Source organism: Pedobacter alluvionis, assembly GCF_003664035.1.
GTDB classification, from domain to species: Bacteria; Bacteroidota; Bacteroidia; order Sphingobacteriales; family Sphingobacteriaceae; genus Pedobacter; species Pedobacter alluvionis.
In genome coordinates, this window is the sequence record NZ_RCCK01000010.1 from 1 (window position 1) to 57,671 (window position 57,671).

Here is a 57,671-nt window from a genome sequence, read left to right on the forward strand (position 1 = left end):
CCGAACAGAGAAGTTAAGCCCACCAGAGCCGATGGTACTGCGGTAACACGTGGGAGAGTAGGTCGGTGCCAGATCTTAAAAAGAAACCCCTCAACGATAAGTTGAGGGGTTTTCTTGGTTTAAAGGCTTTTTGAAGTATATTATTTAAAACTGTTAAGGCGTTAAAAAGGATTAGGCAAAGGTTCTATTTCTTAATGTCCTTAATCTCTTAATGGTAATGGGCTATAAAATTTTCTGACCATTAAGGCGTTAAGCAAAGTTAAGGGCTGTTCCCGCAGATCACGCTAATTTGCGCAGAGGCCATTCCATCATCCATTTTACATCTTACCTGTTTTTCTTCTTCTTTCCCTGGTTAATAGCCCTGATGGGAGTGAGCACGGAGCCAATTCTTCATTGGCGGAGTAAAACGGACAGCAGGATGGAACCTAGCCTAATGGTTACTGCCATTGCGCTCCTAATCGTCTGAAAAGGGGCTGTAAAATTTTTCTCACCATTAAGGCGTTAAGCAAAGTTAAGGGTTGTTCGCGCTGATCTCCGCAGAGGCCATTCCATCATCCGTTTTACATCTTACCTGGTTTTTACTTCTTCTTTCCCAGCTTAAATAGCCCTGATGGGAGTGGGCACGGAGCCAATTCTTAATTGGCGGAGTAAAACGGACAGCAGGACGGAACCCAACCTAGTGGTTACTGCTGCTGCGCTTCAAAAACAGATTGACTGCTCTTGTTAAAAAATGTAAAATCTTTCAACCTCAAGGTAATAAAACCGTATTATTGTAGTATTACGTACATATTATGATGATGAATGTGAATCTTAAGAAATTAACTTTTTTTGCTTTTATTTTGTGTGTAAATTTTAGCGTTTTTGCTCAAAGTAAAAATGTACAACTCCCTGCAAATTGGTTTAACCTCGATTTACAGGAGAATGGCTATTTTGGTATTAGCACGGAGAAAGCTTATCGTGAACTTCTAAAGGATAAAAAAACTAAACAAAATATTATTGTGGCGGTAATTGATGGTGGTGTAGATATCAATCATCCTGATTTGCAAAGTGTTTTATGGACGAATAAAAAAGAGATTCCCGGAAATGGAATAGACGATGACGGCAACGGTTATATTGATGATATCCATGGCTGGAATTTTATCGGTTCTAAAAAAGGTAATCTGGAATTCGATAATTTAGAACTGGTGCGTTTGTTAAGAATTTATACGCCAAAATATCAATCAACAACCAATTTAACTCCTTTAGATAGCACGCAAAAGGAAGAATTTAAGCTTTATAAGAAAATGGTTGGCGATTTTGGTAAAAAATATGAAGATGCCAGCAATACTTTTTCTGTTTTGATTGCCATTAACAAGGTATTGGATTCTGTAGCTAAGATCAATAAAAAAGAAGTGCCAACGATGGATGATGTTGATCAGTATAAAGCTGATGATGAAACGGAAGAGCAGGTAAAAACAATCATCAGAAAAGGTACGAGGGAAGATGGTAGTTTCGAGAAGTTTTATAAGAACATAAAGGAGGGATACAAGCAATACGATGCGATGCTGAAGTACAACCTAAATCCTAAATACGATATGCGCGCGGAACTGGTTGGCGATGATTATAGCAATTCTTACCAAAAAGATTACGGAAACAACGATGTTAAAGGTCCCGATGCTTTTCATGGCACGCATGTATCAGGAATTATTGGTGCCGATCGTACTAATTCAACAGGTATTTTGGGGGTAGCCAATCATGTAAGTATTATGGCTATTAGGGTAGTGCCCACGGGAGATGAACGTGACAAAGATGTGGCTAATGGCATCAGGTATGCGGTTGATAATGGCGCCAAAGTAATTAATATGAGTTTTGGCAAAAGTTACAAGTGGGATAAAAAAGCAGTAGACTCTGCAGTAAAATATGCAGAACATAAAGGTGTATTGTTGGTACATGCAGCCGGAAACGACAATCAGAACAACGATATTGAAGAGAATTTCCCTAATAAGTTTTTTGACAGTAAAGAGGCAGAAACTTACAAGGAAGCCAATAAAAAACCCAGCAAGCCAGATTTTACACCACCTAAACCTATGGCACAAAATAATGGAATGGGCATGAGGCCACCTTATAACCGACCTTCATTCGTAAAGCCTGCACGAATCGACTCAGCAAAGTTTAATCTACCCCATGCCAATAATTGGATTGAGGTAGGTGCAAGTGCTTATAAGGATGATGATAATCTGAAAGCCGATTTCTCCAATTATGGTAAGTACAGCGTTGATGTTTTTGCCCCAGGGTTTTTGATCAAATCGACAGTGCCAGATAATAAATATGAAGAAGCTGATGGAACAAGTATGGCCTCGCCGGTTGTTGCTGGTTTAGCCGGTTTAATTTTAAGCTATTATCCGGAATTAACACCTGTTCAGGTAAGAGAAATCATCATGAAATCTGTTTCGAAAGTAGCACATAAAATAAAATACAAGAATGATAGAGGGGAGAACACCCGTGTGCTTCTTAGCGAAATATGTGTGAGCGGTGGTATTGTAAATGCTTATAACGCACTTAAATTGGCAGAGTCGTATAAATAAAAAAGAGGTTTTTAGTTTTTTTTGAAGCGCAAGGGCATTACAACGATTTAGGTTTTTTCCCGTGCTCCGCTCTATCCCTTCGCTACGCTTCGGGGATGCCGCTTCGCCCGGGGCTAAGCACTCCGGAAAATGCCATGAATGCCAAACGAAAAAATACATTTATTAAAAATCTAAGATTCCAGGTTTTTAATAAATTCCTGAAAGGTACCAAATGGGTAATTTTTACGCTTCATCCAGGAAATTAGTATTTCCATACGTTCGATCATTTTTATACCTGTATTCTTTCTTACATAACCAGGGAAACCAAAGCGTTCGAAATCATTTAAATCGGTAAATTCCCAGGGGTGAAAATAGATATTCAGGTATTTATCCTTTTTATAAGTCCAGCTGGCTAAGGTTTTGTAAATGATTAAAGGCAGATTGTGGAAAGAGAGCCAGAATAGCGGGAAACGGACCATCGGGCTTACAGAAGCAGGAATTTGCAAAACATTATCTTTAATAAAATGCGTTCGCGAGATATTAAAATTATTATAGCGTCCGGGTAGGTAAGTTGGATTGATGGATGTGTTGTACGTGTATCCAGCCTTCTCAATCTCCTTTTCATCAACAGGCATCATTCTCGCCATGCGGTAACCTGTAATTTCTTTACCTGAAAGTTCTTCGAGTTTGAGTTTAGATTGAAGCAGGTGTTCGGGTTTAAAATCAGAATGATAATAACCATGTGAGGCCAGTTCGTGCCCTGTTTCAGTAATCCGCTTAATCAGATCAGGTATATTTTCGGCAAAAGTAACCGTACAGAAAAAAGTAGCTTTCACATTATATTTATCCAAAATATCTAAAATAGCGATAGTCCCTGCTCTAGAAATGGCAATCTGATCTTCAAAAGAAATTTCTTTTCCGTATTCAAAAGGCATGTCAAACTCTTCGATATCAAAACTTAACATTACCATTTTATTTTTGCTGAATATTGGTTGAACGGATAATATAATTTGGACGATTTTTAGTTTGCATAAACATTTTACCTACATAAATGCCTATAATACCCAAGATTATAAGCTGTAGTCCACCAAAAAAGACGATGGTCATAATTACTGATGCCCAGCCAGAAACTTCTACATGGTTTACAAATGCGTAGATAATGTAAGGGATATACAGTACAGAGGCAAAAGAAAGAATGAAACCCAGATATACTGCAGAGTATAGGGGTTTTATACTAAATGAGGTAACGCCATGTAGTGCCAGCCTCAACATTTTTTTAAAGGTATATTTGCTATTCCCCGAAAAACGTGCAGCCGGATTGTAACGAATGGCGAATTGCTTAAAGCCAAGCCACTTTACCAAACCGCGTAGAAATGGCTCGTTTTCATGGAAATTCCTAAAAACACTCACAACTTTTTGATCGAGTAAGCGGAAATCGGCAGCGCCTGGCTCGAGATCAATATCTGATAACCAGTTTAAGGTTTTATAAAATAAGCTTGAGGAGCTTCTTTTTCCTTTTGATAAATTTTTATCTTCTTCCCTGATAGTGTACACCACTTCGAAGCCTTCCTGCCATTTCTGTAACATTTGGGGAATCAACTCCGGAGGATGTTGCATATCGCAATCCATAGAAATCACGCAATCGCCAAAAGCATGGTCCATGCCTGCTTTAACTGCCAATTGGTGACCAAAGTTCTTAGAAAACTCAAGAAAGAATATGTTGTATGTAGTTGAAGCGTACTCTTTTATTTTTTCGAGGGTATGATCGGCGCTTCCATCATCCACCAGAATAATTTCATAATCGTAATTGATGGTTGAAAAAACTTTTTTAATACTTTCGGCTATTACAAAAATATTATCGGCTTCGTTGTAAGCAGGGATTACTATAGAAACTAATTTATTCATTTATCGGCAATCAGATAAGACTCAAAATCCTCTTTCATCATCTGGTAAATTATGGTTAGCCAAATGATAACGCAAGGTAGGGCTTTAAGGGAATATAGACGAATAAATTCTTTTACCGGCCTTGGGAAAATATCGGTTGGCGACAGACTGGTTAATATAAATGCAAAAATAAACAAGGCAATTATCCACCCTTTTTTTGGGTTTTGCTGCACCGTAAACCAAATGGCAACACCTGCGAAAGCAATAATATAGGTTGGTGATTCAGAACCACTGCTAAATATAACGGTAAAAATAAGTGTTGATGCCAATAACATTAACCTAAAGCCAATATATTTATATTGTTTTATCCGTAAATAGGGCAAAGCAAATAATATAAGACCAACTAATAAAAACGGGAGATTGGGAATGTTTACGCTTCCTGTTGCTCTTCTAACGATTCCCATTAAAGAAATATCCTGAAATGAAGTTAATGATGCATTTAAGTCATTTTTATGGGCTAGGGAATGGTACCAGTCGCTATATGATTGAATTACAAATGCCGGAGATGAAATTACCATTGGGAAAACAAAGAGTACTGCAAAAGCAATTAAGCCGCCTATGATAAATTTTAACTTATTTTTAGTGAAGAAGAAAAATGCCAATCCAACAATCCCGTAAAGTTTAACCAATGTGCCGAAGGCGATAAAAAAAGCCGATTGTACTTCCTTCTTTTTAATCAGATGGGAGAAACTTAGTAATATTAGTCCTGTTAGTGCAATGTTAAACTGAAAGCTGAAAAGTGCAGTTAATGTTTCATGTGCACAGATCCATGCAATTATGGTTCGCTTGTTAAGTGATATGGGTAGGCTGTAAATTCCCCAAAGTAATATGGTAATATTGGCGATGTTCCAAAGTATACAGCCTAAACCATCTGGCAATACTGCAAATGGAGCAATAAAAATCGAAAACACAGGACCATAATGATTACTATCAAAGTATTCGGGATAATTATTGTATAAATTCTCCAAATCGATGGTATGCCAGTATACATATTTAAAAATCAGGTAATTGTTATAGGAATGGTGATGGTATTGCTTAAAACCAGCTACAAGAGCCAATATGAGGTAAATAGCAAATACACATTGCTTTTTTAAGAGTAATGAGGACAGTTTACCAAGATTAATTTTTGTGAAAGTGTTCATTATGATTTGATGCCGCAATATAACTATTTTAACAGCTCACATGGATATCTATTCTTTTAAAGCTTTGCTTTTTGTTCCGGATGGAAATGCATATCGAAGATTAATTTTGGACTATGGTTAAATTTATTTTGTTTAATACACAAAACCCTGTACAAAGTCAATTGTACAGGGTTTTTAGGTTTTATTACCTGAACCTAATGCGCTTTAAATCTTAAAACGGTAAAAGAGTAAGCCGGTAGCTCAAGTTGTCTGCTTGCATCAGTATTGATTGTTGTAATAACCGGAACAGTTTTTTTATCTGCCGGGTTACCTGAAATTACAGTTTTGATGGTACTTTTTCCAAGTTGTTGCTGATTTAAATCGAGCGAGGTTTTCACAGTAACTGGAAGCAGGTTAACAAGTTTAATGATCAAATCGCCGGTTTTGGCATCTTTAACCATCGAACAGGCCATCCGTTTATTTACGTTTTCCTGGTTTGAAGAAAGAACCACAGTTGATGGGATATACTCATCACCAGCATTCTGTCCGTATAATTGTTGTACGAAATAGCCTATTGTGGGTTTTACCTCTGCATTATTAAAATAAATCAAATCGGGATCCCATTGCGTATGCCCCTCTTTAGCGATAAGTGGGGCATAAGATGCCATACTCACCACATCACCATTGCGCTCCAGAGAAATAAGATACAGTGCTTCAGCAAGTGAAGTTTCCAGGTTTGTTCTATTGCCACCAGGTAAACTTGCAGCATATTCGCCGAGGTAAACTTTCGATTTAGACCGGTCGTAACTGTCGTAAAAATTTTGATTATTGATAAACCAACCCGGCGATTGGTAATAATGTTCATCAATAATAGGAACGTTAAGGTTTGAAGCAATTTGCCAGCCAGCCTCATAATCAGTTCCTTCATAAAACGGACCTGCTGTACCTATGATTGTAATTTCGGGATGCGATTTTTTCAGTGCTTTATAGATCATCGTAAACCGTTCAGCAAATACTTCTGTAATCTGGTCTTCATTGCCAATGCCTATATATTTCAGGTTAAATGGTTTTGGGTGGCCTGCTTCAGCACGTTTCTTACCCCATTCGGTTTTTACATCACCGTTGGCGTATTCTATTAAATCTTCTATATCCTGTATATATTGCCCCATTTCACTCATTGGTATACCACCCTGTTGACCACCACCACCTGTAGCTGAATTTTGGCAAGGTACACCGGCAGCTACTACCGGAACGGGTGCAGCACCAATATCTTCGCAGAATTGAAAGTACTCGTAATAACCAAGCCCCATGGTTTGATGGTAGCCCCAAAGGTTTCGATCTGGTTTACGAGCGGCTAAGGGACCAATTGAGTTTTTCCATTTGTAGATGTTGGCTATGCCATCGCCATGCGCAAGACAACCTCCTGGAAAACGTACAAAACGAGGGTGTATATCTCCAATGGTTTGAGCGAGATCTGCCCTTAATCCATTTTTCCGGCCTTTAAAAGTATGCTTTGGAAACAACGAAACCATATCAATTGCAATACGCCCCGGATTGCGAATCACGATTTCGAGTTTTGCATTGGTCACATCTGCAGAAGATACCAAAGTTAATGCTTGTGTTTTCCAGTTGCTTGAAGTGAGGTTTAAATTTGATTTAGCCAGAATTCCCTGTTTATCACTTACCAGCCTAACTTCAAGATTCACCTTTTTTACATTCAATAACTTAGCTGATAACGAAAAATCATAAGATTCACCTTTTTTCAATGCTATTCCATCAAAACCGCTATTAAGAAAGGATGCTCCTGCAAGGGGAATATCTAAAACTGCGTAATGAGGATTATTGGGATGAATTGGCGAAATCGAATCTATTTTCATGGTAGCGCGATCACCCTTCAATAGCCAGGCATAACTGCTGTTCCAGTTTTGGTCGTTGTATTCTTTATCACGGGGGTGATATTCAAAATCCCGGTTCTGGATCAGTTCGGCATACAAACCGCCATCAGCTGCATAATTTAAATCTTCGAAAAATACACCTGTTAGCATATTGCTGATCGATTTTGCTTTATCGGGTTGGAAAGTTATTTTTGCCTCTACATTTTTAAGTCCTGCAAAACGCTGTGCATCATCCCTGGTAGTTTCTCTATCCTGTTTGTTTTTATAGTCTTTTAGTTCGTATGCTTTTTTTAAGCCCAGAATAACTTTCCATGATAAACGATGCACTTGTCCGTTAGTTGCATTGGATAGATTAACCGATGTACTCCCATTGAGGTAAGCTGAAGCAGGCACTTCTTTTACAGGGCTGTAATGGTTTAAATCTTTGGTTTTCGTTTGGAAATATTTTTCGTTAGCATCTGCATAGGTTACCGTATATTCATCCAGGTTTCCATCATATTTAATAATTGGGCGTAAAACATTTTTACCTTGCTTTACATAAGGATAGTTTTGCGGGCTCCAGTTTACAAGATCTTTCGAACTTGAGGTAGCAAACTGTAGCGTATGGTTGTTCAGGCTCCAAATACATACCCAAAGTCCATTTTTGCCCTGGATAAGAAAAGGCGTTATCATTTTTTTTTCACTTCCCCATCGGCCATAATCGCTTTTCAGATAGGTATAATCGTTCCCTAAAGGTGTCCAGTTCTGTTTATCTAAACTCCAGGCAAAACGAAGTCCGTTTGCATTATAAGCAAATAAATAAGCCGAATCGGGCTCGTTGATTGGTTTTTTATTTATGGCAGATACATTTACTGCGACTAAAATCAGCGCTGCAAGAAGCCAAAATTTTCTTTCCATTTTTTGTTAAAATTTAATTGTTAAATTCCATTTATTTGCCAATGCTTAGTGGTCATTTAGTTAGAAATTTTTTCTAATTTAATAATAATCGTTATAACTACGATTATTATTAATGTTACTTATCCAGAAATAATTTGTTGAGGAATCGATTAATCCAAATGCAAAGATAAAAATACAGGCCTATAGCCACATTTTAACGCTGCTTTGCGAATTAACTTGAGTTAGCGTGCAGGTTCTAAGATCGCGATGGAATTAAATTAAGTATCGTCAATAAACTCATCATTTTATCTGCAAGGCCAATCAGACTGATGTAAGTGCACGGAAGAAATTGTTTAGTCTCCAATCATTGACCATGAGAGATTGCATATCACAGTATGGCAAATACCAATATGAAAAAAACCTTTCCAAAATGGAAGGGTTTTTTTATATCTAATTCTAATTGATGTAATGGTTATTTGTTTAACTTTATGATTATCAGTTATTTATTTGATTCGTCTCTTTTATGGTATAAGAGTTGGATACTGGCCTGTAAAATCATTACAATTATGACAATATTACTTTTTTTAATCCTGGTACTGCTCTGCTGGGCTACTTACAAATCGATAAACTGGTTCGAAAAAATCTAACACTATGATCGCATTATTTATTATCGCCATCGCCGTATTTATCTATATGATTTACGTGCTGATCAAACCCGAAAAATTTTAATCCTTACCTCCTTCAACGGAGCATTAACAAATTAAGAAATGAATACTGAATTAACAGGCATTATTGCCACATTTCTGCTCACCCTGGTTATCGCCATACCTTTGGGTAAATACCTTGCCAAGGTTTTTGCAGGAGAAAAAGTCTGGACAGATTTTTTAAAACCATTGGAGACTGGTATTTACAAGCTTTCCGGAATCAATATTAAAGAACAGATGAACTGGAAACAGCAGTTAAAAGCACTGCTCACCATTAATATACTATGGTTGTTTTATGGTTTTTTTGTGCTCATCTTTCAGGATAAGCTTCCTTTCAATCCGGATGGAAATTCTGGGATGACACCAGATCTCGCTTTTAATACCATTATCAGCTTTGTTGCCAACTGTAATCTCCAGCACTATTCAGGCGAGAGTGGCGTAAGTTATCTTACCCAGCAATATGTGCTCATGTTTCTTCAGTTTGTGAGTGCTGCAACAGGTATTGCTGCTGCTGTAGTTCTTTTTAAAGCTTTTAGAGATAAAACAACTACTGAGTTGGGTAATTTCTGGGAATTTTTTGTGAAATCAATTACCCGTTTATTGTTGCCTTTATCATTTGTAATGGCCTTAATCTTAACTTTTAGCGGTACACCTGCAAGTTACGATGGTAAAGATAAATTCATTTCTCTACAAGGCGATACGGTTAATGTTTCGAGAGGACCGGCTGCTCAAATGATTGCCATTAAACATTTAGGTACAAATGGCGGAGGTTATTTTGGAGCCAATTCGGCACATCCTTTTGAAAACCCAAGTTACTTTACCAATATGGTTGAGCTGATTGCTCAGGTCATTATTCCAATTGCCATGGTAATTGCTTTCGGTTATTTTATCCGCAGGAAAAAATTGGCCTGGACCATTTTTGGGGTCATGACCATTGGTTTGTTTATGCTGCTCATCCCTATGCTTAGCTCAGAACTGGGCGGAAATCCAGCTTTGGCAAAAATGGGTATTTCACAAACTACAGGAGCAATGGAAGGAAAAGAAGTCCGCTTTGGTCCTGCTGCATCTGCTTATTGGTCAACGGTAACTACGATTATTTCTACAGGATCTGTAAACGGTATGCACGATAGTACCATGCCGATGTCGGGTACATGGCAGTTACTTGGAATGATGATCAACTCATTTTATGGCGGTTGTGGTGTAGGTTTATTGAATTATTTCATCTACCTGATTGTTGCTGTATTTATTTCGGGACTGATGGTAGGAAGAACACCAGAATTTCTGGGCCATAAGGTAGAAGCCAGAGAGATTAAGATTGCGGCCATTATTACTTTGCTGAGTCCGTTTTTGATCCTTGCCGGTACAGCCATTGCAAGTTATATTTTTACCAGTCATGGCAATGCTGCCTGGGCTGTTCAACCTAAAAGCTGGCTCAATAATCCTGGTTTCCATGGGTTCTCTGAGATGCTGTATGAAATGACTTCATCAAATGCGAACAATGGTTCGGGATTTGAAGGATTGGGAGATAACAATATGTTCTGGAATGTATCCACTGGTATTGTGATTTTCTTAGGTCGTTTCTTACCGATTATTGGCCCGGTTGCCATTGCCGGATTACTGGGAGCCAAAAAATTCATCCCTGAATCGGCCGGTACGCTTAAAACAGATACCAAAACTTTCGCACTGATGACTTTTGCGGTGATCATCGTGTTAAATGCACTTTCTTATTTCCCAGCCCTGGCTTTAGGTCCTTTGGCAGAATATTTTACCATGCTTAAATAAATGAGAGTTGTCACATTGAGCCTCCCGATAAAAAATCGGGACAAGTAGTCGAAATGAAATTATCAAAAGTCCTTCGACAGGCTCAGGATGACAAACCACACCATAATCTGTGAAATCAATTAAATCTGTGAAATCACATAACAAATAAAAAAATGAAACCCAATAATAAATTGTTCGAACCTGCCTTAGTGCAGACCGCACTAAAACAATCTTTCATCAAGCTTGATCCAAGGGTAATGGTACGGAACCCGGTAATGTTTACCGTAGAAATCGGAACACTGGTAATGGCTTATGTTACTGTGTACTCTTTCAGCCATAGCGGACAAGGATCGCCTCTGTACAATTTCTTTATCTTTTTAGTTTTATTGCTTACCGTTCTGTTTGCAAACTTCGCTGAAGCGATTGCAGAAGCAAGAGGTAAGGCACAGGCCGACAGCCTTCGTAAAACAAGGGAAGAAACGCCAGCTAAAGTGCTTTTGGCCAACGGAACCATCGAAATTCGTTCATCCAATCAATTAAAAAAAGGAGATGTGTTCGTTTGTGAAACAGGCGATACCATTCCAACAGATGGAGAGATTATTGAAGGTATTGCCACTATCGACGAATCGGCCATTACTGGTGAGTCTGCCCCGGTAATCCGCGAATCAGGAGGTGATAAATCTTCGGTAACTGGCGGTACAAAAGTTTTATCTGATGAGATTAAAGTTCAGGTAAGCACTGCACCTGGTGAAAGCTTTTTGGATAAAATGATTGCTTTGGTTGAAGGTGCATCACGTCAGAAAACGCCAAACGAGATAGCTTTGACCATTCTGCTGGCCAGTTTTACCCTTGTGTTTATCATTGTATGTGTAACCTTGAAACCTTTTGCTGATTATGCCAATACCCCAATAACCATTGCATCGTTAATTTCCCTGTTTGTATGTTTAATCCCAACCACCATCGGCGGGCTTTTATCTGCCATTGGTATAGCGGGGATGGACAGGGCGTTAAGGGCGAACGTGATTACTAAATCGGGTAAAGCGGTAGAAACTGCTGGAGATATTGATGTACTGCTTTTAGATAAAACCGGAACCATCACCATTGGTAACCGTAAAGCAACCAATTTTTATCCAACAGCAGGTGTTAACATTAAAGATTTTACAGATGCCTGTGTATTAAGCTCGTTGGCTGATGAAACCCCGGAAGGAAAATCGATCATTGAATTGGCTGCTGAACAAGGTTTCAAATCTGCCGGAACACCAGAGGGATCAACATTCATCAAGTTTACTGCTGAAACCCGTTCGAGCGGATTGGATACTGTAGATGGAAGAAGGATCAGAAAAGGTGCTTTCGATTCGATCAGGAATATTGTTGAAAAAGCCGGGAATATTTTCCCTTCTGATATCGAAAACCATGTAAAGGCTATTGCTACCAATGGAGGAACACCACTTGTCGTGTCAGAAAATGAAAAAGCCCTTGGCGTAATCGAATTACAGGACATTATTAAGCCTGGTATCAGCGAACGTTTCGAACGTTTAAGGAAAATGGGTGTAAAAACAGTAATGGTTACCGGCGATAACCCGTTAACAGCTAAATACATTGCAGAAAAAGCAGGTGTTGATGATTTTATTGCAGAGGCTAAACCCGAGGATAAAATGAATTACATCAAAGATGAACAAACCCTTGGTAAGCTGGTAGCCATGATGGGCGACGGTACTAATGATGCTCCTGCTTTGGCGCAGGCCGATGTTGGTGTAGCCATGAACAGCGGAACACAGGCTGCAAAAGAGGCCGGTAACATGGTCGATTTAGATAATGACCCTACCAAGCTGATTGAGATCGTAGAAATCGGTAAACAATTGTTGATTACCCGCGGTACATTAACCACTTTTTCCATCGCGAATGATGTGGCCAAGTATTTTGCAATTGTTCCGGCCTTGTTTATTGCCTCAATTCCTGCGCTACAAAGTCTGAATATTATGGGCTTGCACTCGCCAGAATCAGCGATTATGTCGGCGGTGATTTTTAACGCCATCATTATTCCGATCCTGATCCCACTGGCTTTAAAAGGTGTGGCTTATAAACCAATCGGTGCAACTGCTTTATTACGCAGAAACCTGTTTATATACGGTATTGGTGGTGTAGTAGCGCCATTTATAGGAATTAAAATAATCGATTTATTGGTCGGGTTATTTGTGTAATGAAAAATGTCATTCTGAGTGCAACGAAGAATCTGCAAGCGATAAGAAGCTGCTCAAAACAATCACTGCCTTAGGTTAGAGATGCTTCGTTCCTCAGCATGACAGCAAAGAGAAATTTAAAAAAATAAAAAGATGAAAAAGTACATCATTCAATCCATCCGCTTAACACTTGTATTATTGGTATTGTTATGCGTAATATATCCGGTTACTGTTGCCTTTATAAGCAAAATGTCTAAAGGAAACGGGGGAGGAGAAAAAGTCACCAAAAATGGTAAAACAGTAGGTTATGCATTATTGGGTCAGTCGTTTACCAAACCTCAATATTTCTGGGGAAGACCATCAGCAGTTGCCTACAATGCAGCGGGTTCTGCAGGTTCTAACAAAGGGCCATCTAATCCTGATTACTTAAAAGAAGTGCAATCGCGTATTGATACTTTATTGAAATACAATCCGGGCATCAAAAAATCAGATATCCCTGCCGATATGGTTACTGCTTCAGGAAGCGGACTTGATCCAAATATTTCTGAACAGGGTGCAGCCATTCAGATCGATAGGGTTGCTGCAGCACGTAAAATCGATGTGAAAAAAGTGAAAGAACTGGTTGCCATGAACACACTTAAACCATTTATGGGTTTATTTGGCCCTTCATCAGTAAATGTGCTGAAATTAAATCTTGCCCTTGATGCGCTTTAGTTAGCGTTTCTAAGAAGTGTCGTCATCTCGACCGTAGTGAAGAGATCTAATCAATACACGTTTAAAGATCTCTCCATTCAACTGCGTTTCATCCGATAGCTATCGGATCGAGATGACGACAGTTTATAATAAAATATTTCCCAAAACAATAACAACGGCAATGCTTTAAGGTCTGGTGCCAACTAGCCTGGGCCTTAGGTTTTGCCTAATACAAAACATTCAGTAAAATGAAAAAAATACTATTACTTGCCGCTACAATCACTACAGGATTCTTCGCTAAAGCACAGGAAGAACCAAAAATTAAAGTGACGGGTTACCTTGAAGCCTATTATGGATACGATTTTAACAAGCCTGCAGACCATAACCGTCCGGGTTTTATTTATTCGCATAACCGGGCAAACGAAGTAAACCTGAACCTTGGTTTTATCAAGGCCGCTTATGATAGCGGAATGATCAGGGCTAATTTAGCGGTAATGGCAGGAACTTATGCCAATGCTAATCTTGCTGCCGAGCCTGGTGTATTAAAAAATATCTTTGAGGCCAATGCTGGGGTAAAATTATCCAAAACAGAAAATCTTTGGATCGATGCAGGAATCTTTTCTTCGCACATCGGTTTTGAAAGTGCGGTTTCGAAAGATTGTTGGGTACTTACCAGAAATATTTCTTCAGAAAATACACCTTACTACGAATCGGGTGCCAAAATTACTTATGGTACCAAAGATGGTAAATTTACAGCTACCGCATTGTACCTGAATGGATGGCAGCGCATTACCCGCCAGAATGGAAATAATAAACCTGCCGGTGGACTTCAGCTGACTTGGAAACCAACTGATAAAATTACCGTAAATTACAGCAATTATCTTGGAACAGAAGGTGCTGATTCTGTTCGCGTAAACAGGTTTTACCACAATGTTTATGGGGTTTTTCAACTTACCGATAAGTTTGGTGTAACCCTTGGATTTGATTACGGCACGCAACAAAAACAAAAAGGCAGTAGCGATAAAAGCGAAGTCATTTCTCCGGTAGCCATTGCACAATACAAATTTGCACCGAAATGGGCCGTTGCCGGAAGATTTGAATATTATGAAGATAAAAACGGAATTTTTATTGTCACTGGCACACCGCAAGGTTTTAAAACCAAAGGGTATTCTTTAAATCTTGATTACTCGCCAATCGCCAATGCTGTTGTGAGGTTGGAAGGAAAAGCATACGATAGCAAAGACAAAATATTTGCAAGAGAAGGCGCTGCGGTTAATGCCAATGCAAGTTTAACGGCAAGTATTGCGGTATCGTTTTAAAAAATAAGTGCCGTCATCTCGACCGTAGTGGAGAGATCTGTTGAGTATCTGTTCATAGATCTCTCCATTTCGTTGCACTCCAGTCGAGATGACGACTCTTAGAAATGAATTTTTTGCAAAAACCAAAAAACAATGCATCCCTACATAGAAATCATATTCAGCCTCTTTTTAGCGTTCTTAGGAATATTAATGATGCGAAAATTGAATTCTTTAAAAAGGAATAAAATAAGTGTAAAAAAAAGAAGTTATGCCACAGAAAAATACTTTAAACTGCTTTATAATAAGATCTCTTTTAGGTTTATGATCGTATTATTTACGTTGGTTATGATTGTTGCAATTACTATATTGATTGAAAAAGGAGTAATGAATGTTACCTGGTAAAAATGATGGAAGAAGAACAAAAAGAAGAATCTGTCAGACACTTTTTAGATCTGGTTAAAAAATCCAGGCGTGGAAAGCTCAAAATCTATATTGGCATGAGTGCTGGTGTGGGTAAAACTTACCGTATGCTTCAGGAATCGCATGCATTACTGCGAAATGGTGTAGATATTTGTATCGGTTATGTTGAAACCCACAAAAGGGTAGAAACAGAAGCCCTTGTTGAGGGTCTTCCGGTTATTCCGAGGCGGAAAATCTTTTATCGGGGCAAGGAAATCGAAGAGATGGACCTTAAAGGAATCATGAATCGCCATCCGGAGATTGTTATTGTAGATGAACTTGCCCATACCAATGCCGAAGGCAGTAAAAACACCAAGCGCTGGCAGGATGTTTTCGATCTGCTTGAGGCGGGGATCAGCGTAATCTCTGCAGTAAATATTCAGCACCTGGAAAGCATTAATGAAGAAATTGAGCAGATTACAGGTATAGCTGTTACCGAACGGATCCCGGATAAGATATTGGAGATAGCCGATGAAATCGTAAACATCGACCTTACAGCTGACGAACTGGTTACCCGCCTTAAAGAAGGTAAAATTTACGATAAATCAAAAATCGAAAGGGCATTGGGTAATTTTTTTCAATCTGACAAAATTCTTCAGCTGCGCGAGCTGGCCTTAAAAGAGGTAGTGCACCAGGTCGAGCGAAAAATTCAGACTGAAATTCCCAAATCAATTAAACTTAGGCCCGAACGCTTTTTGGCCTGTATTTCTTCTAACGCCGAAACTGCAGGCGTAGTGATCCGGAAAACAGCCAGATTGGCTTCCTATTACCGGTCGCCATGGATGGTGCTGTATGTACAAAGCGATAGTGAAAGCATGGAACGCATTAAACTGGATAAACAACGCCATCTGATTAATCATTTTAAACTGGCTACCGAACTGGGTGCTGAAGTAATTAAAATAAAAAGTAACGCCATTACCAGGACCATCATCGATATCGCCACTGAAAAAGAAGTTACCACAATATGTATCGGCAAGCCCCATCTTAATATTTTTCAGGTAATTTTACGTACTGCGGTTTTTAATGGCTTGCTCAAGAATCTGGCGATGAAAGATATTGATCTCGTTATCCTATCTTAAAAATAAAATTGCTGATCACACAATTCTCAATTAATCAAAACCATATTCCTTTATGTCGGTTGAAATAATAGGACCTAAGGAAAGTGGTATGGAAAAAAAGGATACTAAAACACGTTTGATTAATGAAATTACCACTACAGGATTGCAAGCTGCGGCGAAGAAACTAGGTGCTTCGGCAAGTAAGGCACAGATTAAAAAGGGTGTTTCAAAACACATCAGTTTAATTGATGAACTTATGCATATTGCTTTAATCAAAAATAAAGATTCATCGAAAAGGGTGCAGCGCAATATTGAGTTTGTTGGCCTTGGTATAATGGCGGCGCATACTTTTTACCGTGGTTTTAAAAAGAAAAAAAGGTTATTGATTTTCGAAGGCATTTTTCTTACAGCTGCTCTTGGAGGAGTGTTATTGGCCACGCAACTTAAAGCATTAAAACGGCAAATAGTGTGATATATTGGAGTTGCGGAAAGTCGTCATCTTGATCCGAGAGCTATCGGATGAAACGTAATGAAATGGGGCGATCTTCAATAGATTTAGATTCGCTAAGCACTACCTGGTTTCTAGACTGCGTTGCCCTCTGATCGAAATGACGATTTTTTTATTGTGAATTACACCAATACCGAACCACCATCTACCACAATTACTTGCCCTGTGCCGTATTGTTGTTTCATGGTGTATAAAAATGCCTGTGCAATATCTCCGGCTTCTCCAACGCGCTTTACAGGTAAACGTTCACCCACACCAACATAGAGGTTATTTCTATCCTCATCGCTCATGCTGTTCCATAAATTGGTTTTAACCACACCTGGCGATACCAAATTTATACGTACTGGTGCCAGTTCTACAGCCATTGCACGGGTAAAACCTTCCATGGCGCCACAAATACTGGCTGCTACGCCCCAGCCGGCACTTGGCCGTGGGCTGGCAATACCTCCTGTTAAATTAATAGAACCACCTGCCTTAATTTTCTTTGCTGCATATTTAACTGCAGCAAAAGCACCCCAATACCTTAATGTAAAAAACTGACGGGCATCATCCAGGTCAGTTTCATCAACCGTATTCAATACCAGATTTTCGCCTGCGGTATATACCAGGTGATCGAAAGATTCTACTGAATTAAAAAACTGTTTGATGTTTTCTTCTTTACTCAGATCTACGGCAAAGCCTTTGCAGTTTTCGGGTAAGGATTTTAATGCCTCATTAATCCTGTTTTCATTACCGGAAACAATTACCACTTTTGCACCATCGTGCGCTGCGGCCTGTGCGGTTGCAAAACCTAGACCAGAGCTTCCACCTAATATGATCACTGTTTTTCCTTTGAGTGTAAATTCATTTGCTTTTATTTTCATGATGTTGTAAATTGAAGTGCAAATTTTGAGATATCAACGACCAATTCACTTACCAATTGGTAAAAACGGTCTGAGCTTGTATTTTTGTTCAACTCAACTCCATATCATATATAAATCCCAATGCCGAACAAACTTATCAGCTACCTGAAACTGTACCATCAAATTTCGGCAGAAGAAGAACAGTATATCATAGAAGCCTTTAATCTCAAAATGTTTAAAGAAGGAGAAGCGCTTTCCCAGCCAGGCAGTATTAGCAAAGAACTTTTTTTTATTGTTGATGGCGTACTCCGGATCGTTATCCGAAATGAAAAGGGGAATGAAGTGACCCATTATTTTTTAAAGGAAAATCAGTTTTGTACGATATTGAATAGTTTCCATAAGCAGATACCAGCAGAAGAGTGTATACAAGCAGCCTGCAATTGTGAAGTTTTAGGTATTAGCAGAACAGCACTTTTGAAACTTTACGAAAAGGTACCCTATCTTAAAACAGTTATTGATCAGATTACACAACAAGCTTTAATAGAAAAGATCAATATCCGAAATGCCTATTTGGGGCAGGACTCTGCCAATAGATACCGGTTGTTTGTTGCCCGTCAGGTCGATATTGCCCTGCGCGTATCATTAACAGATGTAGCTTCTTATTTAGGCATCACACCACAATCTTTATCCAGGATCAGAAGGCAGATCAATAGCTAGTTATTATCTTCACTAATTACAGGGACTCTTTTTTAATAGTAGATAAAACATTGGCGTAGTGGCCATACCCGGCCAAATATTGATCAAGCCATTAAAAAAGCATCCTTATACATTAGGATTACTTTTTAGTGCCTCATAGATACGTTCTTTTAAGTGTGGTTAGAGGCTACTTTTTCATTTCTTGCTTTAGCCTGTCCTTGTTCAAGAGCAATACCCGATTTTTGTAGCCTTGTCATTCATTTTAACATATTTATATGACACTTTTTAGCCAGAAAATTGTTCAATTTATATCACCCACATAGCAATAGAAATTTTATCGTAAACATTATTTAAAAATCAAAGAATGGATTTACAGTTAAAGCATAAAACAGCTTTTATAAGTGGCTCTACCGCTGGGATCGGATTCGCCATTGCTGAAAGTTTATTAAAAGAAGGTGTAAAAGTGATTATCAATGGCCGGTCGCAAAGCAGTGTGGATGATGCCATGAAGTCGTTGCAAGGTATTGCCGGGAAAGATTTTATTTCAGGCATAGCGGCTGACTTTTCGAAAGCTGATGAAGTAAATAACCTGATTGATAAACTTCCGGAGATAGATATACTGATTAATAATGCGGGGATTTTTGAACCTAAAGCCTTTGAAGATATCAGTGATGATGATTGGTTTAGGTTTTTCGAAGTCAATGTAATGAGCGGAATCAGGTTATCTCGGCAGCTATTCCCTAAAATGTTAAAGAAAAATTGGGGCAGGATTATTTTTATCTCCAGTGAATCGGCAGTGTTTATTCCGGATGAAATGATCCACTATGGTATGACTAAAACTGCACAGCTGGCGGTTAGCCGTGGTTTGGCTGAACTAACCAAAGGTACTGAAGTAACCGTCAATTCAATTTTGCCTGGTCCTACCAAATCAAAAGGAGTTGGTGGTTTTATTGAAGATTTGGCTAAAACTGGAAACATTACCGTTGCTGAGGTAGAAGCCGATTTCTTTAAGAACATGAGGCCTACTTCATTACTGCAACGCTTTCTTGATGTAAGTGAAATCGCAAACGCAGTTACTTTTTATGTAAGTCCATTAGCCTCGGGAACCAATGGGGCAGCCATTAGGGTAGAGGGCGGTTTGGTGAGATCGATATTGTAGTTGGTTACTTTCAGGCTATGCTTACAGATAAGAATGGCTTCAGTTAATTAAATGGCTGCATTTGATAACTAATTTAGAGCCTGTTTAAATTTTTATGACAAAAATAAATGGCCTTTTGCTGTCACAAGAGCTTAGTCGATTGTTTTATTAATGCGTTGAAATGGTCTTGACTACGTTCAGACTGACATATGAAATAAATTTTAAACAGGCTTTTATATTACCTTATTATTTACCCAGTAATATACAAGAAGCTTTATCAAACTGAATAAAGAATAGTTTCACTAAAGGCTATGGTTTCTTAAATCGGATTTAAAGTTTAAAAAAAATATTAATGTCGCAGAAATTAGAAGTTTGGCAACGAGGGCCGCTGCCCGAAATTATTCCGATGTTACAGCCTGTAGCACATGCCTTATTGCAGGCAAGAGAAGAGATTAATGATTATATGCTCGATTTCCCAGTCGAACTGCTTTGGCAACGCCCCGCAGGAATGGCATCTACGGGTTTTCATCTTCAACATTTAAGTGGGGTGCTTGATCGGGTATTTACTTATGCCAGGGCCGAGGGCCTTTCTGAATTTCAATTTGCCCAGGTGGCTGAAGAGGGTAAAGATTCAGCAGAGGGATATACCGTCGCAGATCTCGTTAACCGTTTCAATAAGCAGGTAGATCAGGCCTTAGTGCAAATCAAGAGTACAAATGAATCAACACTGTCCGATTATAGGGGTGTAGGGCGCGCAGGACTCCCTTCAACGGTTATTGGCTTGTTGTTCCACGCAGCAGAGCATACCATGCGCCATGTAGGGCAATTGATGGTTACCGTAGCCGTAGTGAAGAATAATAAATAAATTTAATTATCTGATAACCAGTTGTATATATTCTAATTTCATAAAAGATAATTCACTACTGCCATAGTGTTGTCACCAGGCATGTTAAATTTGCTGCACAATTAAAATAATTTATGGATCACCTTAAATTAGCTGCTACAATCAATCCCCGCATTTTTAAAGATGGATATTACCAAAAGATTTGACCGGATACTACAAATATTTTTTCTATTGCAGTCTAAATCGGTAGTCACTACTGAAGAATTACAAAAGCGTTTCGAAATCAGTTTAAGAACAATTTACAGGGATTTAAAAGCATTGGAGATTGCAGGTATTCCGATTGTAAATGAATCTGGATCTGGTTATTCGATTATGGAAGGTTTTAGGCTGCAGCCATCCAGGTTTAGTCAGGAAGAAATTCTTAGTTTAATGGTTGCCGAAAAAGTGATGCAGAAACATGAAACCGAATTTGTTAAAAAACATTTTGATGCGGCACTTATTAAAATAAAAAGTTCTTTTCAGGTGCATCAAAAAAGAGATTTCCTGCATTTAGAAGATAAGATACATCTTAAAAATAACTTTACCCCTAATGATTACTTGCCCAATATTATCGATGTTTTACTCAATAGTACTTTAAAGAAGAAGGTAGTTCATATTCATTACCTTAAAAGCGGCGATATTCATACTGTTGGCAGGTCGGTAGAACCCATAGGCGTATTCTACGAACACAGTCTTTGGTATCTTTTAGCTTATTGCCATTTAAGGAAAGATTACCGTAATTTCAGATTAGATAGGATTAAAAAAGTGCTGGTGCTTGAGGAAAAATTTACTATTGCACACCCAACAGTTAACGAATTCAGGGATAAAAGTTTAGCTGAAAATGTGATGAAAGTTGAAATTAAGGTAGACAGGAAGTATGCCAATTTTCTATATTGGGAGCGGCAGATTTTCGGATTTACAGGCGAAGAAATTTCAGATGATTTTGTGGTGATGTATTTCGACTGTTCCCTTGCTGTGGTTTCTTTTGTCCGCTGGTTTGTTAAATTTGTTGATGTGGCCGAAATTATAGAACCAGCCCATTTAAATAATGAGCTGGTTGAAATAATGGAATCTGGTTTAAAGAGAATAAAAAGTAAAGAGGTTGATTGGGAACCACCTTTTAATAAAAGGAAAACTTATGAATAATAGTGAATTTCAATGAGATAAATGGCCTCAAAGTATCGTCATTTCGACCGTAGTGGAGAAATCTTTTTATTTTTTTTGCTTCAAAGATCTCTCCGCTCCGCGTTGCTTCGGTCGAGATGACGATTTTTCTCTTAAATCAGTGGTAGCCAATCAAAGGAACCGTTTAAATCTCTCGCAATCGTTTCAACGTGATAAGTACCAAAGTAAAGTACAACTCATAATACGGTCTTATTTGTTATCTAATATCGATCCCAGAAAAATGGAGGCTCAATGCCTAATGCCCTTAAATATACAAAGCCCTGGCCACGATGGTGTATTTCGTTATCGATGAAATACAAGAGGTGGCTAATAATCGTAAACTCGTACTGCCCGAATAATTTAATTGTTTCGTGCAGCTGATCTTCAGAGATTTGGTTAAAGTACGCTACAATTTTGGGGGTATCCTCATCCCATTTATTAAGGATCTCTTCCTTGGTATTGAGTGGAAGATCATGACTAAAAGGTGCTGTTTCTCTGGTAACCATTTCTTTTAAACCCGGAACATCAATTGATAATAACTCTTTAATTAATGCCGAAAAAGGTCTCATTCCACCGATCGAAAATTCGAATAGTTCTTTCTCAGGAAATTTTTCGATGGTTTTTCGGGTTAGTTTTCTGTGGCCTAACCAATGTTGTAGTAATTCGCTTTTAGTAATCATAGTTGCTGACATTTTGTTATATTAATTTAATAGAACAAAGCTAAAACTGGCCTATGACAACAGTTTGTCAGTCGAAAAATGATATATTATATTTTTTAAAAAAAATCTATTTAATATTGGTTTAAGAATAGTTTTTGAGTTGGCGTACCATTTATTAATGGGACTAACGATAGTTGTGGTTACTCAATCCTTTATTTCAAACCTCTTTCTTTTAAAAGATTTTCTATCTCCTGACTGTTATATTTCGAGTTATTGGCAAGCTTATAGATGAAAAATAAAGGGATAAGCGTCAAAAGGCCTAAAGTGTTTTTCATCACGCTATAAAATATAATGCCAGCCAGAAAGCCTATTAATACCGCATTTATTATAACTGCTGATTTCCTTTTTTTTGCTTCTAGCAAGAGTTCTTGATCGGTTAATTCAGATAGTGTTTTTTGCTCCATTTTGGGTTTATTTAGATCATTTTTTAAAGGGTATTCATCCCCTGGTTAATACTCAAATATAAATAATAGATGCTATTGGTAAAACAGAGATTGCGTTTAAAATCCTGCGTTATTAAAGGGCTTGTAAAAATAGCAAGCCATAAAAATAACCAACATTCTTTATCCCCCCATAACTTTGCATCTACAATGATACGTAAGGCATTAGGCCCGGTAGAGCTAGACGTTTTTAACCATCAAAACAGAATAGGAATTTAATAAAAGCGGGCTTTATGAATTAAAAACTTTAATCATTACATTTGCCTTTGGTGAAAAACTTTGTATTCCTTTTTTCTCTTTATCTGATCCTTCTTGGCCTAATGCCCTGCCAGGACAAGGAAGATATGTTTTCAAAGTCTCACACCGAAAGCATTGTGCACAGCGATCAATCAAAAGCTGGGCATATGCATGGCGAATCTTGTCCACCATTCTGTAGCTGTGCCTGCTGTTCTGTTGGTCAGCACTTTCCATCCGAAAAGTTAACAAACCTTATTGTTCCGACATTCCGGAAACCATACCCGGTTTTCCAGTGCTCAGCATTGAAAAAACAACCACTAGATATTTGGCAACCGCCTAAGCTCGTTTAATCAATCTTTCATCTCATGGCAATGCCCATGAAAAAGCATGCTTTTTACATGCATATTTTGCACCATGATTGCAATGATGCCTGCTATTTATTGATTTTTGATTTAAACGACAATGCTGAACAGAATAATACAGTTCTCCATCAGGCAGAAACTGCTGGTGGGAATTATGATACTGGCGTTGATTGCCTGGGGTATATACTCCCTTAGGCAACTGCCCATAGATGCCCTTCCAGATATTACCAATAACCAGGTACAGATTATTACTTCCTCGCCAAGCAACGGTGCGGAAGATATTGAACGCTTTGTAACCTACCCGGTAGAACAGACCATGGCCACTATTCCCGGAATAGAGGAAATCCGCTCCTTTAGCAGGTTCGGCCTTTCAGTTGTGACAGTGGTGTTTAAGGAAAATGTAGAGATTTACTGGGCCCGCCAACAGGTAAGTGAAAGGCTTGCCGAGGTAGAAAGGGCCATTCCGAAGGGGATTGGCACGCCCGAGGTTGCGCCATTAACAACCGGATTGGGAGAGATTTATCAGTACGTTATCCATCCCAAAAAAGGATATGAAAAAAAATATGATGCCACCGAGCTTCGAACCATTCAAGACTGGATTGTTCGTCGCCAGCTCCTGGGCGTAGAAGGCATAGCAGATGTGAGCAGCTTTGGAGGGTACCTTAAGCAATATGAAATTGCCCTTAATCCCGACAAGCTCAGGAGTATGGATATATCCATCAGCGAGATTTTTAAGGCGCTCGAAAAAAATAACCAGAACACTGGCGGATCTTACATCGATAAGAAACCCAATGCCTATTTTATCAGAAGCGAGGGATTGATCAACAGTATGGAAGACATTGAGAACATTGTCGTAAGGACCAATGAAAACAGCATTCCCGTGCTGATCCGAAATGTAGCTGAGGTGAGGATCGGTGCGGCCACAAGGTACGGTGCCATGACTAGAAATGATCAGGGTGAGGTAGTAGGGGCAGTAGTGATGATGTTAAAGGGTGCCAATTCTTCAAAGGTTATCGCAAACGTAAAAACCAGGATGGATCAGATTGCAAAGAATCTGCCGGAGGGCGTGGTTATCGAGCCATTTCTCGACCGCACAAAACTGGTCGACAGCGCTATTGGTACGGTGACCAAAAACCTGGCAGAAGGCGCATTGATTGTAATTTTTGTATTGGTACTGCTTTTGGGGAATTTCCGTGCCGGATTAATTGTGGCTTCTGTTATTCCACTTGCCATGCTTTTTGCTATATGCCTGATGAATCTTTTTGGTGTCAGCGGAAACCTGATGAGCCTTGGTGCTATAGACTTTGGGCTAATTGTAGATGGAGCGGTAATTATAGTAGAGGCATCTCTCCACCATCTGAGTATCCGAAAAAACAAAAACAGGTTAAGCCAGCAGGAGATGGATGTAGAGATTTTTGAATCTGCTTCGAAGATCCGTAATAGTGCTGCTTTCGGTGAGATCATTATCCTTATTGTTTACCTGCCGATTCTGGCATTGGTTGGTATAGAAGGCAAGATGTTCAGGCCAATGGCTCAAACAGTGGCTTTTGCTATCCTTGGCGCTTTTATCTTGTCGTTAACTTATGTGCCAATGATGAGCGCGCTTTTCCTGAACAAAACCATCAGCACCAAAAGAAATACCTCAGACAGGATCATGTCTTTTTTTCAAATCGTGTATACCCCGATGCTCAATTTTGCACTTCGGGCAAGGGTGGCCGTTGTAGGCATTGCAATAGGATTATTTGCCGTTTGTCTTATTATTTTCAATTACCTGGGTGCAGAATTTATTCCCACCCTTGAGGAGGGTGACTTTGCCGTAGAAACCAGGGTGCTTACCGGGAGCAGTCTTTCTCAAACGATTGAGGCAGCTACACGCGCTGCGAAGGTATTAAAGGCAAATTTTCCGGAGGTAAAGGAGGTGATCGGAAAGATTGGCTCTAGTGAAATTCCTACTGACCCCATGCCGGTTGAAGCCTGTGACCTGATCATTATTTTAAAGGATAAAGGCGACTGGACAAATGCTTCTACGAGAGACGAGCTTGCCGGAAAGATGCAGGCCAAATTGGAGCAGTATATTCCTGGGGTTACTTTCGGCTTCCAGCAGCCTATCCAAATGCGTTTTAATGAACTCATGACGGGCGCGAGGCAGGATGTTGTCATCAAGGTTTATGGAGAGGATTTTTCAAAATTAAGTACCTATGCCGCAAAGATCGGTGCCATAGCCAGGAAAATCGAGGGTGCCCAGGATGTTTATGTGGAACAGGCTTCAGGACTTCCACAGGTTATCATCAAATTTCATAGAGAAAAAATTGCACAGTTCGGCCTGAACATCGAAGATGTGAATACGGCTATCCGCTCAGGCTTTGCCGGAGAGGCTGCGGGCCTTGTGTTTGAGGGAGAAAAACGGTTCGATATGGTGGTTCGCCTGGAAAAAGAAAACAGGCAGTCGCTGGAAGATGTAAAGAATCTGTTTGTAACAGCGCCCAATGGCAACCAGATCCCCCTGGAGCAACTGGCTGATATCCAATATAGGGAAGGCCCAAATCAGATTCAGCGGGATGATGCAAAGCGGCGAATTACGGTTGGTTTTAATGTGAGGGGAAGAGATGTGGAAAGTGTTGTAAAGGAAATCGAGCAGAAGATTGATGCAGAGGTTAAGTTTTCGCCAGGGTATTATCCAACTTTTGGCGGCACTTTTGAGAACCTGCAGGCTGCCACTAAAAGATTGGGTATTGCAGTACCACTGGCACTATTGCTCATTTTATTGTTGCTTTATCTTACGTTTTCATCCGTTAAACATGCGCTTTTAATTTTTACCGCAATTCCACTATCGGCCATCGGTGGCGTATTGGCCCTATGGGTACGGGGCATGCCATTTAGCATCTCAGCTGGTATCGGCTTTATTGCACTTTTTGGTGTGGCGGTATTAAATGGTATCGTACTAATCAGTGAATTTAACAGGTTAAAAAAAGAAGGAATGAAGGATATTCATGAAATTATCAGAACAGGAACTTCGGTTAGGCTTCGTCCGGTTATTATGACCGCCCTTGTAGCCTCTCTGGGCTTTCTTCCAATGGCTATCTCGGGCGGAAGTGGTGCTGAAGTGCAGCGCCCATTGGCAACGGTTGTTATCGGCGGACTAATCTCAGCAACATTGTTAACCCTTTTGGTGCTTCCTGTGCTTTATATCTGGGTAGAAAAAATGGGTATAAAAAAAGTAAAAATAGCTCCGGTAGCGGGAATAATTGTAGTGTTTGTTACATTGTTTGGACTTCAACCTGCTAAAGCCCAGACTCCATTGACCCTTCAACAGGCGGTATCTTCGGCGCTGGAAAACAACAGGGCGATTAGCGGGGCTAACCTTGGTGTAGGGTTGCAACAGGCGCTCAGGAAAAGCGCTTTCGAAATGCCCAAAACTGAAGTTTCTATGCTTTACGGGCAATACAATAGTCTGGTTAAAAACGACAACAACTTTACCGTTTCGCAAAGCATTCCCTTCCCAACACTTTTCGCCGCAAATGCGGCATTAGGTAATGAACGCATCAAAGCAGGCCAGCTTCAGGTCGCTTCAAGTAAAAACGAGCTTATTTTTCAGGTGAAGACGGTTTACACCAATCTTCAGTATCTCTATTCGAAGGAGAAACTGTTGCTGGAGCAAGATAGCATCTATAAGGGTTTTGTAAAATCGGCTTCGCTAAAGTACAAAACAGGCGAGAGCAACCTGCTTGAAAAGGTAGCCGCCGAGACACAGCTCAAGGATGTGCAAAATCTGCTCGATCAAAACAGGTCTGACATCGAAATTTATAAAACGCAGCTTGCTACGCTTCTTGGCAAAGACGGGCTACCCCTAATCGCCGACAAGTTTTTAAGGGAAACCCCTGAGATTTCAATAGGAGATACGGCGCTTCTAAATGAAAATCCAGCCATTGCCTATTTCAGGCAGCAGATCGTGATTGCCGAAAAACAGCGGAAGGTAGAACTTGCCAAAGCATTACCCGATTTCACACTGGGTTACTTCAACCAGTCGCTAACTGGTTTTCAGAACGTTAACGGCAGTGATGTTTTCTTTGGCCGCGACAAACGTTTTCAGGGCTTCCAGGTAGGACTTTCCGTTCCCTTATTTTACAGGGCCTATTCAGCAAAGGCAAAGGCCGCATCAATTAACCGTGATATTGCCTCGAACGATCTGGAATTCCAGCAGCGAAAACTAACAGGCCAGTATCAGCAGTCCCTGGGCGAATACCTGAAAAACAGGAAACGTTACGATTATTTTATCACTTCGGCCCTGGCCAATGCGGCGTTGATCTTAAAAAACAGCCGGATTGCCTATCAAAATGGAGAAATAGGTTATTCGGAATATCTACTGAACCTTAAACAGGCGAACGGTATTTACGAAGGGTGTCTGATGGCCCTGCTCCAGTTAAGCCAGAGCATCAACCAGATTGAATTTTTAACCGGTAATAAACAATCATTTTAAAGCATTAATCTCATGAGGTCTTTATATAAATATTTTATCCTGCTATCTTTTCCATTTTATCTGGCTGGCTGTAGTAGCCCCAATGCAGAAAAGGAACCCGAAAAGGACGCTGTTCATGAAGAGCGCGATATCGTAACGCTTACTCCAGAGCAACACAAGTTATCAGAAATTACCCTGGGCGATATTGAGCTTAAGGAATTAAGCGGAACAACAAAAGTAAACGGGATGCTCGACCTCCCACCACAGAGCCTGGTATCTATTTCCACACCGCTTGAAGGGATTGTAAAAAGTACCAATATGTTGCAGGGAAAACGTGTAGCCAAAGGGGAACTCGTAGCGGTAATGCAGAATCCGGAATTCATTCAGATGCAACAAGATTATCTGGATTATAAAAGCCAGCTACAGTTCTTAAAGCAGGAACTCGACCGCCAGGAAGAATTAGCAAAGGAAAATGTAAATTCCAAAAAAGCATTGCAGAAGGCAAGGAGCGAATACCAGAGTGTAAGTGCAAGATTGCTGGGGCAGCGTTCAAAACTTTCCATTATGAATATCAGTTTTCCGGCACTGGAAAAAGGACAGATCCAGAAAACCTTTAACCTCTATACACCAATGGCGGGTTACGTTACACAGGTTAATACCAATATTGGCGCCTTTGCCAATACAACCGATGTGCTGTTCAAGATCGCCGATACCGAGCACCTGCATGCAGAGCTTACGGTATTTGAAAAAGATGTACCGAAGCTTAAGCTTGGGCAGAAAGTCCGCTTTGTACTGGCCAACGAGGAAAAGGAACGTATGGCTACGGTTTACCTCATCGGCAGGGAAATCAGTAAAGAGCGTACCGTGCAAATTCACTGCCACCTGGACAAGGAGGATACTCAGTTGCTTCCGGGTATGTATCTCAAGGCCTATGTAGAAAGTGGCATGAACAAGGTAGAAGCATTACCCGATGCGGCAATTGTGGAATTTGAAGGCAAAAAAATCGTGTTTATCAATCAGCCTGCTGCTACGGACAGTAGTATTTACCGGTATAGGATGATGGAAGTAAAAACAGGTGTTGCCGAGAATGGTTACACCCAGGTTTCTTTTGGCGGGCAAATTAATAATGCAAAGGTGGTGATTAAGGGTGCTTATGATTTGTTGAGCAAGGTAAAGAATGCCGAAGAGGAAGGACATTAAATGTTTAAGCTGGGTTTAGTGATCCTTTGGCAGGAATAATTGAATCTATTGGCTATTTAGGGGTGTTTGCGATGATACCTGCTCGTGCTATTTGCAATTAATGATTAATTTTTTAGTTCAGACCGGGCCAAAAATCATATCTTGAAAACTAAACGTAACTAACAGGTGTTAGGTATCGTAAAGTAAATCAGTTAATTAAGCGGTAAAAAATGGGCAATCGCACATATTGTTTACTATTTTTACTGAATAGGTACATAGCTATAGGATAAATATGAATACCAGAAGAGATTTTCTACAAAAAATGGGTGCATCAGCATTGATGCTGCAATTGGGGTCTATATCAGCATTTGCGAATGCTACCGATCAGATCGAACAGCCTTACGAGGGTAGGGTACTCCGGGTAGCCATCATGGGTTTAGGTGGATATGGCACCCGTGTAGCGGAGGCTTTGAAGGCCTGTACCAAGGCGAAGCTGGTAGGTGTAATTAGTGGTACGCCTTCAAAAATTAAGGAATGGCAGACTAAGTACAACATCCCTGAAAAGAATTGTTATAACTATGACAACTTTGATCAGGTCAAAAACAATCCGGATATAGATGCGATTTATGTGATTACGCCAAATGCATTGCACCATAGTCAGGTTATCCGCGTTGCAAAAGCAGGCAAACATGCTATATGCGAAAAGCCGATGGCATTGAATGCCAAAGAGGGACAGGAGATGGTTGATGCTTGTAAAAAAGCAAATGTAAAATTACTGGTTGGCTATAGGTTACATTTTGAACCTCGTACACTGGAGGTGATCAGAATGAGAAATGCAGGCGACTTCGGTCAAATTAGGTTTTTCCAGGGACAATGTGGTTTTAAAGCAGGCGACCCTACGCAGTGGCGATTAAACAAAGCACTTGCAGGCGGGGGATCAATGATGGATATTGGAATCTATGCCATTAACGGAGCCAGGTATATGGTGGGCGAAGAACCAATTTGGGTGACGGCTCAGGAAACCAAAACCGACCCTGTAAAGTTTAAAGAAGGTGTAGATGAAACCATACAATTTCAATTGGGTTTCCCGGGCGGTGCAGTAGCCTCATGCTTGTCTAGTTATAATATCAATCACCTGGATAGATTTTTTATGAGCGGCGATAAGGGCTTCGCAGAAATGCAACCTTCTACCGGTTATGGGCCGATCAAGGGTAGAACACATAAGGGTGAACTCATGCAACCCATAACTACGCATCAAACGGTTCAGATGGATGAAATGGCAACTATTATTTTTGAAGATAAAAAGCCGGTAGTTCCTGTAAATGGTGAGGAAGGTTTGAAAGATCTTAAAATTATTGATTCCATCTATGAGGCTGTAAAAACAGGAAAAAAGATCAAACTAACGGCTTAGCTAAGGGAAATTTTAAGGTGGTTTTATTGGACTAATGGGTCGCTTTGACCAACAAATTCATAAAGAAATAAGCTTCAAGGTTCATATATTGAAGGTCAGGCGGGAGCAAAATTCGTCCCAGGTAGATTCTCTGGGTGGTCTTTTGTTTTATCTGTTTTTCATAGATTTGATAGGATTGTTTTGGGTTTATACATAACAATCCCCGATTTTGTATCTATATTCTTAAAGTTATTGAATTTACAATAGCTTTATTTTCAGTACAGGGGGCATCTTGTCTGCTTTGATACCTAAATGTCACACATGTAGAGCCCTGAACAGGTAGTCAGATTTTTAACAAAAACAAACTTTAGAATAATGAACCAATTCACTACACTGATTTTATTGATGCTATTTTTTTCTACAGCATTTGGGCAAAAGACCGCCACAAATAAATTAGAAGATCTGTCAATTGCAGTAAAAAATGGTGCTTATCCTAACCTTGAGGGGCTGATGATAACCAGAAATGGCAAACGGATATATGAAAATTATTTTCATGGATTTGGTAAAGACAGTCTTCATGATACCCGTTCTGCTTTTAAGTCAGTAGCGGGCATATTAGTCGGTATTGCTATTGACAGGGGATTTATTAAAAATGTCGACGAAAAAGTATATTCTTTTTTTTCTGAATATAGGCCTTATGGAAATTGGGATACGCTGAAAGACAGTATGACCATTGAGAATTTACTTGAGATGAAATCTGGCTTTGACTGCGAAGAATGGAATGGGAGCAAGGATTGTGAAGATGATATGCAGACTAAGCAGGACTGGATAAAGTTTTGTCTCGACCTGCCATTAAAAAACAAACCGGGGACCCGGTGGGATTATACATCAATAAATGCAGTGCTTTTAGGTGGAATAATTGCTCATGCTTCACACATGACTGTTTCGGATTTTGCAGATATGTACGTTTTCAAACCCTTAGGTATCACGAAATATAGATGGACCAAAGATTCTATGGGCCATGAAACAACAGCAGGTTCCTTTTACGTTTCTTCCGGAGACCTGAATAAAATAGGACAATTAGTCTTAAACGATGGCGTTTTCAATGGTAAAAGAATAGTATCTAAAAAATGGATAAAAGTTATGACGGAAAAACGTCATAAAATTGAGGACTTTTCTAATGTTAAGATTTCTACAAACAGTGCAGCTATTCCACAGCCAACTTATTATGCTTATACATGGTATAACGAAGAAGTAAAAACTGAAAATTTTGCATACAACATTGTTTTTGCTTCGGGAAATGGAGGACAGTATATTATGGTGGTAAGAGAATTAGGCCTGGTTGTATCATTTAATGGAAACAGCTATAACTCTTCGAAGTCAAAATTGCCTTTTGACATCATGATTAAATACATTTTGCCTTCTTTTGACCAAAAATAGTTGCCTTCCTACATGAACCTAATGTGGTATTAAGTTTATGATAAAACAAGAGCGCATCAATTAAATTTTGATGAGGGCATCATTTCACATCAGGTTTATTCAATATCAGCAATTTTCCGGTTGCATGGCCGTAAGAAAGACAATCTTTATAAATATAGGCCTGTTTTTATTCCGGGCAAATTTCACGATCCTGATGGTGCAATGACTTTTAGGGTTTTAATTTGAAATGACCAGGAAAAGAAATATTATTAATATCCGCTGCCAGGTATTAAATACCTATCTTTAATCACATATTTTTCTTATTACCCCTCTTTTTGACAGTACATACCGTACTGTTTTGACCAATCGATACGATTTGGATTGCCTTACATAATACCGAGAATGAAATTGAAAGACCCTGAATATATAATTGCCATTGGCGCATCTGCGGGTGGACTTGAAGAAATCAACACATTTTTTGATCATACACCTTTGGATGGCGTATCTTATATTGTGGTTCAGCATCTTTCTGCAGATTTCAAGAGCCGGATGGCAGAAGTAGTTGCGAAACACAGCAAACTTTCAGTAGAGGAGGCAACGGAAGGGATACTAGTGGAAACCAACCGTGTTTACCTCATTCCTCACGATAAATTTATGACCGTAAAAAAGGGAAACCTCTATCTGCGTGAGAAGGAAAAAACAAAAAGCCCACACCTGACGATCAACACATTTTTTAATTCGCTGGCCTCAGACTATGGCAATAAGGCGATTGTAGTAGTACTCTCAGGTTTGGGAAGTGATGGAGCGGAGGGGCTTATTGCAATAAAAAAGGCCGGTGGAATGGTAATCGCCAGAAATCCTGAAACTTCAGCTTTTCCAAGTATGCCTTCCAAAGCCATTGCTACAGGAATGGTCGACTTTATCCTGGAGCCTGCTGCCATGCCGGGTGCTATTGAAGACTATGTGAATTACGCAGGAGAGATAAAAAAAGAAACCATAGATGATGACAAGAAATTGGCCATGATCGTTGATCTGATCAGGCAGCGTTCGCCACTGGATTTTTCTGATTATAAGCCAACTACCATCTTAAGAAGAACCAAACGCCGGGCAGCCTATCATGATCTTGCTACCCTTTCCGACTATTATGAATTTCTTAAAAGTTCACCAGAAGAGATTGAAGCACTCTCAAAGGATTTTCTCATCAGTGTAACTGCTTTTTTCAGGGACAAGGAAGCCTTTGATTACATACAGAACAATGTAATCCCTGGCCTATTGAAGAAGCTGGCCCCTAATGAAGAGCTCAAACTCTGGGTGGCAGGATGCGCAACAGGAGAGGAAGTTTATTCTCTAGCCATGCTTATTGCAGAACACCTTACCGGAGATTACGCCCTCACCATAGTTAAGATATTTGCAACCGATATAGATAGTGCCGCTCTACTTCATGCGGGTAAAGGAATTTATCAGGCAGACACGGTAAAGAATGTAAGCAAAAACAGGCTGGAACAATATTTTATAAAGGATGGGGACGGGTACCGCATAAAGCCTGTACTGCGTAAGATGGCCATCTTTGCCCAGCACGATCTGGTTAAAAACCCACCGTATTGCAACATGCATTTTGTCAGCTGCCGAAATGTACTGATTTACATGGCGCCCATACTACAGCGAAAAGTGTTTTCCATGCTCCTTTTCGGACTTAAAATGGACGGTTTTCTTTTTCTCGGCTCCAGTGAGAACCCAATGCCGATTATCGAGAATCTTAAAGTAGTTAACAAGCAGTACAAGATATACCGGAACATAAAACCTAAGCGGGCTCTCAGCTTTGATACTTTCTCTATGCCCGATGCCTTAGCGGTTAAACACCGACCGCCTTCCGATCCAGGCGAAGGGATTTATAATGATGTAAATACCCTGTTATCAGAAAAAATGCAGGGCATGCTAGCTGAAAATCTAGACTATCTTGCCCTCTGTATAGACGATCACAAAAATGTCATCAGGTCTTACGGGAACACCAATAAGTTTCTGGTTTCAAAGCACCTCACAACCAATCTTGAAAAACTGTTGCCTCAGAAACTGGCCATGGTATTTCATACTATGCACAATAATGTGATAAAAAGCGGAACAAAAGCTACGCTAAACGGGATCCAGGTAAATCAGGAAAATTCCACTATGCGGATCAATCTGACCCTGATGCCCATTGAAGGGAAAGCAACTGATCCGAAACTGATTATGGTCACATTTGTTGAAGATAAGTCATCTGTAGTATCCGAACAGGAGGCAACAGACTTTAATGAAAAAGTTTATCATGACGAGTATATAAAAAATCTCCAGGAAGAACTCAGAGACTTAAAGGAAGAGCTTAAAGCCACATATGAGCAGCTGGATGCGTCAAACGAGAACATGCAATCATTTAATGAGGAAATGATCTCGGCCAATGAGGAGATGCAAAGTACCAATGAGGAAATGCAGTCGGTAAATGAAGAACTTGACACCATAAATTCTGAATACCAGCTTAAAAATAGAGAGCTTCTGGATATAAATGATGATCTGAATAACTATTTTAGGAGCAATGTGAACGGACAGATCTTCATCAATGAGGAGCTGTTACTGATGAAGTTTTCACCTGGTACGGTAAAACAGATCAACCTCCTCGAAACCGATATCGGCAGGCCCTTGAGCAATATCACCACCAATATTAAATTCGAAACTATCATTGAAGATATTAAAAAGGTATTGGAGCATGGGGATGTCATCACTAAGGAAATCGAAACCAATAACGGTAAATGGTACCAGGTAATGACAATGCCGTATATACAGCAATCAGACCATAAAAACAATGGTGCAATTGTAACCTTTAATGATGTGACCGAACTGAAAAAAGTTCAACGTGAGCTTGACGTGAGTAACAGAACACTCGCAATGGCGTTGGATGCGGCCGAGATGGGCATGTATTCCATTGATGTAAATACCAGAGCTTTTATCCCCTCCGTGAGAATGAAGGCTTTTTTTGGCTACTCTGCTGAACAGGAAATGTTATATAGTGACGCACTTGCGAGAATAGGAAAAGAGTACCGGGAAACGTTTGCAAATGGTATTGAAAACAGTATCAGCAAGGGTGAAAAAATGGATATTGAATATCTACTAAACATTCCGTCGGACGATAAATCCCGTTGGGTAAGGTCTATCGGTAACGTTGTTTACAATGATGAAGATAAACCTGTTTATTTTGCCGGTCTGCTGAACGATGTGACGATCCATAAGGAAGATGAGATCAGAAAAAATGATTTTATTGCTATGGCCAGCCATGAGCTGAGAACACCGCTCACTACGCTGCATGGCTATATCCAGCTTATGGGATCAAGGACAAAAGACTGTGGTGATGAGTTCCTGATCAGCTCACTTCAAAAAGTTGGACAACAGGTTAAGAAGATGTCAGTGCTGGTAAACGGTTTTTTGAATACCTCAAGTTTTGAAGCGGGTAAGATTTATTTAAATCCAGAGACATTTGAGATGGGCAAACTGCTTCTGGAAACAATTGAGGATGCCAGAATTATTGTGCTTAAGCACAAAATTAAGTTTACATCTCATCAAGACTGCTCTATAACTGCAGACAGGGATAAGATCGGACAGGTCATAAACAACCTGATCAGTAATGCTGCAAAATATGCTCCCTCTGGAACAGATATTAAAATTTCTTTAACAGTTTCTGAAACTATATTGATTGTAACCGTAAAAGATCAGGGTATTGGTATCAAAGAAGCGGATCAGGAGAAACTCTTTGAAAGGTACTACCGTGCAGATGATATACAGACCAGGAAAATTTCTGGATTTGGTCTTGGTCTCTATCTGTCTGCCGAGATCATAAAGTTACACAAAGGAAAGATCTGGGTAGAAAGTGAAATTGGTAAAGGCTCTAGTTTTTGTTTTAGTTTGCCGATCAGCTAAAAGTGATACTGGATTAATGGCAGCATTAAATGCAAAATTAATTCAGGGTTTTAAAATAAAAAAACATCCGTCTTTTGGACGGATGTTCTTAACAATGTATGAAGGTTATTATCTTATCCTATCTTAACGTTGATTGCGTTCAGGCCTTTTCTGCCCTCTTCTACATCATAGCTTACAGAATCATTCTCGCGAATGTTGTCTATTAAGCCAGATACATGTACAAAAAGCTCTGCATCGCCATTAGCTGGTACGATAAATCCAAAACCTTTTGTCTCATTGAAAAATTTTACTGTTCCTTGTTGCATTATATTTTATTTTAATTATTCCAAATATAAACAAATTTATTGAAAATCAAAGCCTTATGTTTTAAGGCGCGGGCATTGGATATTGGCCAGCCCGATCTAAATGATCTATGATAGGGACGGACATCTTTTCTGGTCTTAGCGTCTCGCTACGACCTTAATATACAACATGGTCAAAGCCCGGCAGCAATGTTGGGCTTTATTATTTTTGGAGTAGTCCAAATTTGATTAGCCTGGCTTTGATTGCTCCATAAGTACGGGAATGCAGTTTGGCGAGTTGGCTAATCTTGATGCCTTCCTTGAAACATTCTGCAAGCAATTCATTTTCTTCTTACCCCAGGCTAAACCTTGAAGATAAAAAGCCGGTAGTTCCTGTAAACGGTGTGGAAGGTTTGAAAGATCTTAAAATTATTGATGCCATCTACGAGGCTGTAAAAACAGGAAAACAAGTCAAACTAACTGCTTAAAAGGGAGGGTTAGACACCTTTTACCTAATAAAGTGACAGCGATATAGCCCATTTAGTCTTAGCGAGACGCTAAGACTAAAGTCAAATTGATTATAGATAGACATTAACATAAAAGCCCATCTTTCAATGAGTTTTTAATCAGTAACGATTAATTTTATTATTAATTAAAAATCGGTTAATTGATCTGAAACTGCGAATCTTCTGCATCAGTCTAAAATTGTCTTCAGCCCCTGTAAAAATGTCTGAAAATGGGCGGTATTACGGAGTAATTTAATTCCAAATGCTTCAAAAATACCTAAAAACCGGTATAGATTGCTGTCTGCAAGGATTTTATCTTTGCCTAACCTTTTAGGAGGCTTTATGAGGCTGTCCAAAAGAAGAATTTCATTCTTTAATCAAGTTTAATCTTATCTACATGAAAAAACAATTATTTGTGCTGGCTGTCTTTATGGCTGCCGGCGTTGTTGCAATGGCCCAGTCTGCATCAAAAGGCAAAGTATTGCCCAAAACTAAAGTTGAACGGGAACGCAAGGTTTCTGTAAAAAATACGACTTCGATTAGGGCCTACGGAAAAGGCGATCAATTGCTGAATGTTGGTATCGGTATTGGCAGTCCGTTTTTTGGTTCAGGTTACGCTGCATCTCTGCCGGTAAATCCCAGTGTTTCTTTCGAAAAAGGTATTACCGACGAAATTAGCGTGGGTGGACAATTGGCTTATGCCAGTTCGAAATATGATTTAAATACGGCAGGCGCAAACTATAGCTTTAAACAGAATGCGTTTTATATTGGCGCCAGAGGTTCCTACCATTTTAACGAATTGCTTGAGCTTGCACCTAAATTTGATGTGTATGGCGGGGCGAGTCTGGGCTATGTTATTGCCAGTGTAAGTGACAGCGAGGGTTTTAATGGTGCTACAGGCAGCGGCATTGGCTTTGGTTTGTTTGCGGGCGGTAAGTATTACCTTTCTAACCATACAGCTCTTTTTACAGAACTCGGCTACCAGAGCCTGGGATTGCTTAACGTGGGAGTAGCATTTAAACTTTAACGATTAAAATATTTACTATAAGGAATTTACACAAATTATTGGCGCTATTATTACAGTCAAACTAATTATAGATAGATATTACCCAAAAAGCCCATCATTTGATGAGCTTTTTGGGCTATGAAAAAAAACAAACGAACACCCTCCGGATATTTTATTGCAGAGCACCATTGGATAAGACATTACTTAGCTAAGTAGGTCAAGCCACCATCATGGCCAATTTTACTAAAAGCTTTCGCGATAAATATAAGTGTACACCTGGTGATTTTCGGGAGCGTTAGGTGATTTTAAATAAAATAATCATTTTAATCTGAATTATTCTTTTAGGGTACTATAGCTTTACTTAAAAATACAATTGCTTTCTCAGAATGGCACGCCATGATGAATGTCTGTTATAGGTAAGATGATCAACAAACAGGTAGATAACTGTAAATTTTCATCCACAATATTCATCAATATTCATGCTTTTTAGTTGTAGCTTAAAACCTGTAGTTGTACGCTAAAAGTCCCTGGGTTTCATTCTCTGAAATTATAGACCTTCGCCGCCCTGCATGGAAAGTGGTTTCTACGCACTTTCTGCCTTTAAGTGCCAATCCGGTGCTATTTATTCAGTGTTTGGACACGGTATATTTCTTTGATAACGATTACTTATTGCGTTTGTAGCTGTTTAAATTATACATCTAAATGTATTAACTTAGCAAGAGTAATTTAATGATTTTAATATGAGGGTATTAGTTGCAGAAGACGATGAGTTAATGCTTAGGACAATTGAATTTCGTTTAAAAAAAGACGGACATGAGGTTATTCTGGCGCGTGACGGAAGAGATGCATTACAGAAAGTAGGTGATTATGAGCCTGAACTGATTATTTCTGATGTAATGATGCCTTATCTTTCGGGACTGGAAATCGTAGCAGCAGTTAAAGAAAATCGTCAGACCCCAATAATAATCCTTTCTGGAATGGGACACGAGGATATGGTACTTGAAGCTTTTCGTTTAGGTGCGGACGACTATTTAACAAAGCCCTTTAGCCCTAGTGAACTTTCTGTGCGGATAAAGCGGTTTGCAGTTATTAATCAGAGATGATTTATCTTAGAGTACTTCTATTGTTTTTCTTTGCTCTGGCGATCTGCCTGATCATATTTCTTTCTTTTTATTTATTTATTAGAAAAATCTGGAGAAGAGAATATGGGAAGTGGGATAGAATGATAGATATGTTACTTCGTAAAGCTATATTTTTTCATGAAGGCAATACCGGGCACCCGGCCTTAATTCCAGTAACCCAACGGTTCCAGGCTAACTTAAAAAACAGGAGATTCTATAATCGGTTTATAAAAAAAATTATCGCAGCAAAACGTAATGTATCGGGGCAGTATGGAGACAATCTCCGTCATTTATACATTCAGCTTGGTTTGGATAAAAAAGCACTCCGATTACTTAGAAGCCATAAATGGCATCTGAAGGCTTATGCCATTCAGCAGCTTGGAACGATGGGCCTCAAAGAGCATCTTCCCAGAATATACCGTTATACCAATCGTAAAAATGCCCTGGTTCGTATTGAGGCACAAATTGCCATATTGAACCTTCTTGGGGTCGAGGGGCTTCGTTTTCTTGATGTCACCTCCTACCAGATCACCGATTGGCAGCAGATTAAGCTTTTAAAAGAATTATCGACAGTACCCCAGGCGGAGTTGACCGGGATTGACAAATGGCTAAGCTCTGGGAATTCGAGTGTTATTATTTTTGCACTTAAACTAGCCCGAAATTATCGTCGTTACGAGCTTTATGAAAATATTGTGAGTTGCCTTGATCACAGCGAGCCTAATGTACGTAAGCAGGCAATCTCAACACTAACCGATATATACGTAGAAAACACTTCCGAAGTACTGTTGGCCAGGTTCGATGGAGAAACTTATGAAAATCAAATTGCTATCATGGATGCAATAGCTGTGATTGGAGATGTGCAAAATGTTTCTGCACTGTTTAGTTACCTGGATGCCGGGAAGGCCCAAATGAAATTTGCGGTTGCACGCGCCATTGTAAATGGAAGTGCTACTGGCCTGGAATGCCTGATGAGTGATCCCCGATCGAAAACTTACCCGCTAACAGATATGATTCCTCAACTAAAAAACGAAATGAAATGGTGAGCTGGCAATCGTTTTTAATAGATTTTTTTACTTATGGGTTGTTAACCTATTCTGTGTTACTTTTATCCTGCTACTTTTTTTTCGCTACGCTTTCGATTGGCGAAATTCGTAATTACCTGCGTAAAAATAGTTATACAGATTATGGGTTGCTTGCCGGCTCTACGCAGGCTCCAAGTGTCAGTATACTAGCACCAGCCTATAATGAGGGGGCAAACATTATTGAGAATGTTCGTTCTTTGTTATCCATTAATTACACTAACCTTGAAGTAATTATTATTAATGATGGAAGTAAAGACGATTCATTATCAAAGCTGATTGAGGTTTATGATCTTTATAAAGCTGATTTTTTTGTCAACAGCCAGATTGAAACCAAAGAAGTAAATGGTGTTTACAGAAGCAGAAAGGAAGTTTATAAAAAGCTAATCGTTGTTGATAAGCAAAACGGTGGAAAGGCAGACGCCTTAAACGTTGGTATAAACGTTTCGAGCAACAGCTATATTGTTTGCATCGATGTTGATTGTATTTTAGAGCAGGATGCTATTCTCAAATTGGCAAAACCTTTTTTAGAAAACACGAAAAAACGGGTTATTGCAACGGGTGGGGTAGTTCGTATTGCCAATAGTTGTATTGTTGAAAGTGGGCGTTTGCTCAAAGTTCAGCTTCCCAGACAGTTTCTGCCCCGTGTACAGACGCTTGAATATATCCGGGCCTTTTTGCTGGGTAGGATGGCCTGGGGCCGCTTAAATGGTTTGCTGCTCATATCTGGCGCTTTTGGCGCATTTGATAAAGAAATCGTGATCAAGTGCGGAGGATATAATCATAAAACAGTAGGTGAGGATATGGAATTGGTGGTAAGGATGAGACGATATATGCAAGAAAAAGGGATTGCACACAAAGTGAGCTTTATCCCCGATCCGCTATGCTGGACAGAGGCACCATCGACCTTTAAAATATTGGGGCGACAGCGAAATCGCTGGACCCGCGGTACCATAGAGACTCTGAAGTTGCATAAAGTCATGTTTTTAAATCCGAAATATGGCTTTTTAGGTATGATTAGCTATCCATATTGGTTTTTCTTTGAATTTTTGGCCCCATTAGTGGAGTTTTTCGGAATTATCGCCTTTATTGTTTTTGCCTGCCTGGGGGTGATTCAGTGGTCATTTTTTTTCAGCTTATTGCTTTTCATATTCAGTTTCGGATTTTTGTATTCAGTTTTTGCAATATTAATGGAGGTGCTCACTTACAACCAATACAAAACGAATAAAAACCTGATGGCATTAATTCTTACCGCTTTTCTGGAGCCGTTGATTTTCCATCCATTTATAGTATGGTCTGCTGTAAAGGGTAATATAGACCTATTGCGGAAAAAGAATTCCTGGGGAGAAATGACCAGGCAGGGATTTACAAAAGAAAAAGTTCAACAATGATCAGGCGTTTTAAATCAGCAACCATCGTTTTCCTGCAAATTGCCCTCGTTTGGCTTATTGCTTTAATTGTGATCAGAGCGCTGGAAGTTCTGGTTAATGGATTAATTCATCAATTCCCGGCTAAGCTATTTAGCTTTATGTTATGGTCATGGTTGGTAGATCTAAGCTTCTGGCTTAAATGGTTAATCTTTGAACTGATTGTATTTGTGCCGCTATTTTTTGTTCGTCCCAAACTGGCGACAATTAGCTTTAAAGTATTTGTTGCCATTATCATCTTCATTCAATTGCTTCTCTGCCAGTATTTCTCTACGGCCCTGGTGCCTTTGGGAGCCGATTTTTATGGCTATTCTTTTGCTGATATCAGGCAAACAGTTGGCGCTTCCGGTACGATAAAACTTCCTTTAATTTTAAGTTTTTTAGGGATGATTGTGCTTCTGGTAGTTACACTTAAGCGATTGCCCAAGCGTATCAAGGCTCCGTTATGGTTGGCCTGGTCTTTGCCTGCACTGTCCGTTTTTTATCTGATGACCAATGGTGAGGAACATCTTTTCAAAAAAAACTTTGAAGACCTTTTCATCAATAACCTCGCGCTAAACAAGGCCGATTACTTTTTTAAAAGTTCTTATCTTCATTTTTATCCCGGGGATGAGGATGTGGATATTTATGCCGATGCCTATATTGGGGATTATGGTAATGGTAGTATTGCACACAGTACTTTCAGTTATCTGGGTGGATCGGAATACCCCTTTTACAGGAAAGCGAATGATCCTGATGTGTTAACACCATTTTTCAACAAAGCGAAAAGTAAACCGAATGTTGTAATCATTGTCGTTGAGGGCCTGGGCCGGGCGTTTACCAACGAAGGTGCCTATCTGGGAAATTTCACTCCCTTTATCGATTCATTAGCCAATAAAAGTCTTTACTGGAAAAATTTTTTAAGTGCTGGTGGTCGCACGTTTGCAGTCCTCCCATCTTTAATGGGATCTTTACCTTTCGGTAAAAATGGTTTTCTTGATCTTGGGCGGCAAATGCCAGATCATCTATCTTTATTCAGTTTACTGAAGTTTAATGGATATAAAACTTCATTCTATTACGGAGGTGACGCAACCTTTGATAATATGAGTCTGTTTCTTCAAAAGAACCATGTTGATGAAATCAGAGACATTAAGTCCTTTCCGGCAGGTTACTCTAAACTGCCGGCAGAAAATGGATTTTCATGGGGATATGGAGATCAGGAACTATTTCAATATTATCTGGCAAACAGACCTTCAAAAGCCGATAAATCTGCGGAGTTGAACGTAATTTTAACAGTATCAACACACAATCCTTTCCTGATTAATGAACAGGAAAAATACAATTTGAGGTTTGAACAGCGCATGGTTGATTTGGGATTCGACGAAACTAAGAAAGATAATTATCGTAATTACAAACACCAATACGGTACTATTTTATATACGGATGATGCTTTGAAGAGCTTTTTTAACAATTATAAGAAACGGGAGGACTACAGCAATACCATTTTTGTAATTACGGGAGATCATCGTATGCCTGAAATCCCAATGAGTAACAAGATAGACCGCTATCATGTGCCTTTGATTATTTATTCGCCACTGTTAAAGCGTAGTGCACAGTTCGCATCCATATCTACACATTTTGATGTAACCCCAAGCTTGCTTGCGTATCTTCAGTCAGGCTATGGTATAGACTTACCGGGCACTGCAAGCTGGATCGGGTCGGGGCTTGATACTGCCCGCTCATTCAGGAATGTTCACAGTTACCCGCTTATACAAACCAAAACCGAGACGATTGATTTTATCCAGGATTCATATCACCTCAATGGCACATCGCTTTATCAAATAGGTGAAAATATGCAAGAGGAGTTAGTAAGAGATGACGTGAATTACGAACGCATAAAAAATGCATTCGAAAATTTCAAGCGAAAAAATGCGGGTTTGGGTTCAAAGACCAGCGTGCTGCCACCATCTATCATTCAGAAATACAGCCCGGTAAAGAAATAGCTATTTGTTGTTGTACCCGCGTTCCTGATCAAGGATAGTGGTCATCATTGGGCGATAAAAATTCCAAAAGAAGCTGGATCGTTCCATCGGGTTACTGCTGTCGTAGAATAACCATTTGAAGGCACCAATTCCTCCGAAATAAGAGGAAGACAAGCTTACTGGATTGTCGCAGAAATCTCCGGAGAAGTAATAGAAGCGATAATCGGTATTTTTGTGCATTAATACTGCAGGAAAAACAGCGGTAAGGCCATTTGCTTTCAACAGCGCCTGCCCTCTTGAGTTAACATCCATTCGGAAGCTGGCAACCTGGGTATTGATTGCTTTGTCCGGCTGAATGACGTCAAACCAGAATGCATATTTAATCTCTTCAGGCAACCCCAGTACTTTTTGTCCGTATTCACCACTGATAATATGCGGCATTGGGTTTTTTAAGTCGCGGCCATCCTCCAGAATGATGACCCTATCCTGATCGCTAACCAAAGCAATGCCCGATTTTTTAAATGGCCAGTTGTTGTTGTTTGCCCGTTTGTAATTATTAATGAGCCACTTTGGAAGTTCTTTATTTTTTGCTGTATCAAGGTTTTCAAAATAACGGCCTGTCCAGCCGGTCCAATGCATTGCGAACATATTCTCGAACTGCTTTCTGGTTTCTTTGCTTGTTGGACTTCCAATGCTATTAAATTCTGTAATAATGAGTTTTCTTTTTTGCTTCATCTGCTTTAGTAACTCAATATCCTGGCTGCTCATCCCGCCATAAACCATCCCCGAACGTTCATTATTATTCTTTTGGGTATACCATTCGTTTCGATAAATCCCATAGGTATCAGTAAAATAAACCAGGTTGATGTCCTCACTTAATTGCTGTAATTGATCATTATTAAACCGCTCCAGTCCTTTCAGACGGAATTTTTCTTTCTCCAAAGGGAAGAAACCAAAATAATCATGATCTATTTTATAAAACTTGCTTGCTGTTTTCGTTAGTTTCTGATGATTTAGCACCCATAAGAAAGAGATATGTTCCTGGCCGGCTGGTGTTAAAACTGTTTTATCGATTATTGCAGCAACCATTTTAGTTTTGGGCTTTAAATACCAGCAGAGCCACATTGTTAACGGAATGCCGGCAACAACAGCAAGGGCAATCCATGGTTTCTTTATCTTTTTTGTCATTAGAAACGTCTTATGTAGCCAATCCCCAGATCAAGTTGGTTACCTTTGGTGTTAAGTCTGTATTCCTGGTTCTCCAACCCGAGGTTAACGATGAAGATATTAAGCGATTTAAACGCTTTCCGGTAACCAAGCGTAATATTATTTGAACGAAGCTTGTAAGCTGTGTTTCCGATTAAAATATTATTTTGGGGGTCATCTGGTGATAAACCAGTGCCCAGCCGAAGGCTAAAATAATCATCAGCACCACCGAAATAATATCGGGTGGTTAAGGCGAAAGACTGAGAGACCTGATCGTTGGAAGGGGTTAAAAAAGTCCTGAAATTAAACCAAAAGTTTTTATAGTATTTCCCTATAGATGCAGTATAACTCCAGGTTGATTCGCCAAACGTTAAATAGCGAAATCCAGCTTCAGCTTCAAAGCTTGCCGGTAGGTTTGCATACAATGAAAAGCCTGCACGGTAATGAGGAAATACCCCTATGTCGTTAGAGTAACCGCCACTGATGTAAGCCTGAAAGGTATCTGATATACGAGGATATGCATCTACCTCGAACTGAAGGCCGTTGCGGTTAAAACGATTCGCATAGTTTACTCTTCCGGTAACCGAGCCCAATTTGGTTTGCCTGCTATAGTCTATACTCACAATGTGCCAGGGATCATCGAATTGTTTATCGAAGTATACAAAGTCGTAATTGAGTCCTATTTTGTTTTTGGAAGAATTTTCCCTTACTCTTGCTGCAAGTGTACGTGCCTCAGTAAGGTTAGGCGATCGTTTTAGTACCTCTTCAATAGTTGCATTCGCTTCGGTCCATTTTTTTAAGCTGTTCAGTATTTTAGCTTTTAACAGCAGAAGCTCATCGTCAGCAGGATGGAAAGTAAGACCTTTATTCACGTTGAGCAGGGCCTTTTCATTATTGTCTTCCCAAAATTCGAGGGTAGCATTAGCAAGATGCGCGTCTTTATTGTCGGGTTGTTTTGCTAAAACCATGGCAAAAGCTTGCCTGGCACTATCAGGCTGCTTGCTCCAGGTGTAAACCCTGCCTAAAAAAATCCTGATATCAGCATAGTCCGGACTTTTGGCTAAGGCCTTTTTGCTGAGTGCTATGGCTTTAGTATAGTCTTTTGATTTGAAGGCTGCTGCCCTGGCTTGGGTAAACAGCTCGTCTGAACTGCCATCCTGCGCTTGCAAGAAAGTTGAGAATAGTAGACCTGAGAATAGTAATAAATAGAATTTAGACTTCATGATAGCAAAACTAGATTTTAGCAGACAAAAATTACAAATTGCTTTGGGGAAGTTCAATGCGAAAGATTGTTCCCTTGCCTTTTTCAGAGGTGATAAACATTTCACCATGCATTTTATCGATTAAGTGTTTTACTAATGATAAGCCAAATCCATAACCTTTTTCACCTCCGGTTCCTTGTTTTGTACCCATGCCTCCCGTTAGAATTTCTACAATTTCGTCTTCGCTTATTCCGACTCCGCTGTCTGCAACTAAGATTTGTAAAATATTTGCTTCCTGCTTCACCAATAAGTCAAGTTCTACAGTTATTGTACCACCGGCTGGGGTAAATTTCACCGCATTTGAAATCAGGTTTCCATTAATCTGCAGTAGCTTGTTTTTCGAAAATATAATATTTTTTTTATCCGGGTTAATAGTGATTTTAAGATTGATTTTTTTGTAGGCTGCCTGTGGTCCGTAAAGCTCCAGAAGTTTGGCGCGAAAGCTACTGAGGTCAAACTCATTGATGCCTGGAGCTTTCACTTCATTATGATCAGAAAGTATTTCGTCGGCAAGATCCAAAAGTGATTTACTTCCGTTATGGATCAATTTGATAAACTCAATTACCTGATCTAAATTGGCATTTTTTCCTTGCTCAGTAATAATTTCAGATAAACCTATTATACCTGCGATTGGTCCGCGAATGTCATGAGCAACTTTTTTGTTTGATTCACCGGCATCTTTTAATTTGTTTTGCAGCGACTCCATGGTCTGATAGGTTTTTATCCTGTTCATGATCTCTACAGCAATGATCTTCAGTAGCTCAATCTTCTCCGGGCTCAACATTTTCAGTTTGGTATCCAACACACAAAGCGCACCGATGTTTAACCCATCATTATCCTTAAGCGGTACCCCAAAATAATAGCGAAGCGACAACGGTTCTCCAACATAAAAGTTTTTATTGAACCGGTCATCTGCCGAAAGATCGGGTACTTCGAACTGATCGGCCTGCGTAATCGTGTATTGGCATACCGATTCTTCCCGGGTCATCTGATGTAAATCAAGGCCGTGCCTGGCTACCGTCCACTGTGTATAAGCATCGATGAGGTTAATCAATGAAATTTCTGTGCCAGCTACTTTAGCGGCTAGATGGGTAAGGTCTTTGAAGCTTTCAGACAGACTTCCGTAATCAATATCGAGATCGGACAATTTTAAAAGCCTTTCGGTTTCATTATATGGTACAGGATAATTTTCAGACATTTTTTTGTTTCTACTATGAATAACCGTTTGCTTCTACACAGGCATACTATTTTCCTATCAAAAATATACCGAAGATACGATTTTGACGATAAAAATTCAGGTACACAACTTATATGTTTCTTAATTATATTCTTGCGGGCAGTAATGCGAGAATATTTAACAGGGGATATCTTACGGGGCCTAAAGGCCATGCTTCCGAAAAGAAATTATCATTGCATCTGCATCGAATTCTCCTTTCGACTATCATTAGCGCTGTGTGTCTCAGCTGAAATTAATCCCCAACTTTTTTACTTGATCCGATTAGATGATTTGAACATTAGTGGGGGGATCTTCAGTAGTTGCAGACATTAGTAATATGGAAGCGGTGATCTAGGAACTGTAAGCTGTTGCGGTGAAATGGAAGTCGCTTTTGACAAGTTTGATGCTAGCGTATTGGCTTTAAGGCAGGTTATTTCACTGAAAATTTTATACAACAGGCAAAAGATCTCAGTGAGAAAGGAGTCTATGCCACACCTTGCACCATAGAGGCATCTACAGTTACAACTTTCGGGCAATTTTTAAAGCGGAAACTTCTACCTTTGCTTTAACATTTGCCTGAAAACATTATTTGCCATCCAATTCAAAATATCTATTTGTGTTGGCATTTAAATAAGTTTCCGCTGGCTCGATATCGAATTAAAATTAATCGTCAAATTTTGAAATACTTTAAGATAATTATTTTCTGTTTTCTCATAGCCTCAGTTTTTAGCTTGGGTGGTGTGTTTGTTCTGCAATCCACCGGTTTGATTGGTAAAGCAGATTCAGATTTTAAAAACCTACCCTACAGTATCGCTATTGGTATTAATCTCTGTTTTTTTCTTGGAAGCTTCACCATTTTACTGAATCTTCTGGAACATATTAGAACTAACATCCTATATAAGGCGCTAAGTTTTTTTCTGCTACCGTGCATATTTGTATTGTTTTTATTATTGGCAATGTGGGATCAGCCTTGGCCAGGCGTGCTATTTTGCGTTCCTTACCTTATTGTCTTATTTATCTTTTTTGTTCGTTCAAAAAACAAGACATAAGGAATTGTAAAAATTGAAATCGATTTTGAGTATTTGCAGATGCAGCTCCTATTTGCACCAAATACTTTCATGATTTTGTAGGCATTGTAGTATCAGTTTTAAGCAGCAATTCAATACTATAATCCCATGGCAGACGGGTATACGTATCATTTTGTGCGTTCGTTAGTTACTCCGTAATGCATACGCATTGGTATGGCCATCTTTTTTCGGTCTATAATAGTCACTGTATTTCGCTGGAAAGTGGCACTCGGCTCATTTAAGTAGTTTTAACCTTCTGAAAAGTAAGTATGGGCACTAGTGGTCGGCTCGCCTGGAGAAACCGAATTCAAAAAAAGCACATATCGTTCGGTGAATTGCTGTAGAGTCATGCTTCAATAGGTGATAACTTTTATGAGCATTGTGAGGCAGTTTTGAATTTTGAGAAGATATTAAGGAATAAGGTTGATGGCCAGTACAGGAAAAAGAAAGACTATAGAAATAATAAATAGTAAATTTGGAAATTATCTTTACTAAATGGCTGTAGGGCGCCCGTTGAATGGCTAAATTAATTCCGTAATTAAAGTCAGTAATTTTCGATAATTAAACCTGGGGCCATCTGTTGTATCAATCCCGAATGTTTAATTGATGAAAATGCATTTGTTGTTACATCTGCAATTTCCAAACTTAAGCCAGATACCTAATATGTATAATCGACCATTAGGGTAGATAGAATAGTTGATCTATTCAGGATAGATAAGCTTTGTATTTTTGACATAATGGTAAACTTTGTGGTAAATTGTTTAACATCCTATCAGTCTACCCACAGTAGCCTAATATTTGTTGATGTTTGTAACAGTTTTGTTGCCGTTTATTCTCTCGTCTTTTTAGATTAATACGGATTTTAGCGCTAATATATTTAGGTTGTTAAATTTGAAGGATTTGAAAATTAAGCAGGTGCCAAATTGCTCTATAATCGGAGTTGTTTTGCTGTACCTGGTTATCTCTTTGGGTAACATCTTTTTTTTATCCAACCTATCCCTTTTGGAGTCCGCCCGGGGAATAAAATCAGCCGCCCATCACAATGGCAGCTTTTCTCCGCTTGCAAAGGATTCAAAAATTACCCGACAATTTAAGTGTGTCTTTGATGAGCGGAAGAAAACCGTGCTTCCCGTTCTGGAAGCGGTTATCATCGGGATTATTTTGTTTTTGGGGCTTTCGCTTTTAGCTACAAGCCTTAACAGGTATTTTCTTGAGATCAGATACAGGATTGCCGGATCAGTCCCAATTTATATTTCCAACCAGGTCTTTCGGATCTGAGATTTATCTCCGTTTTCTTTGTTGACAGGTCACTTCGTATGATGAAGTGAAGACGGCCGGTTAGTCACCGTGTTCCTGTCCTCTACGTCCGTTAAATCTTTTTCCTTAAATTTTAATTTAAAGACATGATCCGTATTAAACAGATTTTCTGTTTGTTCCCACTTTTATATTTGGGGCTGGAAAGCCATGCCCAAACCTCCCCAAAACCCATCGGAATCGTCGATGTGATAGATCACGTGACCGCTTTTTCTCCCTCCCTGGCCGCTGACTCGGCGGCGGTAGACATCCTTGCCTCCCGGTTAAAAGAGACTGCGGCGAATGCCCTTCCAAACCTGAAGCTTAACTATCAGGCAGATATGGGCTCAAACAATAACGTGGCAGGGCCTTATATGGCTTTTGGTATCGTTCCCTCCAATTCCAGGGGCGTTAGGACCGAAAGCAATACCAAGGCCGCACTTACTAATCTGGGTATTGTTTCCCTTGATTGGGAGGTGTATAATTTTGGTGCCTACAAGGCCCAGAATGCGGTAGCCAAATCAGAACTTGTCACTGAGCGTTCCAGGTTTGCCCAGCGGCGGTATCAAACCAGGGCCATTGCTATTGATGATTACCTGAGCCTTCTGAAGCTCCAGGATATGCTATCTATTCAGCAGCAAAATATTAGTCGTAATGAGCAGATCAACCGATCGATTCTTTCCCTGGCCAGAAGCGGTGTACGCCCGGGCGTGGATACCAGTATCGCTGGTGCCGAACTCTCCAAATCAAGGCTGAACTACATCGAAATGGACAATACCTATAAACAGGTTCAGCTGGACATTGCAGCAATCAGCGGGCTGAATCCGGAACGTATTGTTGCCGATAGTACAATCCTCGACCGGCTAAAATCGCTTGAGGTAAACCTATCGGTAAACCTGACCGACAGTTCAAGCCATCCACTGCTTGATTTTTACAAAAGCAATTACCTCAGCAGCGTTGAGAAGGAAAATTTGGTCAGAAAAGCCTATAACCCAAAGGTAAGCCTGCAGGCTGCGGCCTGGTCAAGGGGATCAAGCATTGATGCCAATGACAATTTCAACAGTCTCTCGAACGGCTTGGAATGGCAACGCGAAAACTACCTGGTGGGTGTAGGGATCAGCTATAACCTGTTTGATCTGCGCAGGCGCCAGCTGAAGCTCAGGACCCAAAAGGCCAGCAGTAACTTTTACTTAAAGGAACTGGAGCAGGAGCGGCTAACGTTATCAAATGCCGCCCTTCAGGCGGGCCTGGAAATCAGTACTGCGCATAAGAGACTTGATGAAATACCAAACCAGTTAAAGGCCGCCGCCGCAGGGTACCGCCAAAAGCTCTCCCTTTACAAAAACGGGCTGACCGATATCATTGAGCTCAATGCAGCCCTGACCATCCTCTACCGCGCAGAAACTGATTTTGTTAACGCAAAGTACCTGTACGTACGGGCGCTTTTTCAAAAGGCTATTGCCACCAATCAAGTAGATTCCCTGTTAAACGCATTAAAATAATAAAGATATGTCAATGGTTACCTCGGCCCTGAAAAAGCCGGTTACAACAGTGGTGATCACCGCGAGTTTACTGCTCTTTGCAGTGCTCAGTGCGCTGAAGATCCCAATAGATATTTTTCCCCAGCTTAATTCTCCAACTATATATGTTATCGAATCCTATGGTGGGATGTCCCCCCAGCAAATGGAGGGGTTTTTCTCTACCCGTCTGCAGGATCAATTCCTTTACGTAAATGGCGTTAAGAATATTACCGCTAAGAACATCCAGGGACTTACCATGCTAAAGCTGAGTTTTTACGAGAGTACCAACATGGCTGAGGCATCTGCCCAGGTTGCCTTGCAGGTAAACCGGGCCATGAAGTTCTTCCCGCCAGGCGCTTTGCCCCCGCAGGTGGTACGCTTTGATGCCTCTTCACTGCCTGTGGGCCAGCTTGTACTCTCGGCCAAATCCAGGAGCCTGAAAGAAATCTATGACATGGCCGCAACGCGAATCAGACCCATGTTTTCGTCCGTTGCCGGACTTTCAGCGCCACCGCCATTCGGTGCCAATTCCCGATCCATAACAATAAGTGTAGATCCCAGCAAGCTAAGGAGCTATAACCTGACTCCGGACGAGGTGGTAGGCGCCCTATCAAAATTCAATGTCATGTCGCCTTCGGGAAACCTTCGACTGGACAATACTATGATGGTAACTTCTATGAACTCCCTGGTAAAAACGGTCGATGAATTCAATAACATCCCCATAGCCACAAAAAACGGCGTTTCGATATTGGTAAGGGATGTGGCTAGAGTTGCCGATGCAGCGGATGTTACGGTAGATTATGCGCTGATCAATGGCAAACGGTCGGTTTATATTCCGGTAGTTAAAACCGCAGACGCATCGACCTGGTCGGTGGTGAAATCCTTAAAGGCCAAAATCCCGGAAATGCAGAGCCTCTTGCCGGACGATGTCCACATCTCCTATGAATTTGACCAGTCGGTGGCCGTTATCAATTCGGTAAAAAGTTTGATCACTGAAGGTGGCCTGGGTGCTCTGTTAACAGGTCTCATGGTATTATTATTCCTGCGTGATTTGCGAAGCAGCCTTATCGTGGTTATTACCATTCCGGTATCGATTTTAGTTGGCGTGCTTTTATTGGGCATGTTTGGTCAAACTATAAATATCATGACCTTGAGCGGCCTGGCGCTTGCAATCGGAATCCTGGTCGATCAGGCAACGGTGACGATAGAAAATATCCACCAGCACCTGGAAATGGGTAAGCCCAAACGCGAGGCCATTTATGATGCCTGTGAAGAAATAGCATTCCCGCTGCTGCTCATCCTGCTGTGTATACTAGCCGTTTTTGCACCATCCTTTATGATGAACGGGATACCGAAGGCGATGTTTTTGCCTCTATCCCTGTCCATTGGTTTTACCATGATTGTCTCCTTCATCGTAGCCCAAACATTGGTCCCGATTTTATCCAACTGGATGATCAAAGAGGAACGTTATCAGCACTATGACCATGGCAAGATACATGCCCATGCAGGAGAGGCGCTGGACGAAAGGGAAGGAGAGCAGGTAGAAAAACATCTGCAAAATGAAAAGGATGAACCGGAAAAAAATGATTTCTTTGAAAGGGTGAAAGTGCGGTTTATGGCAATCATCGAGAGGTGGATGCCGATGAAAAAAGGGATTGTTGGAATTTATTTGGTCTCCGTTGTTGTTCTTGCCGGGCTAGGCTTTGTTTTTATTGGAAAGGACATGATGCCAAAGCTCAATAACGGACAATTTCAGATCCGGATCAAAGCGCCTGATGGCACCAGGTTAGAGCGCACCGAAGAGAAGTTCAGGCAAGTCCTTTCCATCATCAACCAAACGGTCGATAACCATGTCGCAATCAGTTCGGGCTACGTGGGGCTGATCCCCAGCAGTTACGGAACGAGTAACCTGTATATCTTCAATACCGGTACCCATGAGGCCGTGCTGCAGGTAAACCTGGATGAAGATTACAAAGTAAATATGGATGAGCTGAAAGATGCGCTGAGAAAGAACATAGCGTATAAACTTCCAGATCTGCGAATCACCTTTGAGCCGATTGACATGACCGAAAAGATTATGAGCCAGGGTGCCGCAACACCGATTGAGATTAGGGTAGCGGGAAAAGATATGGGCCAGATCGAATCTTACTCTAATAGGGTTTTAGCAAAACTTAAAAAAATAGATTATCTCCGTGATATTCAGATTGTTCAACCCCTGCACATTCCGGTGGTTTCCATTACCCTTGATCGGCTTAAGGCGGCTCAGTTTGGGCTGAACGTAGTGGATATTGCCAGGTCTGTTACCGCAAGTACCTCATCAAGCCGCTTTACCGAGAAGAACCAGTGGCTGGATGAAAAAACGGCCTATACCTATCAGGTACAGGTACAGGTTCCCGAATATGTGATGAACACGATGGACGAACTCAAGGAAATTCCTTTAGTTAAAGGGCAAAGCAGTCCCGTACTTGGTGATATTGCAACATTTAATACCAGTTATGTTCCGGGAGAATACGACCGTTCAGGTCCGAGGCGCTTTTTGACTGTGAGCGCGAATATTTATAAAAAGGACCTTGGAACGGCAGCGGCTGATGTGGAAAAGGCGCTAAAGTCTGTAGGTACTCCGCCTAAGGGGTTGACTGCGGAAGTGAAAGGAATGTCAAGCCTGTTGACCGAAACGCTCTCTTCACTCCAAGGCGGACTTGCTTTTGCAATATTGGTCATTTTCCTGTTGCTTGCAGCTAATTACCAATCTTTCAAGCTTTCGCTGACTGTGCTTTCGACTGTTCCGGCAGTAATCTTAGGCTCACTGACTGCGTTATTGCTGACAGGTTCAACACTTAATCTTCAGAGTTATATGGGGATGATCATGTCTACCGGTGTTTCGGTTGCCAATGCGATACTAATCGTCACCAACGCCGAAAAACTCAGACTGGAGTATAAGGATTCAACCCGCGCTGCTATAGTGAGTGCCGGGATCCGTTTAAGGCCGATCCTGATGACCAGCTTTGCAATGATAGCAGGGATGATTCCGATGGCGTCAGGGATGGGCGAATCCGGTGAACAGACCGCACCGCTCGGCAGGGCCGTTATCGGGGGACTCTTCTTTTCAACCCTGGCCGCGCTCTTCATCCTTCCGCAGGTCTTCGCCTGGGTACAGAAAAAAAGTAGTCTGAAAGAACCCAACCTAATGCCTGGAAAAACAAGAATTTAAAAAGATAAACAACATGAAAACCAGATTCATTCCCATTATAATAATTATTAGTTCTCTCGCCGCCTGTGGCGGAAATAAGAAGCCTGTGGACATCAGTCCGGAAAAAAACGGCAAGGAAGCAAAATATGAAACCGCAAAAGTCGAAGAACAGGCACTTTCGAGTTTTACCCGTATCCCCGGGGTGCTCAAGCCTTTCAATCAGGTAAACATTTTTCCAAAGGCCAACGGCTTTGTGAAAGCGATACTGGTCGACTTAGGGTCGAAAGTTACCAAAGGTCAGCTGCTAATGACACTTGAGGCTCCGGAGCTCGAATCACAACTACAATCGGCAAATTCCCGTTACCTGCAGGCACGTGAGACCGCATCGGCGAGCAGCGAGAAATACAGGCGGCTAAAAGAAGCCGCAAAGGAAGAAGGTTCAGTATCTCCCCTCGAGCTTGATAATGCACTTTCCAGGATGAGAGGAGATAAGGCCATAGCTGAGGCCGAAAGGTCAAATGTTTCCTCAGTACGTACCATGCAGGACTACTTAAAAGTCTACGCGCCTTTTAACGGGGTCATTGTTGACCGAAATGTTTCACCAGGGGCTTTGGTATCAGCAGGGAAATCTTCTGATCTCCCTATGCTGGTATTGCAGGACCTGACCCAGATGAGGCTTGAAGTGTCTATACCAGAAGATTATGTAGACAAGGTGGACCTAAGCCAGATGGTCAAGTTCCGCTTCAATGCGCTGCCGGGAGAAGAGCACCAGGCAAAGATTAGCCGTTCTGCAAATTCATTGGGCAGTATGCGCCAGGAAATTGTGGAGGTTGACGTGGCCAATAAAGACAACCGTTTAAAGGCCGGTATGTATGCCGAGGTTGAAATCCCGCTTAAATCCGGTGCCACTTCGCTTCTTGTGCCTAATTCCGCTATAGTCCGGTCTACAGAACGAAAATATGTAGTGGAAGTTGAAAACGGTAAAGCTAAACTCGTTGACATCAAGGAAGGGATGAAGGGAACAGATATGACCGAAATTTTCGGTGCAATCAAAGCAGGAGCAGAGATCGTCTCGCCCGCTAATGATGAGATCAAAAGCGGTCAGGCGCTTTAATAATTTGTCGGGCGGAGCGAAATCCGCCCGGCAAATCTTTTTATTAGTCAGATAAGAAAGGAAAATATGAAAGATCTGGAATTCAACCATGAATTTAAAATCGGGGGGAACACATTTGCATAGATGTCCCAAAAGAAAAGTGTAACCAGGTCTATATTGAGGGAGAGCTGGTTGGAACGGTCTGGGAATACGAAAAAAGGGAATTTCACAAAATACCTGAGTCTGTCCGCCCACAGTATGATTGTTTTTGACAGAGTTTATAATCATTACCTGCAGTTCGCCAAATTCACACAAAACAACATCAATTTTGTATGCAGGCTTGAAGAAAAATGCAGTTTATGAGGTTTTGGAAGGAACCTTTTCGCAAATGCTGCCCGAAAAACAATCGGGTGCGCTCAAAGAGGAACACATTCATTAACAGTACAAGGAAGAAAAATAGAAAATTACTGTGTTTGAGAAAAGTAACCTATTGGGATGAAAAGGAGAGGGCCTACGAGTTTATTACAGCCCATATCTACAAATTACGCTGGGGCATAGAATTACTAGGGTCTGGACGTGCCAGCTTTATTCTGCGTTTTGTTGGTGTTGTAGCCTATTAGCTTTGGTTTAATCATGTAAGGTTGTAGCATACCTCTGGAATAAAAGCCTTTACTGGTTTAACTTATTATGTTTTTGATAATTTTATTCCTATTTAAAAGATTATCTTCTATTTATACAGTTCTTTTTTTATCCTGGCCTCAATATAAGAAAGTAGTATTTCTTTAATGTCTTTTTCAAACACTCTGGTAATATTTTTCTCGGTTCTGCCAAAATAGGTTTTAAGCCAGATGTCTATCATTCGCGCAAGCCACTCCCATCTCATAGGTTAAAAATGAGGCATTTTTTCCGATAATGAAGTTTAGATTGAGAGCCATTCTACAAAAATTAATTTTTCCATCCAGGGAAACTTTATCACAGCTACCGTCCAGGGAAGTTTATCCAAAATAACGTCATAAGTTTCCCTTTTTGCTTGTAATAACCACTGTCCATCCCGTGCACTAAGGATACCTTCGCGCTGTAGGTATGCCTGCCGCAAACCATCTTCTGAGAGGGTTTTCCATAAAGGGACATTATTGATCGCTGCCCGTAGCATATGATCGGCAGCGTCTTTTTCATCCTGCGTAAGCACTACATGTATGTTTATCGGTTCAAAAATATCTATCCCCGTCAACAATTTATTCAATAAGAACGATGGTTCAAATACGTCCATATTGTTTCCGTAGGCAAGGTATTGCAGTAAAAAACAAGCTTTTACTGCTGCAGCTGCATCTATAAATCCATCATTATCCGTAAGTGCCAGGGCATTAAAAAAACGAGGCAGGAATGGCCAGAGCAACACCAGGCCGGCGTTTTTAATGTATAATTTTTCGATTTCGCTAAAAGTGCTGTTAGTAAGCCATTTATCCAGATCGGTTTTTTTTAGTGGGGTTTTATCCTGTACGGCTAGTTGATTGGCGCTGTCAGCATTATTTTTAGGGGCTTCTTCGTTGCCTGTTTTCCTGGCACTAGACAATCCATCAGATGATCTTTCATCTGTATGGCTAGCTTTTTCAATACCAAACAGATCCCTGATATTATTAAAATGCTGCTGCAATTCATAAATCCTGTTTAGGGATATTCCTTCTTTAAAAGTGGCAGGGGCAAACACCTGTAATAGCTTATTTAATATCCATAATTGTTCCTGGTAGTAAGAAAGTAACTCTTGTCTACCTGCAGTTTTGCCTGCATACGCTTCAAACCCGCTTTTGGAATCAAGCAATAACCTGATCAAACGAGGAGTTTCTTTGCCTTTTGACCAGGGTGTGAGCAGCGTTAAGGTTAACAGATCGATCCACCATATTTGGCGGAAGGCAGTTGAAGTTAAAGCGCTTTTATACGCTTGGTAAATACGCTGCTGCGCAACCTCAGCGTTAGCATCCCTAACTGCCGGATCGTTAGACGTGGCTATTGCTGCTATCTCCCGCAGCAATTGATCGCCGGCATTATAAACCGATCGCTTAATAGCGGCAGGTTCTGCAAACAAAACACGCAATAAACGAATGGGTTCGTATTTCTCCTCTCTAATAACGTTGCGAAGCGCCTGTATAAAAAGCGCAGGCGTACCATCTTTCACCCACCAAGGGAATGTTCCAGTCTCCAGAAAACAAGCCACCAGCACGCTGTCAGTTTGGTTTTTAGTTGTTACCGTTGCACCTTCAATATCAAAGGCACTTATACCGCTACTTGATGTTTTTTTTATAAAGGTGGCTATTTCCTGCTCAAAACGATCTTCAAAAAGTTCTTCAAGTGTATCAATAGTGAGCACGCCGAGGTCAATCTCAAGTAAAGGGATCTGCGTGGTGCTGCCCGGCAAATCCATCCGATCTAAATATTTCTCTATCAAGGGTATGATTCGCTGCTGAAATAAGCGTGAAACCCGCTCCTGTACGGCACGTGCGTCCAACTGCTCATTGATAGCAAGATCTATCACCTGTTT

At 40.4% G+C, this 57,671-nt stretch carries 39 protein-coding genes and 1 rRNA gene (1 of these 40 running past the window's edge); 27 read left to right on the top strand and 13 right to left on the bottom strand.

The window, feature by feature from the left end; genetic code table 11:
* A 5S ribosomal RNA gene (rrf, locus tag BCL90_RS26310) occupies positions 1-74 on the top strand; the annotation flags it as partial.
* A gap of 723 nt (positions 75-797) precedes the next feature.
* Positions 798-2,564, top strand: coding sequence for a S8 family peptidase (locus BCL90_RS00285; protein ID WP_166792197.1), 1,767 nt, complete (start codon positions 798-800; stop codon positions 2,562-2,564).
* 170 nt (positions 2,565-2,734) lie between these two features.
* Here the strand turns inward: BCL90_RS00285 and BCL90_RS00290 are convergent, their stop codons facing one another.
* The 4 genes from BCL90_RS00290 to BCL90_RS00305 all read right to left on the bottom strand — a co-directional run bounded on the left by BCL90_RS00290 (position 2,735) and on the right by BCL90_RS00305 (position 8,400).
* Positions 2,735-3,508: a polysaccharide deacetylase family protein gene (locus tag BCL90_RS00290; protein ID WP_244095020.1), complete on the bottom strand. Its 774-nt coding sequence runs from the start codon at positions 3,506-3,508 to the stop codon at positions 2,735-2,737.
* Positions 3,509-3,515: 7 nt separating this feature from the next.
* Positions 3,516-4,448, bottom strand: a complete 933-nt coding sequence (locus BCL90_RS00295; protein ID WP_121281976.1) for a glycosyltransferase family 2 protein — start codon at positions 4,446-4,448, stop codon at positions 3,516-3,518.
* A complete protein-coding gene (locus BCL90_RS00300) occupies positions 4,445-5,629 on the bottom strand; it encodes a glycosyltransferase family 87 protein (RefSeq protein ID WP_121281977.1) in 1,185 nt (394 codons plus the stop codon). Before BCL90_RS00300 ends, BCL90_RS00295 begins: the two co-directional genes overlap by 4 nt.
* Before the next feature lie 194 nt (positions 5,630-5,823).
* Entirely contained in the window at positions 5,824-8,400 is a 2,577-nt protein-coding gene (locus BCL90_RS00305) for an alpha-L-arabinofuranosidase C-terminal domain-containing protein (RefSeq protein ID WP_121281978.1), read from the bottom strand.
* 630 nt (positions 8,401-9,030) lie between these two features.
* On the opposite strand from BCL90_RS00305, the gene BCL90_RS00310 reads away from it, so the two are divergent.
* The 7 genes from BCL90_RS00310 to BCL90_RS00345 all read left to right on the top strand — a co-directional run bounded on the left by BCL90_RS00310 (position 9,031) and on the right by BCL90_RS00345 (position 17,004).
* The gene (locus BCL90_RS00310; protein WP_082035969.1) at positions 9,031-9,108 is read left to right on the top strand and encodes a potassium-transporting ATPase subunit F; all 78 of its coding nucleotides are present in this window, start codon (positions 9,031-9,033) and stop codon (positions 9,106-9,108) included.
* A gap of 38 nt (positions 9,109-9,146) precedes the next feature.
* Positions 9,147-10,865 (top strand): potassium-transporting ATPase subunit KdpA, encoded by a 1,719-nt coding sequence (gene kdpA / locus BCL90_RS00315; protein WP_121281979.1) that lies wholly within the window; start codon positions 9,147-9,149, stop codon positions 10,863-10,865.
* Positions 10,866-11,017: 152 nt separating this feature from the next.
* A complete protein-coding gene (kdpB, locus tag BCL90_RS00320) occupies positions 11,018-13,045 on the top strand; it encodes a potassium-transporting ATPase subunit KdpB (RefSeq protein WP_121281980.1) in 2,028 nt (675 codons plus the stop codon).
* 132 nt (positions 13,046-13,177) lie between these two features.
* Positions 13,178-13,738 carry a K(+)-transporting ATPase subunit C gene (locus BCL90_RS00325; protein ID WP_121281981.1) on the top strand — a complete coding sequence of 187 codons (561 nt, stop codon included), beginning with the start codon at positions 13,178-13,180 and terminating at the stop codon, positions 13,736-13,738.
* A 227-nt stretch (positions 13,739-13,965) separates the two neighbouring features.
* A complete protein-coding gene (locus BCL90_RS00330) occupies positions 13,966-15,036 on the top strand; it encodes a porin (protein ID WP_121281982.1) in 1,071 nt (356 codons plus the stop codon).
* 386 nt (positions 15,037-15,422) lie between these two features.
* Positions 15,423-16,553 carry a sensor protein KdpD gene (locus BCL90_RS00340; RefSeq protein WP_121283402.1) on the top strand — a complete coding sequence of 377 codons (1,131 nt, stop codon included), beginning with the start codon at positions 15,423-15,425 and terminating at the stop codon, positions 16,551-16,553.
* A 52-nt stretch (positions 16,554-16,605) separates the two neighbouring features.
* On the top strand, positions 16,606-17,004 hold the full coding sequence (locus BCL90_RS00345; RefSeq protein WP_121281984.1) for a hypothetical protein: 399 nt from the start codon (positions 16,606-16,608) through the stop codon (positions 17,002-17,004).
* Positions 17,005-17,162: 158 nt separating this feature from the next.
* Here the strand turns inward: BCL90_RS00345 and BCL90_RS00350 are convergent, their stop codons facing one another.
* Positions 17,163-17,903, bottom strand: coding sequence for an SDR family oxidoreductase (locus BCL90_RS00350; RefSeq protein WP_121281985.1), 741 nt, complete (start codon positions 17,901-17,903; stop codon positions 17,163-17,165).
* Between the two features lie 120 nt (positions 17,904-18,023).
* On the opposite strand from BCL90_RS00350, the gene BCL90_RS00355 reads away from it, so the two are divergent.
* The 4 genes from BCL90_RS00355 to BCL90_RS00370 all read left to right on the top strand — a co-directional run bounded on the left by BCL90_RS00355 (position 18,024) and on the right by BCL90_RS00370 (position 21,745).
* Entirely contained in the window at positions 18,024-18,599 is a 576-nt protein-coding gene (locus BCL90_RS00355; protein ID WP_121281986.1) for a Crp/Fnr family transcriptional regulator, read from the top strand.
* A gap of 343 nt (positions 18,600-18,942) precedes the next feature.
* Positions 18,943-19,737, top strand: coding sequence for an SDR family NAD(P)-dependent oxidoreductase (locus BCL90_RS00360; protein WP_121281987.1), 795 nt, complete (start codon positions 18,943-18,945; stop codon positions 19,735-19,737).
* 331 nt (positions 19,738-20,068) lie between these two features.
* Complete coding sequence (locus BCL90_RS00365) at positions 20,069-20,581, top strand: DinB family protein (protein WP_121281988.1); 513 nt, start codon at positions 20,069-20,071, stop codon at positions 20,579-20,581.
* A 162-nt stretch (positions 20,582-20,743) separates the two neighbouring features.
* Positions 20,744-21,745 (top strand): helix-turn-helix transcriptional regulator, encoded by a 1,002-nt coding sequence (locus BCL90_RS00370; RefSeq protein ID WP_121281989.1) that lies wholly within the window; start codon positions 20,744-20,746, stop codon positions 21,743-21,745.
* 239 nt (positions 21,746-21,984) lie between these two features.
* Here the strand turns inward: BCL90_RS00370 and BCL90_RS00375 are convergent, their stop codons facing one another.
* The 3 genes from BCL90_RS00375 to BCL90_RS00385 all read right to left on the bottom strand — a co-directional run bounded on the left by BCL90_RS00375 (position 21,985) and on the right by BCL90_RS00385 (position 23,393).
* Entirely contained in the window at positions 21,985-22,443 is a 459-nt protein-coding gene (locus BCL90_RS00375; protein ID WP_244095021.1) for a DinB family protein, read from the bottom strand.
* Positions 22,444-22,634: 191 nt separating this feature from the next.
* The gene (locus BCL90_RS00380) at positions 22,635-22,886 is read right to left on the bottom strand and encodes an FUSC family protein (RefSeq protein ID WP_121281991.1); all 252 of its coding nucleotides are present in this window, start codon (positions 22,884-22,886) and stop codon (positions 22,635-22,637) included.
* Between the two features lie 267 nt (positions 22,887-23,153).
* Complete coding sequence (locus BCL90_RS00385) at positions 23,154-23,393, bottom strand: hypothetical protein (protein ID WP_121281992.1); 240 nt, start codon at positions 23,391-23,393, stop codon at positions 23,154-23,156.
* 228 nt (positions 23,394-23,621) lie between these two features.
* Between BCL90_RS00385 and BCL90_RS00390 the strand changes: the two genes are divergently transcribed.
* The 5 genes from BCL90_RS00390 (at position 23,622) to BCL90_RS00410 (ending at position 35,907) form a co-directional block, all read left to right on the top strand.
* Entirely contained in the window at positions 23,622-27,998 is a 4,377-nt protein-coding gene (locus tag BCL90_RS00390) for a CusA/CzcA family heavy metal efflux RND transporter (RefSeq protein ID WP_121281993.1), read from the top strand.
* Positions 27,999-28,010: 12 nt separating this feature from the next.
* Positions 28,011-29,177, top strand: coding sequence for an efflux RND transporter periplasmic adaptor subunit (locus tag BCL90_RS00395; protein ID WP_121281994.1), 1,167 nt, complete (start codon positions 28,011-28,013; stop codon positions 29,175-29,177).
* Positions 29,178-29,448: 271 nt separating this feature from the next.
* Positions 29,449-30,567 carry a Gfo/Idh/MocA family protein gene (locus tag BCL90_RS00400; RefSeq protein WP_121281995.1) on the top strand — a complete coding sequence of 373 codons (1,119 nt, stop codon included), beginning with the start codon at positions 29,449-29,451 and terminating at the stop codon, positions 30,565-30,567.
* A gap of 354 nt (positions 30,568-30,921) precedes the next feature.
* Positions 30,922-31,986, top strand: a complete 1,065-nt coding sequence (locus tag BCL90_RS00405) for a serine hydrolase domain-containing protein (RefSeq protein ID WP_121281996.1) — start codon at positions 30,922-30,924, stop codon at positions 31,984-31,986.
* 381 nt (positions 31,987-32,367) lie between these two features.
* Entirely contained in the window at positions 32,368-35,907 is a 3,540-nt protein-coding gene (locus BCL90_RS00410) for a chemotaxis protein CheB (RefSeq protein WP_121281997.1), read from the top strand.
* A 113-nt stretch (positions 35,908-36,020) separates the two neighbouring features.
* On the opposite strand, the gene BCL90_RS00415 is transcribed toward BCL90_RS00410, so the two are convergent.
* A complete protein-coding gene (locus tag BCL90_RS00415; protein WP_121281998.1) occupies positions 36,021-36,212 on the bottom strand; it encodes a cold-shock protein in 192 nt (63 codons plus the stop codon).
* 296 nt (positions 36,213-36,508) lie between these two features.
* On the opposite strand from BCL90_RS00415, the gene BCL90_RS25495 reads away from it, so the two are divergent.
* The 6 genes from BCL90_RS25495 to BCL90_RS00440 all read left to right on the top strand — a co-directional run bounded on the left by BCL90_RS25495 (position 36,509) and on the right by BCL90_RS00440 (position 43,309).
* Positions 36,509-36,676, top strand: a complete 168-nt coding sequence (locus BCL90_RS25495) for a hypothetical protein (protein WP_208529816.1) — start codon at positions 36,509-36,511, stop codon at positions 36,674-36,676.
* A 415-nt stretch (positions 36,677-37,091) separates the two neighbouring features.
* Complete coding sequence (locus tag BCL90_RS00420) at positions 37,092-37,721, top strand: outer membrane beta-barrel protein (protein ID WP_121281999.1); 630 nt, start codon at positions 37,092-37,094, stop codon at positions 37,719-37,721.
* 719 nt (positions 37,722-38,440) lie between these two features.
* The gene (locus BCL90_RS00425) at positions 38,441-38,803 is read left to right on the top strand and encodes a response regulator transcription factor (protein ID WP_121282000.1); all 363 of its coding nucleotides are present in this window, start codon (positions 38,441-38,443) and stop codon (positions 38,801-38,803) included.
* A complete protein-coding gene (locus tag BCL90_RS00430; protein WP_121282001.1) occupies positions 38,800-39,864 on the top strand; it encodes a HEAT repeat domain-containing protein in 1,065 nt (354 codons plus the stop codon). Before BCL90_RS00425 ends, BCL90_RS00430 begins: the two co-directional genes overlap by 4 nt.
* A complete protein-coding gene (locus BCL90_RS00435) occupies positions 39,858-41,291 on the top strand; it encodes a glycosyltransferase family 2 protein (RefSeq protein ID WP_208529817.1) in 1,434 nt (477 codons plus the stop codon). The genes BCL90_RS00430 and BCL90_RS00435 overlap by 7 nt, the downstream gene beginning before the upstream one ends.
* The gene (locus BCL90_RS00440; protein WP_121282002.1) at positions 41,288-43,309 is read left to right on the top strand and encodes an LTA synthase family protein; all 2,022 of its coding nucleotides are present in this window, start codon (positions 41,288-41,290) and stop codon (positions 43,307-43,309) included. Before BCL90_RS00435 ends, BCL90_RS00440 begins: the two co-directional genes overlap by 4 nt.
* On the opposite strand, the gene BCL90_RS00445 is transcribed toward BCL90_RS00440, so the two are convergent.
* From BCL90_RS00445 to BCL90_RS00455, 3 genes are read right to left on the bottom strand one after another with little or no spacing between them, the layout of a single operon-like run.
* Positions 43,310-44,476, bottom strand: coding sequence for a hypothetical protein (locus tag BCL90_RS00445; RefSeq protein WP_121282003.1), 1,167 nt, complete (start codon positions 44,474-44,476; stop codon positions 43,310-43,312). It lies immediately after the preceding gene.
* Entirely contained in the window at positions 44,476-45,717 is a 1,242-nt protein-coding gene (locus BCL90_RS00450; RefSeq protein ID WP_121282004.1) for a YaiO family outer membrane beta-barrel protein, read from the bottom strand. Before BCL90_RS00450 ends, BCL90_RS00445 begins: the two co-directional genes overlap by 1 nt.
* A gap of 31 nt (positions 45,718-45,748) precedes the next feature.
* Entirely contained in the window at positions 45,749-46,954 is a 1,206-nt protein-coding gene (locus BCL90_RS00455; protein ID WP_121282005.1) for a GAF domain-containing sensor histidine kinase, read from the bottom strand.
* 2,488 nt (positions 46,955-49,442) lie between these two features.
* Between BCL90_RS00455 and BCL90_RS00470 the strand changes: the two genes are divergently transcribed.
* The 3 genes from BCL90_RS00470 to BCL90_RS00480 are packed head-to-tail and all read left to right on the top strand — an operon-like array spanning position 49,443 to position 55,156.
* A complete protein-coding gene (locus BCL90_RS00470) occupies positions 49,443-50,834 on the top strand; it encodes a TolC family protein (protein ID WP_121282008.1) in 1,392 nt (463 codons plus the stop codon).
* Between the two features lie 7 nt (positions 50,835-50,841).
* The gene (locus BCL90_RS00475; protein ID WP_121282009.1) at positions 50,842-54,063 is read left to right on the top strand and encodes an efflux RND transporter permease subunit; all 3,222 of its coding nucleotides are present in this window, start codon (positions 50,842-50,844) and stop codon (positions 54,061-54,063) included.
* Positions 54,064-54,076: 13 nt separating this feature from the next.
* Positions 54,077-55,156 (top strand): efflux RND transporter periplasmic adaptor subunit, encoded by a 1,080-nt coding sequence (locus tag BCL90_RS00480; RefSeq protein WP_121282010.1) that lies wholly within the window; start codon positions 54,077-54,079, stop codon positions 55,154-55,156.
* A gap of 898 nt (positions 55,157-56,054) precedes the next feature.
* On the opposite strand, the gene BCL90_RS00485 is transcribed toward BCL90_RS00480, so the two are convergent.
* Positions 56,055-57,671, bottom strand: the 3' portion of a protein-coding gene (locus tag BCL90_RS00485; RefSeq protein WP_121282011.1) for a contractile injection system tape measure protein. The gene runs 27 nt beyond the window's last position; 1,617 of the gene's 1,644 nt are visible here — the last part of the coding sequence; its start codon lies off the right edge, out of view; it ends in the stop codon at positions 56,055-56,057.

Coding starts and splice junctions, on each gene's coding strand:
- BCL90_RS00285 (WP_166792197.1), top strand. CDS start 798: ATGAATGTGAATCTTAAGAAATTAACTTTTTTTGCTTTTATTTTGTGT.
- BCL90_RS00290 (WP_244095020.1), bottom strand. CDS start 3,508: ATGTTAAGTTTTGATATCGAAGAGTTTGACATGCCTTTTGAATACGGA.
- BCL90_RS00295 (WP_121281976.1), bottom strand. CDS start 4,448: ATGAATAAATTAGTTTCTATAGTAATCCCTGCTTACAACGAAGCCGAT.
- BCL90_RS00300 (WP_121281977.1), bottom strand. CDS start 5,629: ATGAACACTTTCACAAAAATTAATCTTGGTAAACTGTCCTCATTACTC.
- BCL90_RS00305 (WP_121281978.1), bottom strand. CDS start 8,400: ATGGAAAGAAAATTTTGGCTTCTTGCAGCGCTGATTTTAGTCGCAGTA.
- BCL90_RS00310 (WP_082035969.1), top strand. CDS start 9,031: ATGATCGCATTATTTATTATCGCCATCGCCGTATTTATCTATATGATT.
- kdpA (WP_121281979.1), top strand. CDS start 9,147: ATGAATACTGAATTAACAGGCATTATTGCCACATTTCTGCTCACCCTG.
- kdpB (WP_121281980.1), top strand. CDS start 11,018: ATGAAACCCAATAATAAATTGTTCGAACCTGCCTTAGTGCAGACCGCA.
- BCL90_RS00325 (WP_121281981.1), top strand. CDS start 13,178: ATGAAAAAGTACATCATTCAATCCATCCGCTTAACACTTGTATTATTG.
- BCL90_RS00330 (WP_121281982.1), top strand. CDS start 13,966: ATGAAAAAAATACTATTACTTGCCGCTACAATCACTACAGGATTCTTC.
- BCL90_RS00340 (WP_121283402.1), top strand. CDS start 15,423: ATGGAAGAAGAACAAAAAGAAGAATCTGTCAGACACTTTTTAGATCTG.
- BCL90_RS00345 (WP_121281984.1), top strand. CDS start 16,606: ATGTCGGTTGAAATAATAGGACCTAAGGAAAGTGGTATGGAAAAAAAG.
- BCL90_RS00350 (WP_121281985.1), bottom strand. CDS start 17,903: ATGAAAATAAAAGCAAATGAATTTACACTCAAAGGAAAAACAGTGATC.
- BCL90_RS00355 (WP_121281986.1), top strand. CDS start 18,024: ATGCCGAACAAACTTATCAGCTACCTGAAACTGTACCATCAAATTTCG.
- BCL90_RS00360 (WP_121281987.1), top strand. CDS start 18,943: ATGGATTTACAGTTAAAGCATAAAACAGCTTTTATAAGTGGCTCTACC.
- BCL90_RS00365 (WP_121281988.1), top strand. CDS start 20,069: ATGTCGCAGAAATTAGAAGTTTGGCAACGAGGGCCGCTGCCCGAAATT.
- BCL90_RS00370 (WP_121281989.1), top strand. CDS start 20,744: ATGGATATTACCAAAAGATTTGACCGGATACTACAAATATTTTTTCTA.
- BCL90_RS00375 (WP_244095021.1), bottom strand. CDS start 22,443: ATGATTACTAAAAGCGAATTACTACAACATTGGTTAGGCCACAGAAAA.
- BCL90_RS00380 (WP_121281991.1), bottom strand. CDS start 22,886: ATGGAGCAAAAAACACTATCTGAATTAACCGATCAAGAACTCTTGCTA.
- BCL90_RS00385 (WP_121281992.1), bottom strand. CDS start 23,393: ATGGAAAGTGCTGACCAACAGAACAGCAGGCACAGCTACAGAATGGTG.
- BCL90_RS00390 (WP_121281993.1), top strand. CDS start 23,622: ATGCTGAACAGAATAATACAGTTCTCCATCAGGCAGAAACTGCTGGTG.
- BCL90_RS00395 (WP_121281994.1), top strand. CDS start 28,011: ATGAGGTCTTTATATAAATATTTTATCCTGCTATCTTTTCCATTTTAT.
- BCL90_RS00400 (WP_121281995.1), top strand. CDS start 29,449: ATGAATACCAGAAGAGATTTTCTACAAAAAATGGGTGCATCAGCATTG.
- BCL90_RS00405 (WP_121281996.1), top strand. CDS start 30,922: ATGAACCAATTCACTACACTGATTTTATTGATGCTATTTTTTTCTACA.
- BCL90_RS00410 (WP_121281997.1), top strand. CDS start 32,368: ATGAAATTGAAAGACCCTGAATATATAATTGCCATTGGCGCATCTGCG.
- BCL90_RS00415 (WP_121281998.1), bottom strand. CDS start 36,212: ATGCAACAAGGAACAGTAAAATTTTTCAATGAGACAAAAGGTTTTGGA.
- BCL90_RS00420 (WP_121281999.1), top strand. CDS start 37,092: ATGAAAAAACAATTATTTGTGCTGGCTGTCTTTATGGCTGCCGGCGTT.
- BCL90_RS00425 (WP_121282000.1), top strand. CDS start 38,441: ATGAGGGTATTAGTTGCAGAAGACGATGAGTTAATGCTTAGGACAATT.
- BCL90_RS00430 (WP_121282001.1), top strand. CDS start 38,800: ATGATTTATCTTAGAGTACTTCTATTGTTTTTCTTTGCTCTGGCGATC.
- BCL90_RS00435 (WP_208529817.1), top strand. CDS start 39,858: ATGGTGAGCTGGCAATCGTTTTTAATAGATTTTTTTACTTATGGGTTG.
- BCL90_RS00440 (WP_121282002.1), top strand. CDS start 41,288: ATGATCAGGCGTTTTAAATCAGCAACCATCGTTTTCCTGCAAATTGCC.
- BCL90_RS00445 (WP_121282003.1), bottom strand. CDS start 44,476: ATGACAAAAAAGATAAAGAAACCATGGATTGCCCTTGCTGTTGTTGCC.
- BCL90_RS00450 (WP_121282004.1), bottom strand. CDS start 45,717: ATGAAGTCTAAATTCTATTTATTACTATTCTCAGGTCTACTATTCTCA.
- BCL90_RS00455 (WP_121282005.1), bottom strand. CDS start 46,954: ATGTCTGAAAATTATCCTGTACCATATAATGAAACCGAAAGGCTTTTA.
- BCL90_RS00470 (WP_121282008.1), top strand. CDS start 49,443: ATGATCCGTATTAAACAGATTTTCTGTTTGTTCCCACTTTTATATTTG.
- BCL90_RS00475 (WP_121282009.1), top strand. CDS start 50,842: ATGTCAATGGTTACCTCGGCCCTGAAAAAGCCGGTTACAACAGTGGTG.
- BCL90_RS00480 (WP_121282010.1), top strand. CDS start 54,077: ATGAAAACCAGATTCATTCCCATTATAATAATTATTAGTTCTCTCGCC.